We start from the raw sequence: 54692 nt of genomic DNA, 5'->3' as shown, positions 1-54692 counted from the left end.
GCCGCCATCGCGACGGCGCCGGGAATTTCCAGCGCGCCCGGCACCGTGATGATCTCATAATCCTGCCCGGCCTCCTGCAGCGCGGTGCGCGCGCCGTCGAGCAGCAGGTCGTTGAGGTGGTCGTAGAAGCGCGCTTCGACGATCAGAATGCGGGCCATGTCAGCGCTCCGTATCGATGGGACGCTCGCCGACGATCGACAGGCCATAGCCGTCGAGCCCGACGAGGGTGTGATGGGTGTTGGTGAGCAGCACCATTTCGGCGACGCCCAGTTCGTTGAGAATCATCGCGCCCACGCCATAGTCACGCAGCTGGTCCATGTCGGCGGCAGCCAGCTCGCCGGTGCGCGCCTGCATGGCGACGGTGAACTGGTCGAGTCGCGGCTTGTTGATCACCACGATCACGCCCGCGCCTTCCTCGCCGATGATCTCCATCGATCGGCTGAGCAGCTCGGCGCGGCTACCGGTCTCGCCAAAGATGTCGGCGAACGGCGACAGGCCGTGCATGCGCACCAGGGTCGGTTTGGTGGGATCGATGCGGCCCTTGACCAGCGCGACCTGCTCGCTTCCCGTGGCCTTGTTCCAGAAGGTCATCGCCGTCCACTCGCCGCCCCAACGGCTGGTGAAGCGGCTTTCCGCACGCTTCTCGACCAGATGGTCGTGGCGGCGGCGATAGGCGATCAGGTCGCGGATCGTGCCGATCTTGAGGCCGTGGAGCTGCGCGAAGCCGACCAGATCGTCGAGGCGCGACATGGTGCCGTCCTCGTTCATGATCTCGCAGATCACGCCCGCCGGGTTGAGCCCGGCGAGCCGCGACACGTCCACCGCCGCCTCGGTGTGACCGGCGCGCACCAGCACGCCGCCGTCGCGCGCGATCAGCGGGAAGACATGGCCCGGCGTCACGATGTCCGCCTTGCCCTTGGTCGCATCGACCGCGACCGCGATGGTGCGCGCGCGATCGGCGGCGGAGATGCCGGTGCTGACGCCTTCCTTTGCCTCGATCGAGACGGTGAAGGCGGTCTCGTGCCGGGTGCCGTTGTTGCGGCTCATCAGCTCGAGACCCAGTTCCTCGACCCGCGGCTTCGACAGCGCCAGGCAGACGAGGCCGCGGCCGTGCGTCACCATGAAGTTGATCTTTTCCGGCGTCGCCATCTGCGCCGGGATCACCAGATCGCCTTCATTCTCCCGGTCCTCGTCGTCGACCAGGATGAACATGCGCCCGTTGCGCGCCTCGTCGATGATTTCCTCGGGCGAGGAGAGGAAGCCGTGGCGAAGCCGAGCGGGTTCGAGGGAGCCGGGTTCAGGCAGCGTCATGCTGCGTCCTTTCACGATAGCGCTCCATGCGCTGGAGATAGCGGGCGAGCACGTCGATCTCGAGATTGACGGCCTGGCCCTGGGCGATGCCGGCAAAGGTGGTGACCTCGGCCGTATGGGGAATGATGTTGAGGCCGAAGCGCGTGCCTTCGGCTGCGTCCTCGACGCTGTTGACGGTCAGCGACACGCCGTCGACGGTTACCGATCCCTTGGCGGCCAGATACGGCGCGATCTCCGGGCCGGCCAGGATGGTGACGCGGTGCGATCCGCCCTCCTGGGTCACGTCCAGCACTTCGCCCAGCCCGTCGACATGGCCGGTGACGATGTGCCCGCCCAGCTCGTCGCCCAGCTTCAGCGCGCGTTCCAGGTTCAGCCGCCGCCCCGCGGTCCACTGGTCGCGCGCAGTGCGCGACACCGTCTCTCCCGACACGTCGACCGCGAACCAGCCCGGTCCCTTGTCGACCACGGTCAGGCACACGCCCGAACAGGCGATCGACGCGCCCAGGTCGACGGTTGCGGTGTCATAGGCGGTGTTGATGCGGACGCGCAGGTCGCCCGTCTGCTCGACGGCCTCGATGGTGCCGATGTCGGTGACGATTCCGGTGAACATATCAATCTCGCTCGCGCTCGTAGACTTCGAGCCGGTCGCTGCCAAGCGAACGCGACTCGTGCAATTTCCAGCGGCCGTGCGCCGCTTCCAGGCTGGTGAGGCCGATGTCCCCCACCGCCGACTTCCCGGCCCCGATCAGGATCGGCGCGCGGTGGAAGAGCAGCCGGTCGACCAGATCCGCGGCCAGAAAGGCGGCAGCGGCCCCCGCCCCGCCCTCGACCAGCAGATGGTCGACGCCGGTCAGCGCGCCCAGCTCGGCAAGATCCTGCAGCGCCTCCCACCCTTCCGGCGCGGGTCCACGCGTCAGCAGCAGCCGGCGCGGGCTTAGATGCTCCAGCCCCGGCAGCCGAACGTCCAGCCGCGGCGCATCCGCGTCATAGGTGCCGCGCCCGACCAGGATCGCCTCGTGCCGGGCGCGCTCGCGGTGCACGTCGGCGCGCGCCTCCGGCCCGGTGATCCAGCGGCTCTCGCCCGACGGCAGCGCAATGCGCCCGTCGAGCGAGGTCGCGAGCTTCAGCGTCACGTGCGGCCGCCCAAGGCGCAGACGGGTGAGGAACCCGGCCATGCTGCGCCGCGCGTCGTCGGTGCACACGCCCTCTTCCACCACGATCCCGGCAGCGCGCAGCCGATCGATCCCCAGCCCGTTCGTGCGCGGGTCGGGATCGGTCAGCGCCACCACCACGCGCGCCGGCTGTGCCGCCACGATCAGGTCGGCGCAGGCCGGTCCCCGGGGCGAGACATGCGCGCACGGCTCCAGCGTCACGTACAGCGTCGCGCCACGGGCGGCCTCGCCCGCTTCGGCGAGCGCCATCGCCTCGGCATGCGGCCGTCCGCCCGGCTGGGTCCAGCCGCGCCCGACCACGCGGTCGCCAGTGGCAACGATCACGCATCCGACATTGGGATTGGGCGCGGTCTGGCCGCGGCTGCGCTCGGCCAGCGCCAGCGCCTCGCCCATCCAGCGCGCATCGTCGGTCGTGTGGGCCAAGGAGGTCAAAGCCCCCAGGCGGTCATGCCGTCGTCGAGCTTCTTGAACTCGGCCTGGATCCGCGCGCGGCGCTTCTCCAGCTCCGCGATCTCCTTCTGGCGCTTGGCCTCGTCGATCTTCTGCTGGGCGCGGATCTCTTCGTCCGTGCGGTCCAGGCGCCAGTCCTGCACATAGATGATCTCGCGCTTGTACGGCCGCTCGAAGTGCGAATCATGGACGAAGGCCCAGATCCACAGACCCGTGAGCGTCACCGCCAACGCCAGGAACGCCCATTGGTGCGGCCGCCGGTGCGACAGGAACAGCCGCAGGTCGTGGTACGCACGCACGGGCGAAAGGTGGCGCAGGATCTTCATGCCGCCTCCAGATAGGCGCGGGGGCCGGCGGCGACCAGCCCCCGTGCCCCGGACCTCAGCCCCGCATCGGGAAACGCACCGTCACCCGGCGCCCGCCCTTGGCGGTCGTGCCGTCGCGCCGGCAGCGTCACCCGCCGATCGGCGGAAAGGCCTCAGCCCTCGTAGTCGCCGCCGACATTCTGGTTGCGCGGCGGGGCAGCGGCGGTGAGGCGCAGCGCCTCGGCCGACGCCGACAGCGAACCGATCTCGTCCGGTGCTTCCTCGTCGTCGATCTGCACCTTCTGCATGCCGGTGATGACCGATTCCTTGAGGACGTCCGGACGCACCGTCTCCTCGGCGATCTCGCGCAGCGCGACCACCGGGTTCTTGTCGCGGTCGCGCTCGAGCGTCAGCTCGGCGCCGCCGGAAATCTGGCGCGCCCGCTGGGCTGCCATCAGCACCAGGTCGAACCGGTTGGGGATCTTGTCGACGCAATCCTCGACGGTGACGCGCGCCATGGTCGCTTCCTCAAATAATGCACGGAGCAGGAAAGGCGTGGCGCCTATGCCAACCTCGCGCAAATGTCAATTTTTTCGGGCGCTTCCGCCGGAGGCTCGCCCCCGGCGGATGCCTTCCTACTCTACCGCGGCGACATTGTCGTCGCTGTTGCGGTCGATGTACTTGTTGTACGGATCGACTCCGGCAAACGCCGGCCGCTTCGCCGTCACCAGCCGCAGCTGCTGCACGCCGCTCCGGATCGGCCGCCGCTCCAGCATCAGCACGTCGCTGCGGTTAAACGATCCCAGCCCAGGCCGCGCGGTGAACAGCCCCACGTCGATCTGGTCGTCCAGTGCCGCCTGCGTCTCCTTGCCGCGGCCGTCGGCATAGGCCTTGCCGCCCTCGATCGTCAGCACCGTCTCATAGCGGCCGTCGGACAGCTTGCGGGTCTGCGCCGTCTTGAGCTTCAGGTCGTAGAGGGTGATGCGATCGAGCAGGTCGTCGACCAGCTGGCGCTCGCCGGGGTTGCGTGCCAGCCCGCGGAAGCCGTCGACCAGCTCCAGCGAATTGGCATAGGGCGCGCCCTTGAACCGGTGCCGGTCGAGCAGCCCGCGCAGCATCGCATTCACGCGATCCTCGCCCAGCCGGTCCTGCAGCAGGTAGAGCGCCACCGCGCCCTTGCGGTAGTGGATGTAGGGCTGGTTCTCGACCCGGTCGAGCGGCAGCTCCTCGATCGCCTCGCCGCCGCGCGAACCCAGGTAATTGTCGAGCTCGTACTTCAGGAAGCGGCGGATCTTATCCTCGCCGTACAGGTGCTTCATCACCATCAGCGCGGAATATTGCGCCATGGTCTCGACCAGCATGGTGCCGCCCTGCTGGTCCGCGCTGATCAGCTGGTGCGCCCAATATTGGTGCCCCAGTTCGTGCGCGGTGACATAGGTGACATAGTCGATCTCGTCGGGATCGCGGGTGTCGGCGATGAAGCCGATCTTCTCCGAATAGGGCACCGTGCCCGCAAATGCCTGGGCGAATGCGTCATAGCCCGGGAACTCGATGATGCGCGCATAGGTGAACTGATAGGGTCCGAACGCCTGGTCATAATAGCCGAGCGACCGCTTCATCGCGGCGAGCATCCGGTCGACGTTGAAGCCGTGGTTGGGCTGGTAGTAAACCTCCAGCTGCACTGGCCCGAACTGGTCGCGCCGCACCGCATAATCGGCCGACTGGACCGAGAAAAAGGCCAGGATCGGCGCGGTCGAGACGAAATGCGCGGTGCGCCGGCCATTGCTGGTGGTGTCGGACACGCGACGCCCCGGCGCGATCGGCACCTGGGGTGCGTCGGTGGTGACGGTGATGTCCGAATTCACCCAGTCGGCGTTTGCCAGATAGTTGCGCTGGCGCGCGGACACGTCCTCCAGCTTGGCCATGCGCAGTTCGGACGGCAGGCCGTAGCGGCGACGGGTGACGCGATCGGTCAGCAGCCCCTCGCGGCTCATCCCCAGCTGCGGCGCGAATTCGAAGTTGCTGAGAAAGCTGCCGTTCGCGACCAGCCGCGTGTCGTCCCCATTTGCGCGGAAGCCCCGCTGCGACCGCACGGTGCGGAACTCCAGCGTGCCGGTGGCGCCGGGCGCCAGCGGGCGGTCGAAGCGATAGAGCCGGTACTGGAACTCGACATCGTTGCTGGCGAGACGCGCACCCGGAACCGTGACCGAGGTGAGCTTCGTATCGGCATCGGGCAGCCGCACATGCAGCGTCTCGATCGGCTTTCCGCTGTCGTTGACGAAGCGGTAGAGCCCGTCGACCGTCATCCGCCGCTCGGACGGATGCAGGTCGATCGCCAGCCGTACGTCGGTGAGCGAAGGCTGCAGGACGTTTTCGTAGCGCAGATACTTCTTCTCATAATCCGCCATCCGCTGCTCGTTGGCGTCGCGGGTGCGGTATTCGTTGAGGATGTTGGTGTTGTAGAAGACGAACGCCCCGGTGCCGACGAACACCAGCAGCGCCACGCCCAGGATCACGCCCGGCACCCCGCGCACCCGTGCGGGCACGCGCCGCAGCCGCGGCAGCAGCCGGGTCTCGGTCCCGCGCCGCCACAACAGATGCGCCAGCGTCGCCAGGATCACCGCCGCTGCGCCCCAATAGAGCCGCAGCCACCAGGCGGCAGCCCCGCCGACCTGATCGCCGTTCATGTCCGAAAGCCTGGGCGTCGGCCCCGCGCCGTACAGGTAGAGCGGGTGTTCGAACCCCAGATTGCTCAGCGTCAGCGTGGCGACGATGTAGACGACCATGATCGCCCAGCCGACGTATTTGTTGGGGCTGAGCGCCTGGACGAACACCGACAGGATCGCCAGCAGCACCATGTCGACCGTCTGCGGCAGCAGGTACCAGGCGAAATATTCGCCCAGCGACACGTCGCCCCCGCCGCGCGCCAGCTGCACCAGGATCGCGGCGATGGCGGCCACCAGCAGCGTGGTGAACAGCACCCCCGTCACCGCCAGCGCCTTGGGCACCATATAGGCCCAGTTGGGCAGGGGCGTCGCGTCGATGATCTCGTGGATCTTGCGGTCGCGGTCGCGCCAGACCAGCTCGCCCGCATAATAGATGGCGATGATGATCGGGATCAGCCCGAAACCGCCAGTCAGCGTCTCGATCAGCGCAAAGGTGAGCGGCCGCGCCGGCGTGCCATAGATTTCGCCGGCAAAGATCAGCGCGCCGACCGTGTTGAACAGGCCGACGACCAGCAGCACCAGGAACGCCGGGCTGCGGAACACCTGCGCCATTTCGAACCGGCAGCGGGTGAGGAGCCGCGACCAGGTCGCCGCTTCGGGATGCGGCGCAGGCAGCCGGTCGACCAAACGCGGTGCAGTCTGCGCCAGCTTCGCCTCGCGCCGCGCCTGCTTGCGCAGGCGGCGCTTGGAAATGCCGCGCTCGGCAAAGCGGAACCGCCACACGGCAAAGGCAAGGGCTGCAAGCGCGACGCCGATCCAGATCAGCCGGTTGGCGAGCAGCGCCCCGTCGAGCGGCGGCAGGATCGCGTTGCGCTCGGCCGCGGTGAAATAGCGGGTCGCATTGCTGATCGCGGCGACGCCGAACGGCTCGACATAGCCCGCGACCTGGCGCCATTCGGGCTGGCGGCCGATCATGGTGCTCATCACCGCATAGAGCACCAGGAACACGATCACGCCGACATAGCTGCCCATCATCGACCGGGTGACCGTCGCCACCGCAAAGAAGATCGCGGCGGTCAGCAGCAGGTTGGGCAGCGCCACCACGAAATAGGCCCAGGCAAAGGCCGCAGGCATCGTCGGCCCCAGCCGCTCCGGATCGATCCAGGGCATCAGCGAGCCGACCCAGATCGCAAGCGGAATGGCGAGAAACGCCACCGCCGCGGCCAGGAACGCGCCGGTGAAGCGCCCCATCAAATACTGGAAGCGGGTGACGCGCGTCGTGCGCACCATCGGGCCGAAGCCCGATTCATCGTCGCGCACCACCACGTTCGCCACGAACGCGGTCGTCACGAACATGAAGAACAGCGAGAAAATCGCGTGGACCTGGACGATGGCAAAGGGGCTGTTGGCGTGGACGTTGCCGCCCGCGCCGATCTGGATGTGCTCGCTCGCCACCGACCCGAAGGTCAGCAGGAAGAACAGGCCTGCGACCACCCAGAACACCGGGCTGCCGAACTGGTAGCGGAGTTCGAACCCCGCGATTTTGCGAAACATCGCTCGGTACCTCCCGTCAGGCTGCGATGGCAGCGGTGTCGACGGGACGGCGGGTGCGCGCGAGGGTCGCGAAATACACGTCCTCCAGCCCGCCGCGCACCGGCTCGTACCCGTCGCCGGGATCGACCTCGGACAGGATGTGGACGATGGTCCGCCCGGCAAACAGGCGGGTGGAGATGAGCTCGTGGCGCTCGCGCACCGCGTCCAGTTCGTCGCGGCGGATCGCCTTGGCCCAGACGGTGCCGCGCGCCCGCTCGATCAGCGCCAGCGGCGCACCCTCCAGCCGGATCTTGCCGCCGGCCAGCACCGCCATGCGCGGGCAGAGATCGGCCACGTCCTCGACGATGTGGGTGGACAGGATCACGACGACATTCTCGCCGATCTCGGCCAGCAGGTTGAGGAAGCGGTTGCGCTCCTCCGGGTCCAGGCCGGCGGTCGGCTCGTCGACGATGATGAGCCGCGGGTTGCCGATCAGCGCCTGGGCGATGCCGAAGCGCTGGCGCATGCCGCCCGAAAAGCCGGCGATCGCCTTTTTGCGCACGCTCCACAGGTTGACCTGGTTGAGCAGAGTCTCGACCGTCGCCTTGCGATCCGCGGCCGAGGCGATGCCCTTCAGCACCGCCATATGGTCGAGCATGTCATAGGCCGAAACGCGCGGGTAGACGCCGAAGTCCTGCGGCAGATAGCCCAGGGTCTCGCGCAGCCGCTCCGGCTGGGCGATCACGTCGATGTCGCCAAAGGTGATGCTGCCGCTGGTCGGCGTCTGCAGCGTGGCGACCGTGCGCATCAGCGTCGACTTGCCCGCGCCATTGGGACCCAGCAGCCCGAACATCCCCGTCGGCACCGACAGCGTCACATCGTCGAGCGCCCGCGTGCCATTGCCATAGACATGGCTGACGTTCCGAAGCTCCAGCATCCCATTCCTCCCACCCCAGGAATGCGGATGCTAGCGCGGTGTCCTACGTCACTAAAGCAGTTTTTGCGGGCCGGAGTGGATCGAAATGGAGCGGACATCCGCCGCGTCCCTTCCGCGCTCCTGCACAGGCAGGAGCACGGTTGGCGCAAGAGGAATCACGCAAACACCGTCTTCGGGATATGCGTGATCCGGCACGCCAGGTCCGCCTCGCCCGACGCCACTACATAGACGTCGCCATGCTCGGCGATGCCGGTGGTGAACACCACATCCCGGACGTACATCTTGTCCTCGAACGGCCGGGTCAGTTCCGGATTCGCCTCCAGCAGCGGCGGGTGCTGGGTCGCCACCGTCCGCCACGGCTCCTCCGCATCCAGGATCGTCCAATAGGTGCGATAGATGCCGACGACTTCATGCGGCTCGACGCCATGCCACAGGCTCAGCCAGCCGCGTTTGGTGCGGATCGGCGGAGTGCCGCCGCCCATGCGCGCGGTCGCCACGGTCGCTGCATGCGGGCGGATGCCGGGCTGACGGCACGGCTTCCAATGGAGCAGGTCCGGGGACGTCGCCAGGTTGATCGACGGCCCGGCACGCCATTCGCTGTCCGGCGGATAGGCGAAATACAGGTCGCCGAGCGGCCGGGTCTGCGCCCAGAACTGCCCGCCCACCTTCCCCTCGAAGATCAGCATGTCCTTGTTCTGGTGGTCGAGCACCATGTCCTCGAACCGCCAGTCGAGCCCGTTGTCGGAGCTGTAGAGCGTCGTCGAGTGCCGCTCGGGACTGACCGAACAGGTGGTCATCCAGTAGCGGTCGTCGATGCGGCTGATCCGCGCATCCTCCACGCCATAGCATTGCCAGCTGCCCTGCGGCGCCACTGCGCGATCATAGTGTACCGCAACCACCGCCAGCCCGTCCGGCGACAGCTCGACCGGCAGCAGCCACGACAGGGAAGTCAGCGCCATCACCCGCCAGGTACCGCCGGTCAGCAGGAACTTGCGCGGATCGGACGTGTCGGCATGCTCCAGGGGCCAGGCATCGAGCACATAGCGCCCGGCGCTTCCCTCCTCGCCCTCCCAGCGGATTGCATGCACCTTGGCGCCGTGGATCGGCTTGCGCAGCGCCTCCGCCACCCGGACCATCATCAGCAGGTTGCCGTTCGCCAGCCGGGTGAGGCCGGGGTTGAACGCGCCCAGCACGTACGTCTCCGCATCGAGCTGCCCGGCCAGTGGCGAGCGCGACAGATCGACGTCGTCGGGGGTGAAGACCAGCCGGTCGACCTCGTAGCTCATTCCGCGGCTTGCGCGCGCGGAACGATCACCAGCTGTTGCACCACCGTCCGGCGCGGCTGGGTGAGCATATAGTGAACGCCTACCGCGATGTCCTCGGCGCGCAGCATGGTCTCCTTGCCGATCTGCTCGCGCTGCTTCTCCACCGGCACGTCGGGCAGCTGCATGTCGCTGCCGGTCTTGCCCGGCTCGACCCGCGCCGCAATGGCGCGGCCGATGCCGGTGGTGCCGCCCGTGATCGCCACGCGGCGCCCGGCAAGCGACCGGACCTGGGTATGGGCGTCTGGGCTGTCGGTCATGCGGGCTCCTGGCGATCGTTCCGGAACAAGAGCCTGCGTGCCTCGAAGTTCCGCCGGGCGGAGCCTCTCACAGGCGGCGCTCCACTTGTCCGGTTCTGCCCGCACCCCGCTTGTCCCGAGCAGGCATCGAGCGTGTCGAAAGGCGGATTGCGGTGGCTCTCTCGATACGTGGCTTCGACAGGCTCAGCCCCGCCTCAGCACGAACGGTTCGGCAGAAGATCGCTCCGCCTAGCCCAGTCGCCGCAGCGTCTCCAGATCCCGCTGCCCGGCGAAAAACGCGTCCAGCACCGCACCGAACACCGGTTCCTCAGGCGCCACCGCTTCGAACAGCGTCATCGAGGATCGCAGCTTCACGGCGTCGATCCCGCCCAGCACCGCCTCCGCCGATCGCCCGCGATGCGCCAGCAGCGCCGCCGCCGCTTTGCGCAGCCGCTCTCCAAGCACCGGATGCGCGAGAAACGCCCGCGCCTCCTCGGCATCGGCGATCGCAAAGAAGCGCGCGGTCTCGCTACGGCCGAGGCCGGCGATCTGCGGGAAGATGAACCACATCCAGTGGCTGGTCTTGCGCCCTGCCTTCAGCTCGGCGAGCGCATCGCGCCAGACACTCGCCTGCGCCTCCACGAAGCGGTCGAGCGCAGCCACCGCCTCAGCCCCGCCAGGCCGTGACGAGATAGTCGAGCCGCGTGTCGTCCGAGATGCTGAACCCCCGCGACGCCGTGAAGGACAGCCCCCGCACCTCGCCAACCGTCAGCCCCTCAGCCCGAAGCAAGGCGGTGAGTTCGTCGGGCGTCAGGAACTTGTCCCAATCATGCGTGCCCCGCGGGATCGCGCCCACGCCTTCCGCCAGGGTGATCATCGCCAGCCGCGACAGGGGCGTGCGGTTGGGCGTCGACACCACCATCAGCCCGCCCGGCGCCAGCGCCCCGGCCAGCCCTGCGACGAAGCCGGCCGGATCGGCGACATGCTCGATCACCTCCAGCGAGGTGACCAGGTCGAACTGCCGCCCCGCCACCGCTTCCACGCCGCCTGCGACATATTCGATCGCCAGCCCCTGCGCTTCGGCATGCGCCCGCGCCGCACCGACATTCTCGGGCGCCGCATCGACGCCCGTCACCGCCGCACCCAGCCGCGCGAGCGGCTCCGCCAGCAGCCCGGCGCCACAGCCGACGTCCAGCGCGGTGCGGCCAGCCAGCGGCGTGAAGCTCTGTCCGTCGCCGCTCCAGTGCGCGTCGATCGCCTGGCGCAGGAACCCCAGCCGCGCCGGGTTCAACCGGTGCAGCATTGCCGAGGAGCCATGCGGATTCCACCAGTCGGCCGCAAGCTTGCCGAAATGCGCAGCCTCCGCCGCCACCACGCTGCCGTTCGCCGCCTGCGCCAGCGGCGCTTCACTTGCCAATGCCATGTCCCCTCCCTATCAGCCCAACCCGATGTTCCCAAGGGGGTGAGGCGCTCGGTACATGGCACGCATCGTGATGAAGTTCGGCGGCACCTCCATGGCCGGGATCGAGCGCATCCGCAGCGTTGCCCAGCGCGTGAAACGCGAATGGGAAGCCGGCAACCAGGTCGCCGTGGTCGTCTCCGCCATGGCGGGCGAAACCGACCGGCTGGTCGGCTTCTGCCGCGAAGCCTCGTCGCTCTATGATCCGCGCGAATATGACGTGGTGGTCGCCGCCGGCGAGCAGGTGACGAGCGGGCTGCTTGCCATCGCACTCCAGGCAATCGGCGTGCCGGCGCGCAGCTGGCTCGGCTGGCAGCTGCCCATCCACACCTCGGACGCGCACGCCTCCGCCCGCATCGGCGAGATCGACACGGCCGCGCTCAACGCCGCCACTGCGGGGGGCGAAGTGGCGGTGATCCCGGGCTTCCAGGGGCTGGCCGATGACGGCCGCGTGACCACGCTCGGCCGCGGCGGATCGGACACCTCGGCAGTCGCGGTCGCAGCCGCCATGCAGGCCGACCGCTGCGACATCTACACCGACGTCGACGGCGTCTACACGACCGATCCGCGCATCGTGCCCCGGGCACGCAAGCTCAAGCGCGTGACCTATGAGGAAATGCTGGAGCTCGCCAGCGTCGGTGCCAAGGTGCTGCAGACGCGCTCGGTCGGGCTTGCGATGAAGGAAGGGGTCCGCGTCCAGGTGCTGTCGTCCTTCGCCGATGCGGATGCGGCGGCGGAGCCGGGCACGATGATCGTGGGCGAAGAGGAAGTGGACGACATGGAACGCCAGCTCATTACCGGTATCGCGCACGACAAGAACGAGGCCAAGATCACGCTGACCGAGGTGCCGGATCGTCCGGGCGCGGTGGCGGCGATCTTTGGCCCGCTTGCCGACACCGGCATCAACGTCGACATGATCGTCCAGAACGTGGCGCATTCGACCGGCTCGACCGACGTCACCTTCACGATCAACCAGAGCGAGCTGCCGCGGGTGCTCGACGTGCTGGATCGGGAGAAGGCGACGATCGGCTATCAGCGGCTGGTCCACGACACCCGCGTCGCCAAGATTTCGGTGGTCGGCGTCGGCATGCGCAGCCATGCGGGCGTCGCCTCCACCATGTTCAAGACGCTGGGCGACCGCGGCATCAACGTGCAGGCGATCACCACCTCGGAGATCAAGGTCAGCGTGCTGATCGAGGAAGATTATACCGAGCTGGCGGTGCGCGTGCTCCACACCGCCTATGGCCTGGACGCGGAGGAAACCGCCGCCTGACCGGGCGGCGGGCTCACTCCCCCAGCAGGTGCAGCGCGATCCGCCGCCGATGGGCTGCGCGGCGGTGCTCGAACAGATAGATCCCCTGCCAGGTGCCGAGCACCGGCCGGCCATTCGCGACCGGGATCGACAGCTGCACGCCGGTCAGCGCCGCGCGCAGATGCGCGGGCATGTCGTCCGGCCCCTCGTCATCATGCGCATAGGCATGGCGGTCCTCCGGCGCGATCCGGCTGAAATAGGCAAGCAGGTCGTCCCGCACCTCCGGCGCGGCATTCTCCTGCACCAGCAGCGAGGCGGAGGTATGGCGGCAGAACAGCGTCAGCAGCCCGGTCGCCATGCTCTGTTCGGCCACCCAGCCGCACACGTCGCGCGTCATCTCCACCAGCCCCTGGCCTCGGGTGGGCACCTCCAGCTCGCCGATCGCCTGCCGCACGGTCTTGTCTCCTTTGCCAACGCCCCCTGCTCCGCGTGGAGCTGATCTTGGTCCGGATCCACCATCGCCGCCCCAGGACCTAGACTCTTCAAAGCGGACGGGCGGTAATCGCCCAATTGCAGACATGCCGTCTCAGGGTTACGCATCGCCGGATGCGAACGGCAAACCTCCTCGTCGGGATTGTTGCGATCTTATGGTTCGCGCTGTTTCTGATGGGGCGAGGACTTATTCGCGGAGTCTATCTGCAAGGTCCAAGCATCGGACCTAACGCAGGGCAGATCGACTACTACCTTGTATATCCTATGATGGCTGTTGTGTTACTCCTGTTAGCCGGCTGGGCGGGCAACCTCTTTCGCAAGCCACTCCTAATCGTGATCCCCTCCGCTTTCATCGGTCTTGCCATCCTTCCATTTCTGTTTGGATATACGGGTGGAATGTAGACCTCGGACGGCAGCTAACCACCAACCGCGGACGTTCAGTGCTTCATCTGGGGCCGTCATTCCTAGGTTCACGACCCAGCCTGACGGTTTTGTCCCGCTTTCGAAGCCGGCAGGTGTTCCACCTGCCTCGAAACCGCTCTAGGGGCGCGCAATGACCACCGCTTCCTCCGTCGGCGCCGAGCGCCTTGCCCGCCGCATGGCCCGCGGCGCCGCCTTCCTGGGTACCGAAACCGCGATCCTGTGCGGCGCCATGTCCTGGGTGTCCGAGCGCAACCTCGTCGCCGCCATCTCCAACGCCGGCGGCTTCGGCGTGATCGCGTGCGGCGCGATGACGCCCGAACTGCTCGATGCCGAGATCGCCGCCACCAAGGCGCTGACGGACAAGCCGTTCGGCGTCAACCTCATCACCATGCACCCGCAGCTGATGGATCTGATCGCGGTTTGCGCCCGCCACCAGGTCGGCCATGTCGTGCTCGCGGGTGGCCTGCCGCCGGCAGGTAGCCTCGACGCGATCAAGGCATCCGGCGCCAAGGTGATCTGCTTCGCGCCCGCACTCGCGCTCGCCAAGAAGCTGATCCGCTCGGGCGTCGACGCGCTGGTGATCGAGGGCATGGAGGCCGGCGGCCACATCGGTCCGGTCTCGACCAGCGTGCTCGCACAGGAAATGCTGCCAGAGATCGCGGAAGCCCTGCCGGTGTTCGTCGCCGGCGGCATCGGTCGCGGCGAGGCGATCGCCGGCTATCTCGACATGGGTGCCGCCGGCGTCCAGCTCGGCACGCGCTTTGCGTGTGCGACCGAATCGATCGCCCACCCCAATTTCAAGAAGGCGTTCTTCCGCGCCTCGGCGCGCGACGCGGTCGCCAGCGTCCAGATCGACGCGCGCCTGCCGGTGATCCCGGTCCGCGCGCTCAAGAACGCGGGGTCGGAGCTCTTCACCGCCAAGCAGCGCGAAGTCGCCCAGTCGCTCGACGAAGGCGCGCTGGCGATGGCCGAGGCGCAGCTCCAGATCGAGCATTACTGGGCGGGGGCCCTGCGCCGTGCGGTGATCGACGGCGATGTCGAGCATGGCAGCGTGATGGCGGGCCAGTCGGTCGGCATGGTCAAGACCGAGGAACCGGTCGCCACCATCCTCGCCACGCTGATGGAAGAAGCCGCCGCCGCGCTGGAAAAGCGCACGGCGTAAGCGGCCGGTCCCGCCGCCCCCGTTCTCGTAATCTTGCGAAAGCGCTAGCCGTGCTCCTGCGGAGGCAGGAGCCCAGGGTTGCGGGTCCTACCGGCGGTTGCTCTGCTCGGCCCTGGACCCCGGCCTTCGCCGGGGTACAAGTTTAATACGCCCGCGCGACCGCGAACTCGACCGCCTCGACCATGGCGTCCTTGGCCGCACCGTCGGCAAACGGCGCCAGCGACTCGATCGCTCGCTGGCCATAATGCCGCGCGCGCGCCATCGTATCCTCAACGGCGCGGCTGCTGCGCACCAGCTCGACCGCATGGGCGAAGTCCGCATCGGTCGCGCGTCGGCCCGACACGGCGTCCCGCCAGAAGCCGCGTGCCGCCTCGTCCCCGCGCGCATAGGCGAGGATCACCGGCAGCGTCATCTTGCCCTCACGGAAGTCGTCGCCCGCGTCCTTGCCCATCGTCGAGGCGTCCGAGACATAGTCGATCGCATCGTCGACCAGCTGGAAGGCGATGCCCAGGTTGCGGCCATAGGCGTCGAGCGCCAGCTCCTCCGCCTGCGGCCGGTCCGCGACCACTGCGGCGATGCGGCAGGCAGCGGCGAACAGCGCGGCGGTCTTGGCGCCGATGATGTTGAGGTAGCGGTCCTCGTGCAGGTCGACGCGGCGCACCGCGGTCAGCTGGTTGACCTCGCCTTCCGCGATCACCGCCGACGCGTTCGACAGGATCTTGAGCGCGGCCAGGCTGTCAGCCTCCACCATCAGCTCGAACGAGCGGCTGAACAGGAAGTCACCGACCAGCACGCTTGCCGGGTTGCCCCAGATGATGTTGGCGGTGCGCTTGCCGCGGCGCAGGTCCGACCCGTCGACCACGTCGTCGTGCAGCAGCGTGGCGGTGTGGATGAACTCCACCGCCGCCGCCAGCAGATGGTGGCGCGTGCCCTCGTACCCGAGCAGCTGCCCGCTCGCGAGCGTCAGCATCGGCCGCAGCCGCTTGCCGCCGCCCGAGATCAGATGGCCGGCCAGTTCCGGGATCAGCGGGATCTTCGACTGCATGCGATCGACGATCACCGCGTTGACGCCCGCCATGTCCTCCGCGACGAGCGTCATCATCGGATCGAGCGACGGGTCCTTCACGCGACCGGTCGGGGTGAGGCGGTGTACGGTAGCACTCATGTCCCGCCGATGTGGCTGCATCGCGGGACGAACGCAAGGCCGCCGGGCTTGCGCACGGTGGAAAGCGACGCGAAAAGCGCAGCCGCGCCGCTTCATGGGGGATGAAAAATGACAGACGACACGCTGGCCCGCTATCGCCAGAGCATCGACAACATCGACGCAGCCCTCGTCTTCATGCTCGCCGAGCGGTTCAAGGTCACCCAGGCGGTCGGCCGCCACAAGGCCGAGACCGGCCTTCCCCCCGCCGATCCCGGCCGCGAGGAGCGCCAGATTGCCCGGCTGCGCGCGCTTGCCCGCGACGCCGATCTCGATCCCGAATTCTCCGAGAAGTTCCTGCGCTTCATCATCGAGGAGGTGATCCGCCACCACGCGCAGATGCAGGCGGGCTGAGGCGGTGGCGGACGATCGCATCGTCTTTGCACCCGACGACGTCGACCTTTCGCGCTCCCCGCTCCGCCGCGGCATCGCCGAGCCGACCTTTGTGCTCGGTGCCTTCAATCCCGGCCTTACCCGGCTCGCCAACGGTAACCTGCTGCTGATGGTGCGCGTGGCGGAGGCGCTGGTCGAGCCGATCCGCAACGGCCGGGTCCGCTCGATCCGCTGGACGCCCGCGGGGTTCCGTCTCGACGCGTTCGACGCCGCGGGTGCCGACGTCACCGACCCGCGCTTCTTCATCCTGTCGGGCGGCGCCTATCCGTTCCTGGGGCTCACCTCCCTGTCGTGGCTGCTCCCTGTCGAGCTCGACGCGGCGGGCGAGCGCATCGTCGCCATCCACTATGACCGCGCACTCGAGCCTGACGCGCGTCACGGCGAATATGGCATCGAGGACCCGCGCATCGTCCGCATCGGGGACCGCTGGTGGATGACGGTGTGCGGCGTCTCCGGCGGGCGGCTGTGCACCGCCATGTATGGTTCCGACGACGGCCTGTCGTGGCGCTCGCACGGGCTGGTGCTCGACCACGGCAACAAGGACATGATCCCGTTCGAAGGGCTGGCCGGCGACCGCCACCTGGCGCTGACCCGCCCGCTGTCGGACGCCTGGTTCGCGATGCCGCCCGAGGATGCGGACGCCGGCGGCCCGTCGATCAACCTCGCCACCTCGCCCGACATGCTGCACTGGCGCCCGGTCGCCGACTTCGCGATCCGGCCCCTGAAGGCGGCGGCGGCCTCCAAGCTCGGCGGCGGCACCCCGCCGGTGCGCACGGCGCGCGGCTGGATGCTGCTCTACCATGGCGTCGAGAAGCAGGGCGCGGTCGGCGTCTACCGCACCTATCGCGCGCTGCTCGACGGCGACGATCCCACCCGCATCCTGGAGCGCGACGAAACGGTGCCGGTGCTGGAAGCCGCGCCCGACCTGATCGCGCCGATCGCGCACCAGGCCTATCTGCCCCAGCCGGTGGTGTTCACGACCGGCATGGTCGACGCCGGCGACCACTGGCTCGTCGCCTCGGGCGAAGCCGACCTCGCCTGCCGCCTCACCCGCATCGCCAAGGCGCGGCTGGACTAGCCTTCGAAGTTCCGTGCTCCTGCGCAGGCAGGAGCCCAGGGTTACTCAGCGCGGCGCTTGCGGCCCTGGGCTCCTGCTTCCGCAGGGGCACGGTGACACGCTCTATTCCGCTTTCCGATACGCCCCGCGCAAATTCTCCACCGGCACCAGTGCGCCGTCCTTGGCGATCGTCAGCTCCATGCGCGCAAAGATCGACTCCATGCCGTCCTCCGCCAGCATGTCCGGATCGGCAACCAGCGTCAGCGTGTCGCCCGACCGCGTCCAGCTACCCTCCACCGCCAGGTCGAGCGCGCCATAGGCCAGCATCCAGCGATAGCGGCCGTCGGCGCGCAGCAGCAGCTCCGACCCGACCTCCGTCATCCCCGACAGGTAGTAATGGCCGGGCAGCCCCTGCGGTGCGGCGACAACCGCAGCCGGTACCATCAGCACCGCGGCCAGCATCCAACGTGTCATGCCTCTACTCCGCAGCCAGCAGCGTCTCGGCGCCGCGCAGGTCGACCGAGACGAGGCGACTGACCCCCTGCTCGATCATGGTGACGCCGAACAGCCGGTCCATCCGGCTCATCGTCGCCGCATTGTGGGTGACGATCAGGTAGCGGGTCTGCGTCTCCTGCGTCATCCGCTCCAGCAGGTCGCAGAAGCGGTCGATGTTGGCGTCATCCAGCGGCGCATCGACCTCGTCCAGCACGCAGATCGGCGCCGGGCTCGTCAGAAACAGGCCAAAGATCAGCGCGACCGCGGTCAGCGCCTGCTCGCCGCCCGACAACAGGGTCAGCGACTGGAGCCGCTTGCCCGGCGGCTGGGCTAGGATCTCCAGCCCCGCCTCCAGCGGATCGTCCGAATCGACCAGCGCCAGATGCGCCTGGCCGCCGTTGAACAAGGTGCCGAACAGCCGCTGGAAATGCGCGTTGACGGCATGGAAGGCGGCGAGCAGCCGCTGGCGTCCCTCGCGATTGAGGATGCCGATCGAGCCGCGCAGGCGATTCACCGCCAGTTCCAGCTCGGCGCGCTCGCGATCCCCGCTCGCCCGTGCCGCATCGAGTTCCGCCAGTTCGCGATCGGCCACCAGGTTCACCGGGCCGATGCGCTCGCGCTCCGCCGTCAGCCGGTCATGCGCCGTCGCCTCCGCCTCCGGCGCGCCCACCGTGTCGCCCGCAAAGCCCAGCCGCTCGGGCAGCAGCGGCGGCGGGCATTCGAAGCGTTCGCCCGACAGCCGCGCCGTCTCCACCCGCCGCTGGTCGTGATTCTCCGCCCGCGCCGCGGCGCCTGCGCGCGCCTCGCGCGCCGCCGCCAGCGCCTCGCCCAGCGTGCGCAGCGCCGCCTCGGCCGCCCGCAGCGCCTGTTCGGCGGCAGCTTCCGCCTGTTGCGCGGCATCGACCGCCTCGCGCGCGGCGAGCAACGTGGCGGTCACCGCGTCAATATCCCGCGACAGCGCGTCCGGCCGCCCCGCAATCGAGTCCCGCTCGCGCGCGCTGTCGGCGGCGCGCTTGTCGAGGTCGGCGATGCGCCGCACCGCCTCGCCCGCGCGCTGCTTCCAGCCCTTGGCTTCCGCCGCCGCCGCCGTGATCCGTGCGCGGGCAGCGGTGGCCGCCCGCTCGCGCTCGGCCGCTGCTGCACGCGCGTCCGCCACCCCGCCGCGCCGCGCTTCCGCCTCGGCCGACAGGCGCGCGACCTCGGCTTGGGTCGTGCCGCCATCGGGCAACGCTGCCACCGTCGCTTCGGCGCGGGTCGCTTCCCCGACCGCCTCCTCCAGGTCGAGCGCAGCCCGCCGCTGACGCGCGGCGAGGTCGGCGCGCTGCGATTCGGCGCGCTCGATCGCCGCCGCGGCGCGATCCTCCGCCCGCGCCGCCTCGCGCGCCGCCATCTCCTGCGCCTCGACGCTGCGCCGCGCCTCGGCCGCCTGCGCCTTGGCAGCGCGGATCGCCGCCTCCGCCTCGCTCAGGATCGCAGCCGCCTGCGCGACCGCCGCCGCCGCCTGCGGCCGGGCCGCAGCGATGGCCCGCAGCCGGTTGGCGCGCTCCAGCCGCTCGGCCGCCGCTGCGCCGCCGCCGGCCGCGGCGCGATACCCGTCCCAGCGCCGGAGCGCACCGTCGAGCGTCACCAGCCGCTGCCCTGTCGCCAGCGCCACGCCGGGGTCGGTCTCGCACACGAACACCTGCGCCAGTCGGCGGCGGAGCGCATCCGGCGCCCCCACCTGCCCCGACAACAGCGTGACGCCCGGCGGCGGCGCCGGATCGCCCGGCAGAGGCTCCGCCCCGCCCCAGTGCCGCTCGTCGGCGGGATCCAGGCCGGCCTCGACATCGTCGCCCAGCGCCGCCGCCAGCGCCCGTTCATAGCCGGGCGCCACTTCCAGCCGGTCGAGCAGCCGCTCGCGTCCGCCGCGCCGCTGCGCGCGCTCCAGCGCTGCCGCCTCACCGTCAAGCGCGGCCAGCTCCGCCGTCGCAGTCGCGCGCGCCGCCTGTGCCGCTTCCCGCCGCGTCCCCTGCGCACGCTCTTCCGCATCGGCGGCTGCCAGCGCGGTCCGCGCCTGCTCGATCCCGGCGAGCGCCTTGTCGCGCGCTTCGACTGCGGCTGCGCGCGCGGCAAGCAGCGGCGCCGCATCGGCCAGTGCCGCCAGCTCCGCCGCAATCCGACGCTCGTCGCGCGTGGCCCGGTCCAGCCGCGCCTGTGCCGCCTGCAATGCCGCGCGCGCGACGCGCACATCCGCCAGTTCGCTCGCCTGCCGCGCTAGCGCCTGGGCCAGCGCCACCTCGGCATCGCGGCTCGCCTGCTCGGCACCAGCGAGCGCCGCGACCAGCCCCGGCAGCGCCGCCTCAGCGTCGGCGACCTCCGCTTCCAACGCCTTGCCCTCTGCCGACAACCGCGCCAGCGCCTCGGCAGCATCGCTCGCCAGCGCGCCTTCGCGGGTGCGATCGTCGGCAAGCCGCGCGACCGCCGCCTCCAACTCGCGCAGCCGCCGCTCGGCAGCGCCACGCTGCGCCACCAGCGCCTCTCGCCGGTGGGTCGCCTCCGACAGGGCGTCGCGCGCCGCCTGCGCACTGCTGCGGTGGGTGGCGAGCGTCGTCACCGCCTCAGCCTGCGCCGCCTCCGCCGCCGCCTGTTCCGCCGTGCGGTTGGCCACCAGCGCGTCCGCCGCCTTGGCTTCGGCCCGCGCCGCATCCGCCGCCGCCGCCGCGTCGCGCCAGCGCGCAAAGATCAGCCGCGCCTCCGCTACCCGAATCCGCCCCGACAATTCCCGATAGCGTTCCGCCTGCCGTGCCTGCCGCCGCAGCTGCGCGATGCGGCCATCCTGATCGGCCAGCACCTCGGCCAGCCGCGCCAGATTGGCCTCGGTCGCGCGCAGGCGGTTCTCGGCATCGCGCCGGCGGACGTGGAGGCCCGCAATCCCCGCCGCCTCCTCCAGCATCGCGCGCCGCTCGGCCGGCTTGGCGGAGATGACGGCGCTGATGCGGTTCTGGCTGACGAGTGCAGGCGAATGCGCGCCGGTCGCGGCGTCCGCGAACAGCAGCGCCACGTCCTTGGCGCGCACGTCCCGGCCGTTGATGCGATAGGCGGAGCCGGCGCCGCGCTCGATCCGGCGCACCACCTCCACCTCCTCGCCTTCCGGCCCGACCTCGTCGGCGAGGATCGACACTTCGGCGAAGTCGCGCGGCGGGCGCGTCGCGGTGCCGGCGAAGATCACGTCCTCCATCGCCGCCCCGCGCATCGACCGGGCGCTATTCTCGCCCATGGTCCAGCGCAGCGCTTCGAGGAGGTTCGATTTGCCGCAGCCATTGGGGCCGACCACGCCGGTCAGCCCCGCTTCGATCACCAGGTCGGACGCGTCGACGAAGCTCTTGAAGCCGGACAGGCGCAGCCGCCGGATCCGCATCGCCGCACGCGTCCCGTCTTACGGGAGATCAGGCGCCGGCGTCGCGCAGCGCCGCTTCGACCTGCGTCCAGTTCACTGCGTCGAGCTTGGTGTCGTTCAGGAAGAAGCTGGGGGTGCCGGTGACCTTGTCTGCCGCATCCTGGGTGATCTTCACCAGCGCTTCCATCCCCTTCTGGTCGGCCAGGCACTGGCGCGCCTTTGCCTCGGGGATGCCGCGCTGCTTCACAAAGTCGACAAAGCCCAGCTGGTCCGCCCACAAGGTCAGCGACTGCGCCGGCGGCATCTGCTGCACGCGCGCCTGGAACGCCTCCGGCAGCGCCTGGAGCTTGTCGAGCACGGCATTCTGGTTGGCGTACATCTGGTCGAGCAGCGGGAAGAACGGCCCGGTGCCGCCGCAGCGGCCGAGCAGTGCTGCGGCGAGATCCGGCGCGCCATGGACCGCGAAGTCGCGGAATTCATAGGAGACCTTGCCGCTCGCGACATAGGTGTCGGCAAGCTTCGGCACCGAATCGCGGCCGAACTGGCCACAGGTCGGGCAGGTGCGCGAGCCATATTCGACCAGCTTGATCGCCGCATCGGGGTTGCCCATGCGATAGCCGCCCTCCGGCGTCACCGACACGGTCTCCGTCCAGCTGGTGCCGGCCGGTGCCGTGACCGCCGCCACCTTTTCGGCCGGAGCGCCGCTGTTGCCGGAGCCCGCGTCGCCACCGCCGCAACCGGCAAGCAGGAGGAGGGGCAGCAGGGGAAGAGCGATACGCATGGAAATGGCTCCGTGAGTGGAAATGGGGGTCAGCGTGCGAGGGCTTCGCGCAGCGGGGGCTCGACCTCGGCCCAGCTGCTGGCGGCGAGCAGATTGCCGTCGATCTCGAAACTCGGCGTGCCCTGGATGCGGCCCTGGACCTTCTCCGTCGCGGCGACCAGTTCCTGGCGCGCGGCCGCGTCGACGAGACAGCGGTCCGCCTGCTGCGCGGACAGGCCGTTGCGCGTCATCAGCGCGGTCAAGCCCGATCCGGCGGCCATGCGGCGCAACCGTGCCTCCAGGGTGGTCGCGCCCTTGAACGCATCCGGCTGCTTCTGGAACGCCACCGCCTTGTCGAGCAGCGCTTCCTGGTTGGCGAAGATCAGGTCGTGCTGACGCGCAAACCGCGCAGCACCGCCGCAGCGTGCGAGCAGCGCGCTCGCAAGATCCAGCGGATCGCGCACGAAGTTGCGGATTTCCACCCGGACTTGCCCGTTGCGGACCAGCCCATCGTGGAGGGGCGCCTTGGATTCCTCGACGAAATGGCCGCAGTGCGGGCAGGTGTAGCTGACATATTCGACCAGCGTGACCTTCGCCTTGGGATTGCCGATCTGGAACCCGCCGCTCGGCGCCTTCACCGCCACCTGGCGCCAGTCGCGCCCTGGCTGCGCATCGGCCGCGCCCAACGCCAACAGTCCCGCGACCACTCCCGCGAGCACGCCCACCAACCGCATCAACGAACCTTTCCCAATACCGGAATTGCCAGTGGCGTCGGCGGCGCCGCCACGCCCGCAGCCAGCGCCGACAACACGGCCTTCAGCTCGGGGTCGGCGATGGTGCGCAGGCTGTCGCCCAGCTCGGCCGGCACATGCGTCGGCTGTGGCGGTGGCGGCGCCACGCGCTGGGGACGGCGCACGTCGCCCTGCCTGAACGCGATCCGGCCGACCGCCGCATAGCCGAAGAAGCGGTTCACCCGCTCCATGATCTCCGGGCCGATATGCTGCATCATCGTGACGTGCGCGCCATGCACCACCAGGGTCAGCACTCCGTCGGCGCGCTGACCCTGCGGGAAGCGGATCGATTCGGGCGCGGACACCCGCGCATAGCGCTCGCCGACGATCTCGGGCCAGCGGCTCACCACCGCGCTCTGGATAAAGCCGAACTTGCGGAATGCCGCACGACCGACATCCGGCAGCAGGTCGGCGACAGCACGCGCATAGCCGTGGCGCTTCGGCTCTTCCTTGGGAGGTCGGGCCTTGCTGGCGGAAGAGGTTTTGCGGGGCGTCGTCATCGCAGGCCACCCATGCCATAGGCGCAGCGTGCCCGCCAACCTTTCTGCAATCGCGCCCGCCCTGCTCGACTGGTACGACGCCAATGCGCGCAGCCTGCCATGGCGCGCGCCGCCCGGCGCCCCCGCACCCGACCCGTATCGCGTCTGGCTGTCGGAGGTGATGCTCCAGCAGACCCAGGTCGCAACCGTGCGTCCGTACTTCGAAAAGTTCGTCGCGCGCTGGCCTGATTTCGCGAGCCTCGCCGCCGCCGAGGACGCCGAGCTGATGGCCGCCTGGGCCGGGCTCGGCTATTACGCCCGTGCCCGCAACCTGCTCGCCTGCGCCCGCGCCGTGGCGCGCGGGCATGGCGGCGTCCTGCCCGACACCGAGGAAGGCCTGCGCGCGCTGCCTGGGCTGGGCGCCTATACCGCCGCTGCGGTCGCGGCGATCGCGTTCGGCCGTCGCGCGGTGGTGGTCGATGCCAATGTGGAGCGGGTGGTCGCCCGGCTGTTCGCCCTGTCGCAGCCGCTGCCCGCGGGACGCCCCGCCATCCGCAGCGCCGCCGATTCGATCACCCCCGACCTGCGCGCCGGCGACTTCGCCCAGGCGATGATGGACCTGGGCTCCGGCATCTGCACGCCACGCACGCCGCGCTGCCTGCTCTGTCCATTGCGGAGCCAGTGCGACGGCTTCGCCACCGGCAACCCGGAGGCCTTTCCGCTGAAGGCGCCCAAGCGCGAGAAGCCGCAGCGCCACGGCACGATCTTCTGGCTGGAACACGACGGCCGCGTGCTGCTGGTCCGCCGCCCGGCCAAGGGCCTGCTCGGCGGGATGCGCGCGCTGCCGACCGGCCCCTGGGCCGACACCCCGCCGGGCCTGGCCGAAGCGCCGGCCGACGCCGACTGGCAGCAGATGGGTGCCGTCACGCACGGCTTCACCCATTTTCGGCTGGGCTGCATGGTTGCGGCGGCCACGCTGCCGGCCCACATCTCGCCGCCTGAGGGTGAATGGTGGCCGATCGACTCGCTCGACGAAGCGGGCATGCCGACGGTGTTCGTCCGCGCGCAGCGGCTGATGGAGGGATTGCGATGACGGCACGGGCGTGGATGGCGGGACTTGCGGCGCTGGCACTCGTCGCCCCGCCGATCGCAAGCGCACAGGTCGCCGCAAGCCCGGCGCCCGCGCTCCCCAGCGTCGAGGCGCTCGCCCAACGCTATGTCGCCACCGGGCGCGCGCCGGGCATCGCCATCGCTCTGGGTGGCGCCGGCGACACGCGCTTCGTGGCCAAGGGGGTGCTGTCCGACGGCGGCGCTCCCGCGACGCCGGATTCGCTGTGGCGCGTCTATTCGATGACCAAGCCGATCACTGCCATGGCGGCGATGATGCTGGTGGAAGACGGCAAGCTGCGGCTCGACCAGCCGGTGTCGGACTTCCTGCCCAAGTTCGCCAAGATGCGCGTGCTCACCGATCCCGAGCACGGCCTCGCCAGCCGCCCGGCCGCGCGGCCGATCACCATCCGCCACCTGCTCACCCACACGGCGGGTCTCGGCTATACCATCGTTACCAAGGGCCCACTGCTTCACGAATATGAGCGGCTCGGCATCGTTCCGGCCGCGGTCAACGCCAAGGTCGAGGCCGAGATGCTGCGCGTGCGACCGAAATCGCTCGCCGAATTCGCCGACCGCCTCGCCACCCTGCCGCTGATCGCCGATCCCGGCAGCCGGTGGAGCTATTCGGTCGGCCTCGACCTGATGGGCCGCGTCATCGAAGTCGCGAGCGGCATGTCGTTCGAGCGCTTCCTGCAGACGCGGATGTTCGGCCCGCTCGGCATGACCTCCACCTATTGGCAGGTGCCCCCCGACCAGGCCGGGCGGCTCGCCACCAACTATGTGTTTGTCGGCGATCGCGCAGTGCCGTTCGATCCGGGCGCAACCTCGATCTTCCTGCAGGCGCCGAGCTTCCCCTATGGCGGTGCCGGCCTCGTCTCGTCGGCGCGCGACTATGACCGCTTCCTCCACATGCTCCAGAACCGCGGCACGCTCGACGGCAAGCGGGTGATGAAGCCGGAGACGGTTGCGCTCGCGATGTCGAACCTGCTGCCGGCCGGTGTTACCTTCGGCGGAGTCGACGCGAGCACCGGCGGCACGGCCGGTCCGAAGATGGGCTTTGGCGCCGGCGGCTCGGTCACGCTGGAGGATGCGCCCGGCGGCCTGGGCAGGGGCACCTACGCCTGGGGTGGTGCGGCGGGTACGCTCGCCTTTGTCGATCCCGGCCGGCAGCTGCGCGGCACGGTGATGGTCAATTACTTCCCCGCCGATCGCTGGCCGCTGCGCGCCGATCTCACCCGCGCGCTGATGACGGATCTCGCACGATGATCGGTTTCACCGGCGGTACGCTCGACCGCGCCGATCGCGAGCGCGAGGATCCCGCAGCGCTGGCCGCCGCCCTCGCCAACCCGGACGCCCGGCTGCTGCGCCTGCGCGCGCTGGAGCCGGAGGTGGACGCCGCCGGGCACATGGTCTGGGATACGCTCGACACGCTGCCTGCCGGCGTGACGCCGCTGTTCCTGGGCTATGACGCCGGGCTCCCCCGCTTCGTCGCCAGCCTCGACTCAGATGGCTCGCCAGTCACCCGCTCGCCCAATCTGATGGGCGCGCTCGCCGCCATGCCGGCTGCCGATGCCGCGACCTATGCGGCCGCGCGCAGCCTCACCGATTGGCACCGCCGCCACCGTTTCTGCGCGAACTGCGGCACGCCGACCGAGCCGATCCGCGCCGGCTGGGCGCGCCGCTGCCCCAACTGCACCACCCAGCATTTCCCGCGCACCGACCCGGTGGTCATCATGCTGGCCGAGCACCAGGGCCGCGTCCTGCTCGGCCGCCAGGCTTCCTGGGCGCCCGGCCGCTATTCGGCGCTCGCGGGCTTTGTCGAGGTGGGCGAATCGCTGGAAGAAGCCGTGCGCCGCGAAGTGCTGGAGGAAGCGGGCGTGCCGGTCGGCACCGTGCGCTATGTCGCCAGCCAGCCATGGCCCTTCCCCTCCCAGCTGATGCTCGCCTGCGTCGCCGAGGCGCTGGACGACGCCATCAGCCTCGACACCAACGAGTTGGAGGATGCCTTCTGGGCCACCCGCGACGAGGTCGCCGGCGCCCTCGCCCGCAGCGAAGGCGTTCGCTTCGATGCGCCGCCGGACTACGCCATCGCCTACAGCCTGCTGGCGCACTGGGTCACTTCTTCGGCACCCTGACGACCTCCCACCCCGTTTGTCTCGAGTAGGGATCGAGCTTGTCGAGAGCCCGTATCGAGAGAGCCGCCGCAATCGGTTTCTCGATACGCCGTCTCGACAGCCTCGACGGCTACTCGAAACGAACGGGAGTAGACGGAGCCCTCGCCTACCGCCCCTCGCGCGCCCGCGGATAGCTTCCCAGCAGCCGCACCCACTTGCTGTGGTACCGCAGCTCGTCGAGCGCCCGGTCGACGCCCACATCCCCCGGCTGCCCCTCGATGTCGGCGAAGAACTCCGACGCGGTGAAGCTGCCGCCGCGCTGGTAGCTTTCCAGCTTGGTCATGTTGACGCCGTTGGTGGCAAAGCCGCCCAGCGCCTTGAACAGTGCGGCGGGCACGTTCTTCACCGCGAACACCAGGCTCGTCATCGCCGGTCCTTCGACCCGGCCGGCCGGTGCCTCGCGCGCCAGGATCACGAACCGCGTGGTGTTGTGCGCGGCATCCGCAATGTCGCTCGCGAGCACGTTCAGCCCATAGAGCTCGGCCGCTCCCGGCGGCGCCAGCGCCGCCAGCGTCGGGTCCCGGGTCTCGGCCACCAGCGCTGCCGCACCGGCCGTGTCGGCATAGGCGACCGGCGCGATGCCGCGCTCGGCGAGCCAGCGGCGGCACTGGCCCAGCGCCTGCTCGTGGCTGGTCGCCTCCGTCACCTGTTCCAGCGTGCCGGTGCCCATCAACGTGTGGCGGATCGGCAGGAAATGCTCGCCCACGATCGCCAGCCCCGATTCGGGCAGCAGGTGATGCATGTCCGCGACCCGGCCGTGCAGCGAATTCTCGATCGGGATCACGCCGCATCCGGCAACCCCGCTGCGCACGGCGTCCACCGCGTCGGCAAAGCTGAAGCAGGGCAGCGGCAGGCCGTCCGGCACCGCCTGGTTGGCGGCGACATGGGAGTTGGCGCCGGGCGCGCCCTGGAACGCGACGGCGCGTTCGGGCGCTGCGCGCGCCGCCTCGGTCATGCGCGCGACCAGGGTTCGCGCCGGTGCGGCATAGCTCTGCATGGGGGCAGGCGATTAGTTGCGCGATGTCAACGACGCAAGGCCTGCTTGCGACGCATGGCCAGACCGACGTACACCGTAACAATCATCCCTTGTTTAGCGAGAAATCGGCAGCGGCATGGACAATCGGATCAACACGATCGCGGGCTGGACTTTGGCGGGTCTGGCCGCTGCCTTGGGCCTGACTGTCGCCAGCGGCATGATTTTCGAAGGCGGGCGGCCGGAAAAGATGGGCTATCCGATCGAGGGCGTCGAAGGCGAAGGTGCCGGCGGTGCCGCTGCGGTTCCCTTTGCGACGCTGCTCGCCTCGGCCGATCCGGCCAAGGGCGCCGAAGTGTTCAAGAAGTGCACCGCCTGCCACACGGTCAACCAGGGCGGCGCCAACGGCATCGGCCCGAACCTCTATGGCGTGGTCGGCAAGCCGCACGGCCACCTGCCCAACTTCGCCTATTCCGACGCGCTGAAGTCGGTGCCGGGCAACTGGGACTTTGACGCGATGGACGCGTGGCTGACCTCGCCGCGCAAATATGCGCCGGGCACCAAGATGACCTTTGCCGGCCTTGGCAATGCCCAGGATCGTGCCAACGTCGTCGCCTATCTCAACTCCCAGGGTTCGAACCTGCCGCTGCCGGCCGCGCCTGCCGCAGGCGCGGAGGCGGCCACCCAGGCGGAGGCCAATGTGGCCGAGGGTGCGCCGACCGCGGACCTCGAGAACGCCGCCACGCCGGCGTCGGGCGCCCCGTCGGTGGATCCGGCAGCCGCCGTGCAGGCTTCCAAGAAGAGCGATTGATCCCGGGCTCCGGCACGGCGCCGGAGCCGATCAGTAGTTGGGCCAGAGACCCGGCGTGGCGAGTTCCAGGACGTGCCCGTCGGGGTCCTCGAAATAGAGGCTGCGCCCGCCGCGCGGCCACGCCACTTCGCTGCGCAGCGCCACATCCTGCGCCGCCAGATGCGCGCGCCACGCATCCTCGCTGCCAGCGGGGATCGCGAACGCCATGTGCACCGGGCCGCTGCCGTCATGGCCCGGGATCACGCCACCGGCACCCGGCATGTCCTCCGTCGATGCTCCCGCCAGGAACAGCAGCAGCACGCCCGAGCGGCCGGCATCGAACGCGGTCAGCCGCTCGCCCGTGAGCATCGGCCGCAATCCCAGCACGTCGCGAAAGAAGTCCGCCGCGCGCGCCATGTCGGCGACATAGAGCGCGGTTTCGAGCAGGCCGGAGATGGGCGGCACCTCCGGCACCGCGTCAAAAGCCTTCTTCGCGCAGCGGACGCGTCAGCAGCGCCTCGACCACGCGGCCGACGTCCGCGCCCCCGAGCAGCTGGCACACGGCTTCGGTGACCGGCATGTCCACCCCGGCGGCTGCCGCCGCTTGCGCCAGCACCGGCGCGGTATGCGCGCCCTCCGCCACCGTCCGCCGGTCGGCAAGCAGATCCTCCGCCGGCCGCCCCTGCCCCAGCCCGACGCCCAGCGAGAAGTTGCGCGAGCTGGTGGACGAACAGGTCAGCACCAGGTCGCCGAGGCCCGACAGGCCGGACAGCGTCTCCGCCCGCGCCCCGCGCGCCAGGCCGAACCGCGTCATTTCGGCAAAGCCGCGCGCGATCACCGCCGCCCGCGCATTCTGTCCCAGACCCGCACCCTCGACCACGCCGCACGCGATCGCCAGCACGTTCTTGACCGCGCCGCCCACCTCCGCGCCGACGACGTCGGTCGAGACATAGGGCCGCAGCGTCGGCTGGGCGATCAGGCTCGCAAGCCGATGCGCGAGTGCGGCATCCTCGGCCGCCAGCGTCACCGCCGTCGGCAGCCCCGCCGCGACTTCATGCGCAAAGGTCGGGCCCGACAGCACCGCCACCGGCGATCCATCAACGGCCTCGCGCGCCACCTCATGCAGGAACTTGAGGCTGCCCGCCTCGATCCCCTTGGAGCACAGGATCAGCGGCTGGCCGTGGCACGGCAGGTCGGCGAGCACCGCGCGCATGTGCTGTGCGGGCGTCACCACCAGCACGGCCGAAGCCTCCGCAACCCGAGCAACATCCCCGGTCGCCTCGATCCGGTCGGACAACCGACGGCCGGGGAGGAACAGCGGGTTCTCGTGGGTCCCGTTGATCGCCTCCACCACCTCCGCCTCGCGCACCCATAGCCGCACGTCGTGGCCACCGCTCGCCAGCACCTGCGCCAGCGCCGTGCCCCAGGCACCCCCGCCGAGAACACCCAGCACGCTCATGCCTTCACCCCCGCGCCGCGCACCCGCTCGCCCTCCGGATCCAGGGGCCAGCGCGCGCGCGCCGGCACGTCGAGCGGATCGGTAAGCCCAGCCTCGAAGCGCTCGGCGCCGGCCCAGGCGATCATCGCGGCATTGTCGGTGCACAGCCACAAGGGCGGCGCCACGAAGCGCAGGCCATGCTCGGCGGCGACCTGCTCCAACGCACCCCGCACCGCGCGATTGGCGGCAACGCCGCCGGCCACCACCAGCGCAGTCGGCGGTGCGATCCGCCCCAGCGCCCGCCGCGTGCGATCGACCAGGCAGTCGACCACCGCCTGCTGAAACGAGGCGGCGATGTCCGGCGTCGCATGGATGCCGGCGTCGCGCGCGCGCAGCACTGCGCTCTTCAGCCCCGCGAACGAGAAATGCGGCTCGCCCGATCCCACCAGCGGCCGCGGCAGCGGCACCGCCCGCGAGTCCCCGTCCATGGCGGCCCGCTCCACCGCGGGGCCGCCGGGGAAGCCCAGCCCCAGCAGCTTGGCGGTCTTGTCGAACGCCTCGCCCGCCGCGTCGTCGATGGTGGTCGCCAGCCGGCGATAGGCGCCGACGCCCTCGACCAAAAGCAACTGGCAATGGCCGCCCGACACCAGCAGCAGCAGATAGGGAAAGGCGAGGTCCGGGTCGGCCAGCCGCGGGCTCAACGCATGGCCTTCGAGATGGTTGACCGCGACCAGCGGCTTGCCGGCAGACAGCGCCAGCGCCTTGCCGGTCACCAGCCCGACCATCACCCCGCCGATCAGCCCCGGCCCTGCGGTCGCGGCGATCGCATCGACCTCGTTCAGCGTCACGCCCGCGTCCGCCAGTGCCGCCTCCACCAGTGGCGCCAGCACCTCGACGTGAGCGCGTGCGGCGATCTCGGGCACCACCCCGCCGAAGGGGGCGTGATGCGCCTCCTGGCCGGCAAGCTTGTGTGACAAAATGGTGCGGTCGCCGCGAACCAGCGCGGCAGCGGTCTCGTCGCAGCTCGATTCGAGCCCGAGGATCAGGGGGGCGGACATGGTCTGGCTTCTATCGCCTCAGGGCCTTCTTGTCGAAGGGCGGCTTGTCGAAGCGCGGCGGCTTGCCTAGTCCCAAGGTCCATGGACACCGCCCCTCTTTTCCGACTTGGCACGCGCGGGTCGCCCTTGGCGATGGCGCAGGCGCACATGACTCGCGACGCGCTCGCCGACGCGCATGGCTGGTCGCCCGAGCAGATCGCGATCGTTCCGATCCGCACCACCGGCGACCGGGTGCAGGACCGCGCCCTGGCCGAGATCGGCGGCAAGGCGCTGTGGACCAAGGAGCTCGACCGCGCGCTTCTGGAGGGAGAGATCGACGCCGCCGTCCACTCGATGAAGGATGTCGAGACGATCCGGCCGACCCGCATCGCCATCGCCGCGATGCTGCCGCGCGCCGACGTCCGCGACCGGATCGTCGGCGTCGCCTCTCTGGCTGAGCTGCCGCAGGGCGCGGTCGTCGGCACCAGCTCGCCGCGCCGTGCCGCCCAGGTGCTACGCCACCGGCCGGACGCCAAGATCATCCTGTTCCGCGGCAATGTCGACACACGCCTCGCCAAATTGGCAGCCGGCGAGGCCGATGCGACCCTGCTCGCCTCGGCCGGGCTCCTGCGGCTCGGCCGGGCGGACGTCGGAACCCCGGTGCCGATCGACGTGATGCTCCCCGCTCCCTCGCAAGGCGCGGTCGGCATCGAAGTCCGCGCCGAGGATACCCGCGCCCGCGAACTGGTCGGCGCCATCAGCCACGCCGACACGCGCGCAGCCTTGGCGGCCGAACGGGCGCTGCTGGAGGCACTCGGTGCCGACTGCCATTCACCGGTCGCAGCGCTCGCCACCATCGACGGCAACCGGCTGACGCTGCGCGCCGAACTCTACGCGCAGGACGGCAGTGCCCATGTCGCGGGCGAAATCGAGGGATCGGTCGGCGACATCGCGCTTGCGCCGACGCTCGCGCACGATCTTCTCGCCCGCGCACCAGGAAGCGTGCGGCAGCTGTTCGCCGGCGAATGAGCCGTCCGCTCGCGGTGCTGCGGCCCGAGCCGGGCGCGACGGCCACTGTCGAGCGCATCCTCGCCGCCGGGCACCACGCGCTCCGCCTGCCATTGTTTCACGTGGAGCAACGTGCGTGGCCTCCGGCCGCGGCGGCGGACCATGATGCGCTGGTGCTGACCAGCGCCAATGCGGTGCGCCATGCCGGGCCCCAGCTTGCCGGCCTTCGCGCGCTTCCGGTCTGGGCGGTTGGAGATGCCACCGCCGCCGCTGCCACTGCCGCCGGGCTCACCGTCGTGGCGACCGGCACCACCGGCGCCGCCGCGCTGCTCGACCGCGCCTGGGCCTCCGGCATCCGTCGTGCCCTGTGGCTCGGCGGAGAGTCGCTGCGGCTCGACGGCCATCCCGCCGTGACTCGCATCCTCGCCGTCTACGCCAGCGCGCCCACGGCTCCCGATGCGCAGGCAGTCCGCCACCTCTCTGGCAGCGTCGTGCTGGTCCACTCCCCCCGCGCCGCGCGCGCGCTTCGCCTCCTGCTCGACGCATACGGCATCCCGCCTTCCGAACTCCGCCTCGCGGCGATCAGCAGCGCCGCGGCCGAAGCCGCCGGTCCCGGCTGGGGCGCCATCGAAGTCGCGGCCGTTCCCACCGATCCGGTGCTGGTTGCCGCCGCAATCCGCCTCGCCGATTGACCGCGCGCGTCGCCACGGGGATAAGGGCGTCATGACGATGGAAACGGCGTCCTCCGCCACGGGGGCTCCCCGCAAGCCGCGCGGGAACACGATGCTGTGGGTCGCGATCCTCGCCTTTGTGCTCGGGCTGGCGGCCATGGCCGTGCTGGTCCACCGCTTCGGCGCCCGGATCGGCCTTGGCCCGGCGGCCACCCCGCCCGCCCTGCAGAGCCAGCCGCAGCCTGCGCCCACGCAGGGCGCGCGCCTGCCTGTCCGCCGTACGCCGGACGTCGACACGCTGTCGCAGCGGGAGACCGTGCTCGCCGCTCATATCGCCGAGCTAGAAGCGCGGCTCGCCAACGTCGACACCAGCTCGCGCGTTGCCTCTGGCTTCGCCACCCGCGCCGAAGGGTTGCTGGTCGCCTTTGCCGCCCGCCGCGCGCTCGATCGCGGCCTGGCCCTCGACTATATCGAGGATCAGCTTCGCGAGCGCTTCGCCGCGGCCGAGCCGCAGGCGGTGGCAACCGTCATCGCCGCCGCGCGCCAGCCAGTGACGCTGGAGGATCTGCGGCTCGCGCTAGACACGATCGCACCCAAGCTGTCGGGTGGCGGTCCCAACGAAAGCTGGTGGCAGGGCATCCGCCGTGAGCTGTCGCAGCTCGTCATCATCCGCCAGGACGCGAGCCCCAGCATGCTGCCGGCGGACCGGCTTGCCCGGGCACGCCGCCGCCTCGACGCCGCGCAGGTCGAAGGTGCGCTCGCCGAGATCGCGCGCATGCCCGGCGCTGCCAATGCGCAGAGCTGGATGGACGCAGCCCGCCGCTACATCGCCGCACGCCAGGCGCTGAACACGATCGAGACGGTGGCGATCCAGGGCCGCGGAACGCTGCCCCTGCCCCCGATGCCGGCAGCACCGCCGCCTGCGGCTGGCTCGGACGACACCACGTCCGGCGAAGCCACCCTGCCCGCGGATCCGGCGGTCGACGACCCTGCGCTGAACCAGACCGGCGCCTGAGACGATCATGGCCGGCGTGGCGCGGTTCGACTGGCAGGATCCTTTCGGCCTCGACGCGCAGCTGACGGACGAGGAACGGCTCGTCCGCGACACGGCAGAGGGGTATGCGCAGGAGAAACTGCTCCCGCGCGTCACCGACGCGTATCTCCACGAACGCTTCGATCGCGACATCCTCCACGAAATGGGCGCGCTCGGGCTGCTCGGCCCGACGATCCCGGTGGAATATGGCGGCGCCGGCCTAGGCTATGTGTCCTATGGCCTGGCCGCCCGCGCGATCGAGGCGGTGGACTCCGGCTACCGCTCGGCGATGAGCGTGCAGTCCAGCCTCGTGATGTACCCGATCCACGCCTATGGATCGGACGCGCAGCGACAAAAATATCTGCCCAGGCTCGCCAGCGGCGAATGGGTCGGCTGCTTCGGCCTGACCGAGCCCGATGCTGGCTCCGACCCCGGCGGCATGCGCACCCGGGCGCAAGCGATCGACGGCGGCTATCGCCTTTCCGGCAGCAAGACCTGGATCACCAACGCGCCCATCGCCGACGTGTTCGTGGTCTGGGCCAAGTCCGACGCGCATGGCGGCAGGATCCGCGGCTTCCTGCTCGACAAGGGCACGCCGGGCCTGTCGGCACCCAAGATCGAGGGCAAGCTGTCGCTGCGCGCCTCCGTCACGGGCGAAATCGTCCTGAACGACGTCGAGGTCAGCGAAGACGCGTTGCTTCCCGATGCCGAAGGGCTGAAGGGGCCGTTCGGCTGCCTCAACCGCGCGCGCTACGGCATCGGCTGGGGCGCGATGGGCGCGGCCGAGGCCTGCTTCCGCGCCGCCCGCGCCTACACGCTCGACCGGCACCAGTTTGGCGTCCCCCTCGCCTCCAAGCAGCTGGTCCAGATCAAGCTCGCCGACATGGAGACGGAGATCGCGCTCGGCCTGCAGGCAGCGCTGCGCTGCGGCCGCATGTTCGACGAGGGCACGTTGGCGCCAGAGGCGATCTCGATCCTCAAGCGCAACAACTGCGGCAAGGCGCTGGCGATCGCTCGTGTTGCGCGCGACCTGCACGGCGGCAACGGCATCTCTGCCGAATTCCACGTGCTGCGCCACGCGATCAACCTGGAAACCGTGAACACCTATGAAGGCACGCACGACGTCCACGGGCTGATCCTGGGCCGGGCGATCACGGGTATTCCGGCGTTCTAGGGCGGACGGCCCCAAGCAGAACCCGTTCGTGCTGAGTAGGGGCTGAGCGCAGTCGAAGACCCGTATCGAAGCACCCGTGCTTCGATACGCCATTTCGACGTCGCTCGATGGCTACTCAGGACGAACGGGGCCTGGCCGTCACCACGTTCTACCCTGTCCTACTCGGCTCCGCGCTGGCACACACGAGTCGTGTAGTCAGGGAGAGGCAGGACAAAGATGCGTTCGAGCCTCAACTTCCTCAACTTCGTGCCAGACCGGGACGCTCAGCCGATTCGCGTCAGCCCCTGCGCGTATCGCCGCTGACGCTCCGCATAGCCATCGGCCGAGCGGCGCAGCGCGGCGATCGCGGCCTCGTCCAGGCTCCGTACCGCCCGCGCCGGGCTGCCGACGATCAGGCTGGCAGGCGGAAAGACCTTGTCCTCGGTCACCAGTGCGCCGGCGCCCACCAGCGACCCCGCACCGATCACCGCCCGGTTGAGCACGATTGCTCCCATGCCGATCAGCACATCGTCCTCGATGGTACAGCCGTGCAGAATCGCGTGGTGCCCCACCGTCACCCCTGCGCCTACCGTCAACGGGCTGCCGACATCGGAGTGCAGCATCGCCCCCTCCTGGATGTTGGTGCGGTCGCCGACCAGGATCGGCGTGTTGTCGGCGCGGATGACGGCGCCGAACCACACCCCGACTTCCCGCCCCAGCCGCGCGTCGCCGATCACATCGGCGGAAGGCGCGACCCAGCTCGATCCGTCCGCCGGAAGCTGCGGCGAAACGCCGTCGATGGCGTACAAGGGCATCGCTCAGCCCAGCCGCGCGATCAGCGCCTGCGCGGCGGCCGGCGCGCGCACCTTCGCCCCGTTGATGCAGAACACAAAGGTGTCGCGCGGCCGCGCCGGTGGGGGCGTCGCCTCGGCATAGGGCAGCCCATCCGGCACGCCGCCCGAAGCCCAGGTCCGCGCCGCCTGCGCCCAGCGGTCGAGTGCGGCCGGCGCATAGCCCTGCGGCTCCGCCTCTTCCGCCGCCTCCAGCCGCGCATAGACGAAGTCGGCGGTCACATCGGCGATCGCGGGATAGCTGGTCGAATCGGCGAACACGATCGCCACCCCCGCCGCCCGCGCCAGCGCGACGAACTCGGGCACTGCAAAGCTCTCGTGCCGCACCTGCACCGCGTGGCGCAGCGCCACCCCTTCATGGGCTCCGGGCAGCAGCTGCAGAAAGGCGGCGAAATCCTCCGGATCGAACTGCTTGGTCGCCATGAACTGCCACAGGATCGGGCCCAGCTTCTCGCCCAACTCGACGATTCCCTGGTTCAGGAAGCGCTGCATTGATTCGCCCGCCTCCCCCAGCACCTTGCGGTTGGTGACATAGCGCGAGCCCTTTACCGCATACACGAAGCCCTCAGGCGCGGTGTTCGCCCAATTGGCAAAGCTCGCCGGCTTCTGGCTGCCATGATAGGTCGCATTGATCTCGATCGCGGTCAGGGCCCGCGATGCGAACTCCAGCTCGCGCTTTTGCGCCAGGCCTTCGGGATAGAAGGTGCCGCGCCAGGGCGGAAAGCTCCACCCGCCGATCCCGACCCGCACCGCGCCATCCGCCATCACCGCTCTCCCGCACTGCTTGCAGCAGCTAGGACCGGGAGAAGCGCAGACGCAAGCTGGTTGCGCTTGGCAGGAAGATCAGAAGGAGGAGGAGGAGCGCCGTGGCGAAGCCACGTCATCGGTCGCCGCAAGCGGCGCCGGCCGTGCCGCCGATCATTTCATGATGTGCCGCCGTCACATCATGACGGCGACTGGAGCGGGCGAAGGGATTCGAACCCTCGACCCCAACCTTGGCAAGGTTGTGCTCTACCCCTGAGCTACGCCCGCTCTCTGGCGTGTCGCCGGTGTGTCCCGGCGAGGTGGCGGGCATTAGCAGCGGCTTTCGGACCCGGCAAGCCTCTTCTTGCACTTTTTCGAAAAGACTTGGCCTGCCGCATGCCAGCGCCCACATAGGCGGCCAACGCAGACCGCAATCGCAACAGGAGCACGCCTTGGCCACGCTTGGACTGTCCGCCGCCGAGAAGGAAGCCGTGGAAGCCTTCCGCCGCGACGTCGTCGAACCGTCGATGACCAAGCTGGTGATCATCGATTTCTGGGCGGAATGGTGCGGGCCGTGCAAGGCGCTCGGCCCCGTGCTCGAAAAGGTCGCCGCCGCCTATGCCGACAAGGGCGTGGTGCTGGCCAAGATCGATACCGACAAGAATCAGTTCATCGCCTCGCAATTCCAGGTGCGGTCGATCCCCACCGTCTATGCGATGTTCCAGGGCCAGCTGGTCGCCGACCTGACGCAGGCGCGCACCGAGGGTCAGCTGAAGGGTATGCTCGACCAGATCCTGCGCCAGCTGCCGGTGCAGCCGGGTGCGGACGGCGGCGAGGACGCCGGCCCGGACATCGAGCCGCTGGTGCAGATGGGTGAAGAGGTGCTCGCGAGCGGCGATGCCGAGCGTGCGCTCTCGATCTTCGATCAGGTCGCCGAACTGGCACCGGACCATCCCGGTGTCGCGATCGGGCGGATCCGTGCGCTGATGGCGCTCGGCCAGAACGACGAGGCGGAGGCCGCGATTGCCGCCCTCCCCGCCGAGGCCGCCAAGAACCCCGAGGTCGAGCGCGCCCGCGCCTCGCTGGCACTCGCGCGGGAAGCCCAGCCGGTCGACGACCTTGCCGGCCTGGCGGCCGAAGTTGCCGCCAACCCGGACGATCTCGACGCCCGCTTTCGCCTCGCCGGTGGGCAGATGGCGACCGGCGACCGGGATTCGGCGGCGGCCACGCTGCTGTCGATCATCGCCACCGACCGCGAATGGAACGAGGGCGCTGCCCGCCAGCAGCTGCTCAAGCTGTTCGAGGCGGTTGGCCTGGAGGATCCCTGGGTGTCGCAGCAGCGCCGCAAGCTTTCCGCCGTCCTGTTCGGCTGATCGATGGCGAGCCGCGTCTCGATCTTCCCGCTGTCGGGCGCGCTGCTGTTTCCAGGCATGCACCTGCCGCTGCACGTGTTCGAGCCGCGCTACCGGGCGCTGGTGTCGGACGCGCTTGCCCGCGACCGCCGCATCGGCATGATTCAGCCGCGTGGATCCGGGCAGCGCCCGACGCTGTTCGCCATGGGCTGCATCGGCCAGATCATCGACGTGCAGGCGCTGGACGACGGCCGCTTCGACATCGTGCTGGAGGGGGTTTCCCGCTTTCGCCTGCTGCGCGAGCTCGACGTTACCACCCCGTTTCGCCAGATCGAGGCCGAGCTGATCCCCAACGCGCCCGCGGCGACGCTGGCGCTTGCCGAACGCGCGTCGCTGGAGCTTGAATCGCGCCGCTTTGCCGAGATGCAGGGCTATGCGGTGGATTGGGAATCGGTAGCGCGCCTGGACGACGAGACGTTGGTGAACGGCATTGCCCAGATCGCGCCGTTCGACCCCGCCTCCAAACAGGCGCTGCTGGAAGCCGACACGCTGACCGCGCGCGCCGACCTGATCGTGCAGCTGATGCAATTCTTCGGCCGGCACGGCGACGACGACGACAGGACGCTGCAATGACCAAGACGCTCGATCCCTGGCTGCTGTCGATCCTGGTGTGCCCGGTGACGCGCACGCCGCTGCGCTGGGATGAGGATGCGCAGGAACTCATCTCGGAAGGCGCAGGGCTCGCCTATCCCGTCCGCGACGGCGTGCCCGTGATGCTGGTCGAGGAAGCCCGCCCGCTCGACGCATGAGCGATGTGGATCTGAGCGGCGTCTGGATCGGGATCTTCAACTATCCCGAGGACCTCCCCGCCACCAGCTTTCGTGCGACCCTCACCGATTCAGGCGGGCGGTTGGGCGGCACGATCGAGGAGATCGACGCGGTGGTGCTCGTTGGCCGCCACCTAACCTCGGCGGTGGACGGCACCCGCACGGGCCGTTCGGTGCAGTTCACCAAATTCTACGCGCCGGTGCGCGATGGCTATGACGCCGTGATCTACCAGGGCACGGTCAGCGCAGAAGGCGACGAGGTCACCGGCAGCTGGCAGGTACCCGGCGCCTGGGGCGGCAGCTTCATCATGACGCGACCGCAAGCGGTACCCGTGCAGACAGAGCACCGCGACTCGGTGGAACGGTAGCCGCTCCGTTAACCAGCCGTGCTCCTGCGAAAGCAGGAGCCCAGAGCCACGAATGCAGCGATCAGTAACCCTGGGCTCCTGCCTGCGCAGGAGCACGGAGTGCGCTTAGGCCAGCTCGCCCTGTAGCAGCTTGGGCAGCTGCCCGGTTTCCCCGCGCGCTTCGGCCATGAAGCGCGCCTTGAGCGGGGGAATGCGATCCACCGCCGAGAGGCCGAAGCGCCGCACCGCGCTCGCCGTCTTGCCCGGGATCCCGAACAGCCGGGTGAGGCCGTCCGTCGCCGTCGCCACCGCCAGCGTGTCGAGCCCACGCCATTGGCCGTACCGCTTGAGCAGGTGCGGATCGCCCAGGTCCATGCCGAGCCGCTTGCCCTCCACCAGCACTTCGACCAGCGCCGCCACGTCGCGCAGGCCCAGGTTGAGCCCCTGTCCCGCGATCGGATGGATGCCGTGCGCCGCATCGCCCACCAGTGCGAGCCGGTCGGCAGTGATCGTGGCCGCATGGTGGAAGCCCAGCGGATAGCTCGACCGCGGCGACAGCGGCCCCAGATGCCCCAGGAACCCGCCCATCCGCTTGGAGGCCTCAGCCAGCCAGCCGCGGTCGGACAGCTTGAGCAGCCCCGGTGCGTCCTTGGCATCCACCGTCCAGACGATCGCCGAACGATGGCCGTTGGCATCGTCGTTCATCGGCAGGATTGCGAACGGCCCCGCCGGGTAAAAGATCTCGTAGGCGACGTTCTCGTGGCTGTGCTCGTGGTTGAGCGTCGCGATCATCGCCACATGGTTGTAGCTCCAGCGCGCGACCCGGATCCGGGCGGCTTCCCGCGTCGGCGAGTTGCGGCCCTCCGCCGCGATCAGCAGCGGCGCGGTGAGCGTGTCGCCCGTGTCGGTCACGACCGTCACGCCATGCGGGCCCCGCTCGACCGACACCGCACGCGTGCGCATCCGAAGGTCGACGTTCGGCGCAGCTTCCGCCGCCTCCAGCAGCGCACGACGGATCGCCTTGTTCTCATACATGACGCCCAGCGGCGGCGCGTCTGCGTGGGGCACGAAGTCGAGTGCGCCGGGCGCCAGCCCGTCGGTCGCGCGGATCGCGCGGATCGGGCAGCCCTTGCCCTCCAGCTGCTGGGCGATGCCAAGCGCCTGGAACATGCGATGGCTGGCGCTGGCGATCGCCGAGGCGCGGCCGTCGAAGCCGGGCGCAAGGATCACCGCCGGGTCGGCGGGATCGATGACGATCGCGGTGAGGCCATGGGCGGCGAGTGCGACGGCGAGCGTGCTGCCCACCAGTCCGCCGCCGAGGATAAGGACGTCCGCTTGCTGCATGGCGCCGGTGTAGTGCGTTACGTTGCCCTGCGCAAAGGGGCGGCGTGCCGGGGTTCGCCTTGACGGCGGACTCGACGCGCGCGATGCGTTCCAACAAGCATTTCAGACATTTTGAGCGGGAAGAAGGTCATGGCGAGCCAGGCGCAACCGATGGTGTGGCGCGACGCGATGCGCGCGGGGGCCGTTCGCGGTGGGGCGATGATCGGCGCGGCGGTGCTGTTCCTGCTGATGCTGGTGACCGCACTGGCGCTGGTCACCTATCATTCGGGCGATCCGTCGCTGAACACTGCGGCCGGCAGCACCATCGGCAACCGGATGGGCCTTCCCGGCGCCTATGTCGCGGACCTGCTGCTGATGGTGTTCGGCGTCGCCGTCGGCCTGCTGCTCCCGCTCGGCCTCATCATCGCGATCCGGCTGTGGCGCGATGTTCCGGTCGGCCGCTGGGGCGCGATGCTGCGGGACTGCGTGATCGGCGTGGCGCTGATGGCCACTGCGCTCTCCTTTGTCTCGCATGAGGCGGTGACCTCGCTTCCGGGCGGTTGGGGCGGCGTCGTCGGCTGGTCGATCGCTTCGCTGCTGCAGGGGTTGATCCGGATGATCCCGGATGCCACCGCCGTGCTGTGGAGTCAGCGCGTCGTCGGCGCGCTGGTTGGCATCGCCGGCGTCGTGCTGTGGGGCCGCGGCATGACGATCGAGCTCCCGGCGGGTGCGCTGCGTCTGCCCCGCCGCCGGACGATGCCGGACGAGCTGCTCGACGACGGCAGCGATGCCGAGGTGCTGCCTACCGGCAGCCGCCGCATCGCGATCGATGTCGAGGAGGACGACGACCTTCCCTTTGAACCCCGCCCACGCAAGCTCGCCGAGCCGGAGCGTCGCCCGCCCCCGACGATCGAGGACCGCATCGCTGCACCTTCGCCCGCCGCCCAGCCCAAGACTGCGCAGCAGTCGCTCGACCTGCGCGACAATTTCGAGCTGCCGACCATCGACCTGCTCGCCCCGCCGCCTCCCAGCAGCGGGCCTTCGGTCGACAAGGCTGCGCTGGAACGCAACGCGCGGCTGCTCGAGAGCGTGCTCGACGACTTCAACGTCAAGGGCGCGATCGTGAAGGTGTCGCCGGGTCCCGTCGTCACCATGTACGAGCTGGAACCCGCGCCCGGCATCAAGGCGAGCCGCGTCATCCAGCTTGCCGACGATATCGCCCGCAACATGTCGGCGATCTCCGCACGTGTCGCGACGATCCCGGGCCGCACCGTGATCGGCATCGAGCTTCCCAACCAGCGCCGCGAGACGGTGAACCTGCACGAACTGATGGCGAGCCAGAGCTTCGCCGACCAGAATGCGCAGCTGCCGATCGTGCTGGGCAAGAACATCGCCGGCGATCCGGTCGTCGCCGATCTCGCGCCGATGCCGCACCTGCTGGTCGCCGGCACCACCGGCTCGGGCAAATCCGTCGGCCTCAACTGCATGATCCTGTCGCTGCTCTACCGGCTGACGCCGAACCAGTGCCGCATGATCATGATCGACCCGAAGATGCTGGAACTCAGCATGTACAAGGGCATCCCCCACCTGCTCGCCGATGTGGTGACCGATCCGCCCAAGGCGGTGCGTGCGCTCAAATGGGCGGTCGAGACGATGGAGGACCGCTACCGCATGATGGCGTCGGTCAACGTCCGCTCGCTGGGCAGCTTCAACGAGAAGGTCCGTGCCGCCAAGGCCAAGGGGCAGAAGCTCGGGCGCAAGGTCCAGACCGGCTATCACCCGGAAACCGGCCAGCCGATGTACGAGGAAGAGACGCTCGACCTGCAGCCGCTGCCGCAGATCGTCGTGATCGTCGACGAGCTCGCCGACCTGATGATGACGGCGGGCAAGGAGGTCGAGTTCCTGATCCAGCGCCTCGCGCAAAAGGCGCGTGCCGCCGGCATTCACCTGATCATGGCGACGCAGCGCCCCTCGGTCGACGTCATCACCGGGGTCATCAAGGCGAACCTGCCGACCCGAATCTCCTTTCACGTCACGTCCAAGATCGATTCGCGCACCATCCTGGGCGAACAGGGCGCCGAGCAGCTGCTGGGCCGCGGCGACATGCTCTACATGCCCGGCGGCAAGCAGCTGGCGCGCGTCCATGGCCCGTTCGTGTCGGATGACGAAGTGCAGGCAGTCGCCGACTTCTGGCGCTCGCAGGGCGAGCCCGATTACATCGATGCCGTCACCAACGATCCTGGCGAGGACGGCGGCTTCAGCCTGGACGGCGCCCCGACCGGCGACGACAGCCCCGAGGACCAGCTCTATCGCAAGGCCTGCCAGCTGGTGGCCGAAAGCCAGAAGGCGTCGACCTCCTGGCTGCAGCGCCAGCTGCGCGTCGGCTATAATTCGGCGGCACGGCTGATCGAGCGCATGGAAAAGGACGGACTCGTCTCCCGACCGGACCATGTCGGCCGGCGCGAAGTGCTGATGGATCCGGACGGGCGGCCGCTGAGCTGATCGCGGCTGGCTGGCTGAACGGCAGGAAACCGCCGAGTTCACGACGCGTTCAAGCCCCCACGCCTAGTCTGACCCCATGATCTGGAGACACCCCATTCGCTTTCTCGCCCCCGCCGCCGCGATCGCGCTTGCGGCTCCCGCAGCGGTGACCGCGCAGGCGCCCGTTACGCTTGCCACGGTGCAGCAGCACCTGGCCCAGGCGAACTCGATGACGGCGGACTTCAGCCAGACCGACCGAACCGGCAAGGTGCTGACCGGCAAGCTGACCCTGAAGAAGCCGGGCAAGATCCGCTTCCAATATGAAAAGGGTGTGCCGATCCTGGTCGTCTCGGACGGCAAGTCCTTGTACTTCCTCGATTATCAGGTCGGTCAGAAGCAGCGCTGGCCGATCGGCAACTCGCCGCTTGGAATCCTGCTTGATCCGTCCAGGGACGCTTCCCGCTACGCCCGCGTCCTGCCCGACAGCGACTCCCGGGTCGTCAGCGTCGAGGCCTATGACCCCAAGCACCCGGAATATGGCCGCATCACGCTGATCTTCGCGCGCAACGCGTCTGCGCCAGCGGGGCTGATGCTTCAGGGCTGGGTGACGCTCGATGCACAGAACAACCGCACCACGATCCGCTTGTCCAACCAGCGGTTCAACGTGCCGGTCGCAGACAGCGCCTTTCGATTCAACGAGCCGCGTCGCACGCAGAATCGTCGCTGAACGCATTTGCGGATTCCATTCATTCTGGCGACAGCTTTCACCCGTTAGAGGGTGTCTTGCGGAGTTGAGGCGCGTCCGGGATTTTCCCCCCTGTTACCCGGGTTCTCAATTCCTGCCTGCGTGACGAACGCTAGGTCGGCCCTCGTTCCATGCCCCCGGAACGAGGGCCTTTCCATGTCCGGCGGCGTCGATCTTGCTGTGGGCCTGGCTCTGGCATCGCCCCCCTCCCCTCGCTACATCGCGAAACGATGACTGCGCCTCTTTCGATCGCTTCGTGGAACATCAACTCGGTTCGTTTCCGGATGGAGATCGTCGAGCGGTTCCTTCGCGAAATCTCGCCCGACATCCTGTGCCTTCAGGAAACCAAGGTCGTGAACGAAGATTTTCCGCACGCCCCCTTCCATGCGCTCGGCTACACGCACATCGCGATCAACGGCCAGCGGATGCACCATGGCGTTGCGATCCTGAGCAAGGTGCCGCTCGTCGAAGATGACCGCCTGGACTGGCAGGCCAATGGCGAGGCCCGCCACATCGGCGTCCGCCTGGCCAACGGGCTCAGGCTCGAAAACGTCTACATCCCGGCTGGTGGAGACGTTCCCGATCGCGACGTGAACCCGAAATTCGGCCAGAAGCTCGACTTTCTTGAACGAATGATTGGCTGGTCGGAAGGTCTTGCCGGCATTCCAACCGTGCTCACGGGGGACTTCAACGTCGCGCCCCTCGAAAGCGATGTCTGGAGCCACAAGGCGCTGCTGGACGTCGTCAGCCATACGCCGATCGAGGTGGAGACGCTGGCCCGGCTGCAGGCCGCGAACGACTGGGTCGATCTCGGCCGCCACTTTGCGCCGGCGCCCGAACGGCTGTTCACCTGGTGGAGCTATCGCGCCAAGGATTGGGCGGCCTCCGATCGCGGCCGTCGTCTGGATCACATGTGGGCGAGCCGCGATGTCGCGGCCAAGGCAACCGGGCACAAGGTGTTCGAGCATTGCCGCAGCTGGCTGAAGCCCAGCGACCACATCCCGATCCTTACCGAGTTCGCGCTTTGACCGATCCGCGCGCTGTCGCCCGCGCCATCGACGCGCTGCGCCGGGGCTGGCCGGTCTCCATCCGCGACGCCAGCACGGCGATCACGCTGCTCGCGATCGAGACGGCCGACCCACTCCGCCTGGCTGCCTTCGATCCCGAGGAAAGCGCTGCTGTTCTGCTCTCCGCCGGAAGGGCCGCGACGTTGAAGCTCGCCAACCAGCGTGAGGCGGCGGTGCCCGATGCGCCGGTACTGGTGGAGCGTGCACCATGGCTCGACTTCGCCGCAGCGACCGCGCTTGCCGACCCGCAGCTCGACCTCGCAACCCCACTTAAAGGTCCGTTCCGCGCCGTTCCGCTGCCGGCTCCGGAAGCCGCTCGCACCGCGCTGCAGCTGGCGAGGCTTGCCGGCGTGCTGCCCGCCTTCTTTGTCCGAGAGGACGAAGCGGAGGGCGCCGAAGCGATCACCCCGGCGGATGTTGAAGCCCATGAGGATCCGCTGCGCCTCGCCATCGCGACTCGGGCTCGGCTCCCGGTCGCGGGCGCGGAGCATGCCGAGATCGTCGCCTTCCGCACCCCTGAGTCGCCGGGCGAGCATATCGCGCTGCTGATCGGCGCGCCCAACGGTCAGCCGCCGCTGGTGCGGCTGCATAGCGAGTGCCTGACCGGCGATGCGCTCGGCAGCCTCAAGTGCGACTGCGGACCCCAGCTCGACGCGGCAATCGCGGCGATCGCCGACAGTGGCTGGGGGATCCTGCTCTACCTGCGGCAGGAAGGGCGCGGCATCGGCCTGGTCAACAAGCTGCGTGCCTATGCGCTCCAGGACCAGGGGTTCGACACTGTCGATTCGAACACGCGTCTGGGCTTTGCAGTCGATGCGCGCGATTTCCGGACCGCCGGCCGCATGCTGGAACTGCTCGGTCAGCGCGAGATCCGGTTGCTGACCAACAATCCCGCCAAGGTTGCAGCGCTGGAGACTGCCGGCATCGCCGTTGCGGAACGGGTGCCGCACGCTTTGCCGCCGAACCCGCACAACGAACACTATCTGGCGACCAAGCGCGATCGTACCGGCCACCAGCTATAAGGCGGGATTCGTTCCTGCCCCGCAGAACGGAGGGACAGTCAGATCACGTCGCCGCTCAACCGCTGGCAGACCATGTCGAGCTGGTCGAGGGTCGAATAGCTGATCGTCAGCGTGCCGCCCTTGTCGCCATGCGCGATGCGGACGTTGAGTCCCAAGGCGTCCCCGAGCTGCTGCTCCAGTGCGAGAATGTCGGCGTCGCCGCCCGACGCATCGCCGCCACCCCGACCGCCACGCGGCTGGGTACCGCCCAGCGGCTGCGGCTTGGCGTCGCGCGCGAGACGCTCGGTTTCGCGCACCGACAGCCCCTTGGCGATCACTCGATCTGCCAGTGCCTCGGGATCGGGCGCACCGATGATGGCGCGGGCATGGCCCATGCTGAGCTGCTGGGTGACCACCAGCTGCTGCACCGGTGCGGGCAGATCGAGGAGCCGCAGCAGGTTCGCGATGTGGCTGCGCGACTTGTGCACCAGCTTGGCGAGCGCATCCTGGGTGTGGCCGAATTCGTCGATCAACTTGCGATAGGCATCCGCCTCTTCGATCGCATTGAGGTCCTGGCGCTGAATGTTCTCGACGAGCGCGATTTCCATCGTCTCGGCATCGTCGAGGTCGCGGACTAGCACCGGTACCTCGTGGAGGCGCGCACGCTGGGCTGCCCGCCAGCGCCGCTCGCCGGCGACGATCTGATATTCCTTGCCGTGCGGCCGCACGACGATGGGCTGGATCAGTCCGCGCAGAGCGATCGACGCAGCAAGATCGTCGAGCGCTGCTTCGTCGAAATGCCGGCGCGGCTGCCCGGGATGCGGGCCCATTGCCGTGACCGGCAGAAGCCGGACGCCGCTCGCCTGCCGCTCGGTGCCCGAGACCGGTGCCTCGCGCGTGCTGTCGCCCAGCAACGAGCTCAGCCCGCGGCCAAGGCCCGGCCGCGGCTTGCGGGTAGGTGCGGGGTTGTCGGTCATGCGGCCTCCGCAAGCTGGGGCAAGCGTCCGATCACTTCGCGTGCCAGGGCGATATAGGCTTCGGAACCGGCACAGCGGTGGTCGTAGATCAGCGCCGGCATGCCATGGCTGGGCGCTTCCGACAGTCGGACGTTGCGCGGGATGACGGTGTCGAACACGACCCGGCCGAGCACCGCCCGCACGTCGTCCGACACCTGGTCGGTCAGGCGGTTGCGCCGGTCATACATGGTCAGCACCACGCCGAGAATGGATAGGCCCGGATTGAACCGCCCGCGGATCTGCTCGACGGTGGTGAGCAGCTGGCTCAATCCCTCCAGCGCGAAGAACTCGCATTGCAGCGGCACCAACAGCGCATGGGCTGCAACCATCGCATTGACGGTGAGCAGTCCGAGCGAAGGCGGGCAATCGACCAGGATGACATCCCAGCGATCGCCGCCCCGCTGCAGCGCGCGGTCGAGGCGATGGGTGCGCGCATCGAACTCGATCAGTTCGATTTCCGCACCGGACAAGTCGACCGTGGCCGGAATGATGTCGAGCAGCGGCACCTGCGTCGGGATGGCGGCTTCCTGCAGCGTGGTGTCGCCCAGCAGCACGTCATAGGTCGAGCGTTCGCGATCGTTGCGCCCGATACCCAGGCCGGTCGAAGCGTTGCCTTGAGGATCGAGGTCGAGCAGCAGCACGCGCAGCCCCGTGGCGGCGAGTGCCGTTCCCACGTTGATCGCGGTGGTCGTCTTGCCGACCCCGCCCTTCTGGTTGGCGATGGTGATGCATATCATGCTGGGGAGATCCCGCGTGCGATCACGATGAGCGATTCCGGATCGGTGAGGCTGTGTTTCACGTGAAACACACCTTGCCATGAACCCGCTAAGGCTTCCACCTCCGATCGCGCGGAACGCCCCTTTGGCAGAAGCCATAGCGTTTCCCGATCCACGAGGTGGGCTGCACCCCCGAACAGCGCAGGCAGCGCCGCGACCGCCCGGGCGCTTACGATCGACGCAGGCGGCGCAGGCGGAACGCTCTCCGCCCGCTTCTGCTCGACCCGCACGTTGCTAAGGCCCAGCGCGTCGGCAGCGTCGCGGAGAAACGTCGCGCGCTTCTGACGCGGCTCGATAAGCCACACCGGCGCATCGCGCAGGATCGCCACGACCATGCCTGGAAACCCGCCGCCGGTGCCGATGTCGACCCAGACCCCGTCCCGACCTTCGGCAAGCTCGACCAGCTGGCCGGAGTCGACCCCATGCCGGAACCACAGGTTCGGCAGCGTCGACGCCGCGACCAGATTCTGGCGCGTGCTCTCGTCGCGCACGACTTCAAGGAAACGGGCAACCCGCTCCACCCGCTCCGCTGCGAAGCGTTCGGCAAACCAGCTGCGGGCTTCGTCTTCGGTCATCATGCCCCCATCTTCCGAGCGTGCACCAGCACCGCCGCGAGCGCCGCCGGCGTCACCCCCCGCACGCGCGATGCCGCTCCCAGCGTGGTCGGCCGTGCCGTCGTCAGCCGCTGCACCATTTCCGCCGAAAGGCCCGGCACGGCCCCATAGGCAAAATCGTCCGGCAGGCGAATGTGATCGTTGGCGCGCATCTCGGCGAGTTCGAGGTGCTGGCGTTCCAGATACGGCGCATAACGCGCATCCTCCACGACCTCCGCAAGCAGCGCGGGCTCGGCACCGTCCAGCGCCTCCGGGAGCACCTGCTCCAGCGAAACCCCGGGGAAGCGCAGCCATTCGCGGACGCTGCGCACGGCGCCATCCTGGCTCACCTGCCCCCCGCGTGCCGCCACCGATGTCGCCGACAGCCGTTCGTCGAATTGCTGCTCCAGCGCCGATCGCGCCGCCGTTCGCGCCCGCACCCAGGCTAGCCGTTCCGGTCCGAGCAGCCCGGCTTCCTCGGCAATCCCCGAAAGCCGCGTGGGCGCATTGTCGGCGCGCAGCGTCAGCCGATATTCCGCGCGCGCGGTCAGCATGCGATAAGGCTCGCTCACGCCCTGCAGCACCAGATCGTCGACCATCACACCGAGATAGCTTGAGGCCCGGTCGAGGATCACCGGCGCGAGATCACACGCCCAGGCAGCAGCGTTGGCACCAGCTACCAGACCCTGCCCCGCCGCCTCTTCATAGCCGGTCGTTCCGTTGATCTGTCCGGCGCAGAACAGGCCAGGCAGCGTCCCCAGGGCAAGCCGTGGATCCAGCGCGCGCGGATCGACATGGTCGTACTCTACCGCATACCCCGGCGTCACGATGCGGGTATGCGACAGTCCCGGTATGCTGCGGACCATCGCCTCCTGAACATCGACCGGCAGCGAGGTCGAAATGCCGTTCGGATAGACCAGCGTCGTGTCGAGCCCCTCCGGCTCCAGGAAGATCTGGTGACCATCGCGGTCGCCGAAGCGGTGCACCTTGTCTTCGATCGACGGACAATAGCGCGGACCCGGCGCGCCGATCGCGCCGCTGAACAGCGGCGAGCGATCCAGTCCGCTGCGAATCATCGCATGAGTCTGCTCCGTCGTCCGCGTGACGGCGCAGAACAGCTGCGGCAGCACGCGGCCGCTGCTCATCGGCGACATGGTCCACGGCTCGGCATCCGACGGCTGCTCGTCGAGCATCGCCCAGTCGATGGTGCGTCCGTCCAACCGCGGCGGCGTCCCCGTCTTGAGCCGTGCCATTGGCAGGCCAAGCTCCCGGAGTTGCACCCCCATCGCAGTCGCCGCACGCTCCCCGACCCGCCCGCCTTCTACGCGATCCTCGCCGCGATAGATCCGTCCGCCAAGGAAGGTGCCCGTCGCCAGCACGACCGCACGCGCGCAGAGCCTGGTACCGTCGCCCAGCACCACACCGGCGACCCCTCCGTGCTCGATCAACAGCTGTTCCGCCTCTCCTTCGAGAAGGGTGAGGTTGGCCTGCTCGGCAAGCATCGCCTGGATCGCCGCGGCATAGCGGACCCGGTCCGCCTGGACGCGGGGGCCCTGAACGGCGGCGCCCTTGCTGCGGTTGAGCATGCGATAGTGGATCGCCGCGCGGTCGGCAGCCCGCGCAATCAGGCCGTCAAACGCATCGACCTCGCGGACGATATGGCCCTTGCCCAGTCCACCGATCGCCGGGTTGCAGGACATGGCGCCGAGCTTGGTCAGATCGAAGCTCAACAGCGCGGTGCGCGCGCCACGGCGGGCGGCCGCGGCTGCGGCTTCGGTGCCGGCATGGCCGCCGCCCACCACGATCACATCGAATGGAGACATGCTCCAGCGCTACTGCGCCGCCGCCATCACGTCAAAGCGTTCCACGTGGAACACTTACTTGCCGATGCAGAACCGCCCGAACAATGCATCGAGAACGCCTTCGACATCGGCGCGACCCGTAACCCGATCGAAGGCCGTCCGTGCGCGTCGAAGTTCCTCCGCGACCAGCAGCGGATCATGGTGCATCGCAGCATCGGAAAGAGCCTCCGCGGCTTGGGCCAGCAGCCCGCGTTGTCGGCGGTTGAGCGCCAGCGTATCTGCGCGCGGCAGCAGCACCTGGCTCGCCTGCTCCATGGCAGCCCACAACTCCGCCAGGCCTTGCCCGCTCGCCACCGACAGGCCGAGGCGGTCCGCCGGCACCTCGGCGCGATCCGGAAGATCCGCGCGCGGGTGGAGTGCGAGGACTGTGACGTTCGCGATCTCCGGAGGCGCCACATCCGCAAGCCACAGCACCAGATCGGCAGACGCCATCGCCTCGCGCGCGCGCGCGATGCCAATGCGCTCGATCGGATCGTCGGTCGCCTCGGCAAGCCCCGCCGTGTCGGTAAGCAACCAGGCGACGCCGTTGCGCACCACCGCCGCCTCGACGCGGTCTCGCGTGGTGCCGGCAATCGGGGAGACGATCGCTGCCTCCCGCTCGACCAGCGCGTTCAGCAGCGTCGACTTGCCGCTGTTCGGCGGTCCCGCGAGTACGACGCGGATGCCATCGCGCAGCCGTTCGACCGGCGGTGCCGCCAGCACCGCTGCAAGCTCCTGCCCCAGAGCAGCGCAGTCGGCCCGCACCGCGGCCAATGCTCCGGCGTCGTCCGCCACGTCCTCTTCATCGGCATGGTCGAGCATCGCCTCGACCTGCGCGGCGAGCATCAGCAGTCGGACCTGCCAGGCCTCGACCCGCTGGCGCACCGCGCCTTCGGCATTGGCAAGCGCCGCCCGCCGCTGCGCTTCGGTCTCGGCCATCAGCAGGTCGCCGAGCCCTTCCGCTTCGCTGAGGTCGAGGCGACCGTTGGCCAGCGCGCGACGCGTGAACTCCCCTGCCTCGGCACGCCGCAGACCGGGCTGCCGGCCCAGGCAGGCCTCCACTGCCTGCACCACTGCGCGCCCGCCGTGCAGATGCAGCTCAACCAGATCCTCACCCGTGGCCGTCCGGGGTCCCGCAAACCACAGCAGCAGCGCCCTGTCTAGCAGCGTTCCGTCCGCAGGGTCGCGCAGCGCCCGCACCCCGGCCTGACGTTGCGGCGGGAGCTTGCCCGCCATCGCCTCGGCCACAGCAAGCGCGTCCGGTCCGCTTACCCGCAGCAGCGCGATCGCGGCCGGAGGCTGGCCGCTGGATACGGCGAAGATCGTGTCCACGCGCGTCAGCCGGACCGGCCCGCGCTCTCGAACATCTTGCGCCAGAAGTTCATGCCGGCCTCGCCCATCGGCGCCCAGTGGCGCATCAGCTCGTTGAGCATCTCCGGGCTCGCCCCCTTTTCGATCGTTTCGCTTAGCATCGCGACATAGCGTTCATGGACGGGCGTGAAATCGGGCAAGCCCATTGCGCGCCGCGCCTCCTCCGGTGTGCAATCCACCTCTACGTTGATCTTCATCGGCCTGTCTCCGCTTGAGGGCCCCGGCGCCATTGCCTAGCGTGCGCCTCGCTATGCGCCGGACGCAGGCGATCCTGCAAACAAAGCATGGTTCAAACACGAGGAACCCCCATGGCAACGCTTTTGATCGACACGCTTGATGGCACTGGCCGCTTCTCCGCCTATCGCGCCGATCCGGCCGGCACGCCCCGTGCGGCGGTGATCGTGATCCAGGAGATCTTTGGCGTGAACCCCGGCATCCGCGCCAAGTGCGACCGCCTGGCCGAACAGGGCTATCTGGCGATTGCGCCGGACCTGTTCTGGCGGATCGCGCCGGGCATCAACCTCAACCCCGACGTGCCGGAAGAGATGGCTCGCGCGCTGGAGCTGATGGGCCAGTTCGATCAGGCGACCGCGATCGCCGACATCGAGGCTACGATCCGCACGGCGCGGGCGCTGGTCTCAGGCGGCAAGGTGGGTGCGATCGGCTTCTGCCTGGGCGGGCGGCTCGCCTATATGACGGCGGCACGCACCGACATCGACGCGAGCGTCGGCTATTACGCGGTGGGCATCGACGGGCTGCTCGACGAGAAGCATGCGATCGCGCACCCGCTGATGCTTCATATCGCCGGCGCCGATCACTTCGTGTCGGCTGAGGTTCAGGCGGCCATGCACGCCGGGCTCGACGACCACCCCCGCGTGACGCTGCACGACTATCCGGGCGAGGACCATGGCTTTGCAACCGAGCTGGGCGAGCGCCGCTCCGAGGCTGCCGCCCGGCTTGCCGACGAACGCACGGCGGCGTTCCTCGCCGAGGCGCTTGGCTGAAACGAAAAAGGGGCGGCCCATGGCCGCCCCTTCCCTTTTTCTTCCTCGTGCCGCTCGATCAGACGAACAGCTGGAGCAGGCCGACATGCTGGTCGGTCACGCCCTCATAGATCATCTTAACCGCGACATAGAGGATCACGGCGAGGCCCAGATAGGCGATCCAGCGATAGCGCTCGATGTACTTGGCGATCAGGTTGGCGGCGATCCCCATCAGCGCGACCGACAGCAGCAGGCCGATGATCAGGATGCCCGGATGGTCTCGCGCAGCACCTGCCACCGCCAGCACATTGTCGAGGCTCATCGAGACGTCGGCCACCGCAACCGCCCAGGCGGCGGCGGCGAAGCTCTTGGCGGGGCGAATGCCCTCGGTCTCGTCGCCCTCGACCTCCGGCGAACCCGGGCCGCCGACGGGGCGGAGTTCGCGCCACATCTTCCACGCCACCCATAGCAGCAGCACGCCGCCGGCAAAGATCAGGCCGATGATGCCGAGCAGCCAGCTCACCACCAGCGCAAAGGCGATGCGGAGCACCAGCGCGGCGATGATGCCGATCAGGATCACCTTCTTGCGCTGATCGACCGGCAGGCCGGCGGCGAGCGCGCCCACGACGATCGCGTTGTCGCCGGCAAGCACCACGTCGATCATCAGGACCTGCAGGAACGCCGACAGCGCCGCAGGCGAGCCGATGTTGCTGAAGTCCGCGACGATATGGTTCCAGATGTCGGCCGGGGATCCCGGCCCGGCCGGCACCGCCGTGGCGGCGATGCTGAGGTGCGAAAGAAGGTCTAGCATCCGCAAATCCTAGTCTGCGGCTGGGCAAGCGCAAAGCCCGAACGACGAGCACCGGCGTTCGCAGCAATGTTTCGTGACACAAGCGGCAGGATTCCCCTCCGCCTGCGCCAGATACACGATCGGCCCGCACGCCGGCCGATCCCGCGGAGGATTCGACCGGCCGGCGGGCCGACCCAGGACGCGGTGGTCGCGCTTACTGGTTCATCGAGTCGAAGAAGTCCTCGTTGGTCTTCGAATCCTTCATCTTGTCGAGCAGGAACTCCATCGCATCGATGGTGCCCATCTGCATGAGGATGCGGCGCAGCACCCACATCTTCGACAGCTTGGCCTTGTCGACCAGCAGCTCTTCCTTGCGGGTGCCCGACTTGCCGACGTCGAGCGCGGGGAAGATGCGCTTGTCCGCCACCTTGCGGTCCAGCACGATCTCGGAGTTGCCGGTGCCCTTGAACTCTTCGAAGATCACCTCGTCCATGCGGCTGCCGGTGTCGATCAGCGCGGTCGCGATGATGGAGAGCGAACCGCCCTCCTCGATGTTGCGGGCCGCACCGAAGAAGCGCTTCGGCCGCTGCAGCGCGTTGGCGTCGACACCGCCGGTCAGCACCTTGCCCGACGAGGGAACGACGGTGTTGTAGGCACGGCCCAGGCGCGTGATCGAGTCGAGCAGGATCACCACGTCCTTCTTGTGCTCGACCAGGCGCTTGGCCTTTTCGATCACCATCTCGGCCACCTGGACGTGGCGCGTCGCCGGCTCGTCAAAGGTCGAGGAGACGACCTCGCCGCGTACCGAACGCTGCATGTCGGTGACTTCTTCCGGCCGCTCGTCGATCAGCAGCACGATCAGGAAGACCTCGGGGTGATTGTCGGTGATCGCCTTGGCGATGTTCTGCAGCATCACCGTCTTGCCGACGCGCGGGGGGGCAACGATCAGCGTGCGCTGGCCCTTGCCCTGCGGGCTGACGATGTCGATCACCCGCGCCGACTTGTCCTTCTGGGTCGGGTCGAGCTGGTCGAGCGTCAGCTTCTGCTCCGGATAGAGCGGCGTCAGATTGTCGAAGTTGACGCGATGGCGGACCGCATCGGGATCATCGAAGTTGACGGAGATGAGCTTGGTCAGCGCGAAATAGCGCTCGCCATCCTTGGGCGCGCGAATCTCGCCTTCCACCGTGTCGCCGGTGCGCAGGCCGTGCTTGCGGACCTGGTTGGGCGAAACATAGATGTCGTCCGGCCCGGCGAGATAATTCGCCTCCGGCGAGCGCAGGAAGCCGAAGCCGTCCGGCAGGACCTCGATCGTGCCCAGCCCCATGATCTGCTCGCCGTTCTCGGCCTGCGCCTTCAGGATCGCGAACATCAGGTCCTGCTTGCGCATCGTCGACGCGCCTTCGACGCCCAGTTCCTCGGCCATGGTGACGAGGTCTGCGGGCGCGTGCTTCTTGAGGTCCTTGAGGTGCATGGATGTGATCCGAATGACGTTGATGCGGATAAAGGGAGGAGCGTCGATCGGCGAGAAGAAGGGCGCGACACGATGCTGGAAAAGAAACGGCGTGGTCCCCGGACGGAGCCCACTCGTTGGCGCGGGTTAGGTTCGCGCCCTGTGCAAGTCAAGCAGAGACCGCGGGAGGACGCGACCGAAAGCGCCCCCTGCCCGCCGAAACGATGGGGTTTGGCTTAAAAGGGCTTCACGATCACCAGCGCAACGATCACCGCGACCAGTAGCGCCGGAACCTCGTTGAACATCCGCAACCGCGCGGCGGAGAGGGTCGGGCGACCCGCGGCGAGCTTGCGCGTATAGGCCACCGCCCAGCCATGATAGCCGGTCAGCAGCACCACGAAGAGCAGCTTGGCGTGCAACCAGCCTAGCCCCGGCTGCCCGTCGAACAGTCCCGCATTGGCGGCGAGCGCGA

General features: G+C 69.1%; 56 protein-coding genes and 1 tRNA gene (2 of these 57 running past the window's edge). 21 read left to right on the top strand and 36 right to left on the bottom strand.

Annotated elements, in window-relative coordinates; genetic code table 11:
• From ribH to ubiG, 12 genes are all read right to left on the bottom strand, one after another.
• Positions 1–158 carry the beginning of a 6,7-dimethyl-8-ribityllumazine synthase gene (gene ribH / locus LK533_RS13660; protein ID WP_229363624.1) on the bottom strand. Its footprint begins 262 nt before the window's first position, so 158 of the gene's 420 nt are visible here — the first part of the coding sequence; its start codon is at positions 156–158; its stop codon lies beyond the left edge, outside the window.
• 1 nt (position 159) lies between these two features.
• On the bottom strand, positions 160–1311 hold the full coding sequence (ribB, locus tag LK533_RS13655) for a 3,4-dihydroxy-2-butanone-4-phosphate synthase (protein ID WP_229363622.1): 1152 nt from the start codon (positions 1309–1311) through the stop codon (positions 160–162).
• On the bottom strand, positions 1298–1921 hold the full coding sequence (locus LK533_RS13650) for a riboflavin synthase (protein ID WP_229363621.1): 624 nt from the start codon (positions 1919–1921) through the stop codon (positions 1298–1300). The genes ribB and LK533_RS13650 overlap by 14 nt, the downstream gene beginning before the upstream one ends.
• A gap of 1 nt (position 1922) precedes the next feature.
• Positions 1923–2915, bottom strand: a complete 993-nt coding sequence (gene ribD, locus LK533_RS13645) for a bifunctional diaminohydroxyphosphoribosylaminopyrimidine deaminase/5-amino-6-(5-phosphoribosylamino)uracil reductase RibD (RefSeq protein WP_420705861.1) — start codon at positions 2913–2915, stop codon at positions 1923–1925.
• Positions 2912–3259: a hypothetical protein gene (locus LK533_RS13640; RefSeq protein WP_229363619.1), complete on the bottom strand. Its 348-nt coding sequence runs from the start codon at positions 3257–3259 to the stop codon at positions 2912–2914. The genes ribD and LK533_RS13640 overlap by 4 nt, the downstream gene beginning before the upstream one ends.
• Before the next feature lie 152 nt (positions 3260–3411).
• A complete protein-coding gene (gene rpoZ / locus LK533_RS13635; protein WP_229363618.1) occupies positions 3412–3756 on the bottom strand; it encodes a DNA-directed RNA polymerase subunit omega in 345 nt (114 codons plus the stop codon).
• 117 nt (positions 3757–3873) lie between these two features.
• Positions 3874–7458 (bottom strand): ABC transporter permease/M1 family aminopeptidase, encoded by a 3585-nt coding sequence (locus tag LK533_RS13630; RefSeq protein WP_229363617.1) that lies wholly within the window; start codon positions 7456–7458, stop codon positions 3874–3876.
• 16 nt (positions 7459–7474) lie between these two features.
• Positions 7475–8374, bottom strand: a complete 900-nt coding sequence (locus LK533_RS13625) for an ABC transporter ATP-binding protein (protein WP_229363616.1) — start codon at positions 8372–8374, stop codon at positions 7475–7477.
• A 155-nt stretch (positions 8375–8529) separates the two neighbouring features.
• Complete coding sequence (locus tag LK533_RS13620; protein WP_229363614.1) at positions 8530–9660, bottom strand: glycosidase; 1131 nt, start codon at positions 9658–9660, stop codon at positions 8530–8532.
• The gene (locus LK533_RS13615; RefSeq protein WP_324255305.1) at positions 9657–9956 is read right to left on the bottom strand and encodes a hypothetical protein; all 300 of its coding nucleotides are present in this window, start codon (positions 9954–9956) and stop codon (positions 9657–9659) included. The genes LK533_RS13620 and LK533_RS13615 overlap by 4 nt, the downstream gene beginning before the upstream one ends.
• Before the next feature lie 228 nt (positions 9957–10184).
• On the bottom strand, positions 10185–10598 hold the full coding sequence (locus LK533_RS13610) for a DUF1810 domain-containing protein (protein ID WP_229363613.1): 414 nt from the start codon (positions 10596–10598) through the stop codon (positions 10185–10187).
• Positions 10599–10602: 4 nt separating this feature from the next.
• Complete coding sequence (gene ubiG / locus LK533_RS13605) at positions 10603–11358, bottom strand: bifunctional 2-polyprenyl-6-hydroxyphenol methylase/3-demethylubiquinol 3-O-methyltransferase UbiG (protein ID WP_229363612.1); 756 nt, start codon at positions 11356–11358, stop codon at positions 10603–10605.
• Positions 11359–11413: 55 nt separating this feature from the next.
• On the opposite strand from ubiG, the gene LK533_RS13600 reads away from it, so the two are divergent.
• Positions 11414–12667: an aspartate kinase gene (locus LK533_RS13600; protein ID WP_229363610.1), complete on the top strand. Its 1254-nt coding sequence runs from the start codon at positions 11414–11416 to the stop codon at positions 12665–12667.
• Positions 12668–12680: 13 nt separating this feature from the next.
• Here LK533_RS13600 and LK533_RS13595 read toward each other — a convergent pair whose 3' ends face one another.
• The gene (locus LK533_RS13595; RefSeq protein ID WP_229363609.1) at positions 12681–13100 is read right to left on the bottom strand and encodes a secondary thiamine-phosphate synthase enzyme YjbQ; all 420 of its coding nucleotides are present in this window, start codon (positions 13098–13100) and stop codon (positions 12681–12683) included.
• 591 nt (positions 13101–13691) lie between these two features.
• On the opposite strand from LK533_RS13595, the gene LK533_RS13590 reads away from it, so the two are divergent.
• Complete coding sequence (locus tag LK533_RS13590; RefSeq protein WP_229363608.1) at positions 13692–14723, top strand: NAD(P)H-dependent flavin oxidoreductase; 1032 nt, start codon at positions 13692–13694, stop codon at positions 14721–14723.
• Positions 14724–14865: 142 nt separating this feature from the next.
• Here LK533_RS13590 and LK533_RS13585 read toward each other — a convergent pair whose 3' ends face one another.
• On the bottom strand, positions 14866–15888 hold the full coding sequence (locus tag LK533_RS13585; RefSeq protein ID WP_229363607.1) for a polyprenyl synthetase family protein: 1023 nt from the start codon (positions 15886–15888) through the stop codon (positions 14866–14868).
• A 108-nt stretch (positions 15889–15996) separates the two neighbouring features.
• On the opposite strand from LK533_RS13585, the gene LK533_RS13580 reads away from it, so the two are divergent.
• The gene (locus LK533_RS13580) at positions 15997–16278 is read left to right on the top strand and encodes a chorismate mutase (protein ID WP_229363605.1); all 282 of its coding nucleotides are present in this window, start codon (positions 15997–15999) and stop codon (positions 16276–16278) included.
• A 4-nt stretch (positions 16279–16282) separates the two neighbouring features.
• Complete coding sequence (locus LK533_RS13575; RefSeq protein ID WP_229363604.1) at positions 16283–17395, top strand: glycosidase; 1113 nt, start codon at positions 16283–16285, stop codon at positions 17393–17395.
• Between the two features lie 102 nt (positions 17396–17497).
• On the opposite strand, the gene LK533_RS13570 is transcribed toward LK533_RS13575, so the two are convergent.
• Genes LK533_RS13570 through LK533_RS13550 form a run of 5 tightly spaced genes read right to left on the bottom strand, consistent with a single transcriptional unit; the run spans position 17498 to position 23296 of the window.
• Positions 17498–17848, bottom strand: a complete 351-nt coding sequence (locus LK533_RS13570) for a putative holin (protein WP_229363603.1) — start codon at positions 17846–17848, stop codon at positions 17498–17500.
• Between the two features lie 4 nt (positions 17849–17852).
• Positions 17853–21266 carry a chromosome segregation SMC family protein gene (locus LK533_RS13565; protein ID WP_229363602.1) on the bottom strand — a complete coding sequence of 1138 codons (3414 nt, stop codon included), beginning with the start codon at positions 21264–21266 and terminating at the stop codon, positions 17853–17855.
• Positions 21267–21294: 28 nt separating this feature from the next.
• A complete protein-coding gene (locus LK533_RS13560) occupies positions 21295–22026 on the bottom strand; it encodes a DsbA family protein (RefSeq protein ID WP_229363601.1) in 732 nt (243 codons plus the stop codon).
• A 29-nt stretch (positions 22027–22055) separates the two neighbouring features.
• On the bottom strand, positions 22056–22739 hold the full coding sequence (locus LK533_RS13555; protein WP_229363600.1) for a DsbA family protein: 684 nt from the start codon (positions 22737–22739) through the stop codon (positions 22056–22058).
• Positions 22739–23296, bottom strand: coding sequence for a DUF721 domain-containing protein (locus LK533_RS13550; protein ID WP_229363599.1), 558 nt, complete (start codon positions 23294–23296; stop codon positions 22739–22741). Before LK533_RS13550 ends, LK533_RS13555 begins: the two co-directional genes overlap by 1 nt.
• A 28-nt stretch (positions 23297–23324) precedes the next feature.
• Here LK533_RS13550 and LK533_RS13545 point away from each other — a divergent pair, with 28 nt between their 5' ends.
• Genes LK533_RS13545 through nudC form a run of 3 tightly spaced genes read left to right on the top strand, consistent with a single transcriptional unit; the run spans position 23325 to position 26520 of the window.
• Entirely contained in the window at positions 23325–24368 is a 1044-nt protein-coding gene (locus LK533_RS13545) for an A/G-specific adenine glycosylase (protein WP_229363598.1), read from the top strand.
• Positions 24365–25651, top strand: coding sequence for a serine hydrolase domain-containing protein (locus LK533_RS13540; RefSeq protein ID WP_229363597.1), 1287 nt, complete (start codon positions 24365–24367; stop codon positions 25649–25651). The genes LK533_RS13545 and LK533_RS13540 overlap by 4 nt, the downstream gene beginning before the upstream one ends.
• Positions 25648–26520 (top strand): NAD(+) diphosphatase, encoded by an 873-nt coding sequence (nudC, locus tag LK533_RS13535; RefSeq protein WP_229363596.1) that lies wholly within the window; start codon positions 25648–25650, stop codon positions 26518–26520. Before LK533_RS13540 ends, nudC begins: the two co-directional genes overlap by 4 nt.
• 145 nt (positions 26521–26665) lie before the next feature.
• Here the strand turns inward: nudC and LK533_RS13530 are convergent, their stop codons facing one another.
• Positions 26666–27556: a prephenate dehydratase gene (locus LK533_RS13530; RefSeq protein WP_229363595.1), complete on the bottom strand. Its 891-nt coding sequence runs from the start codon at positions 27554–27556 to the stop codon at positions 26666–26668.
• Between the two features lie 115 nt (positions 27557–27671).
• Here LK533_RS13530 and LK533_RS13525 point away from each other — a divergent pair, with 115 nt between their 5' ends.
• Complete coding sequence (locus LK533_RS13525) at positions 27672–28343, top strand: c-type cytochrome (protein WP_229363593.1); 672 nt, start codon at positions 27672–27674, stop codon at positions 28341–28343.
• Between the two features lie 30 nt (positions 28344–28373).
• Here LK533_RS13525 and LK533_RS13520 read toward each other — a convergent pair whose 3' ends face one another.
• The 3 genes from LK533_RS13520 to tsaD are packed head-to-tail and all read right to left on the bottom strand — an operon-like array spanning position 28374 to position 30818.
• A complete protein-coding gene (locus tag LK533_RS13520) occupies positions 28374–28787 on the bottom strand; it encodes a VOC family protein (RefSeq protein ID WP_229363592.1) in 414 nt (137 codons plus the stop codon).
• 13 nt (positions 28788–28800) lie between these two features.
• Complete coding sequence (locus LK533_RS13515; RefSeq protein ID WP_229363591.1) at positions 28801–29781, bottom strand: NAD(P)H-dependent glycerol-3-phosphate dehydrogenase; 981 nt, start codon at positions 29779–29781, stop codon at positions 28801–28803.
• On the bottom strand, positions 29778–30818 hold the full coding sequence (gene tsaD, locus LK533_RS13510) for a tRNA (adenosine(37)-N6)-threonylcarbamoyltransferase complex transferase subunit TsaD (RefSeq protein ID WP_229363589.1): 1041 nt from the start codon (positions 30816–30818) through the stop codon (positions 29778–29780). Before tsaD ends, LK533_RS13515 begins: the two co-directional genes overlap by 4 nt.
• An 81-nt stretch (positions 30819–30899) precedes the next feature.
• Here tsaD and hemC point away from each other — a divergent pair, with 81 nt between their 5' ends.
• From hemC to LK533_RS13490, 4 genes are read left to right on the top strand one after another with little or no spacing between them, the layout of a single operon-like run.
• Positions 30900–31826: a hydroxymethylbilane synthase gene (gene hemC, locus LK533_RS13505; protein WP_229363587.1), complete on the top strand. Its 927-nt coding sequence runs from the start codon at positions 30900–30902 to the stop codon at positions 31824–31826.
• The gene (locus LK533_RS13500) at positions 31823–32497 is read left to right on the top strand and encodes a uroporphyrinogen-III synthase (RefSeq protein WP_229363586.1); all 675 of its coding nucleotides are present in this window, start codon (positions 31823–31825) and stop codon (positions 32495–32497) included. The genes hemC and LK533_RS13500 overlap by 4 nt, the downstream gene beginning before the upstream one ends.
• A 31-nt stretch (positions 32498–32528) precedes the next feature.
• Positions 32529–33491: a hypothetical protein gene (locus LK533_RS13495; RefSeq protein WP_229363585.1), complete on the top strand. Its 963-nt coding sequence runs from the start codon at positions 32529–32531 to the stop codon at positions 33489–33491.
• Between the two features lie 7 nt (positions 33492–33498).
• Complete coding sequence (locus tag LK533_RS13490) at positions 33499–34683, top strand: acyl-CoA dehydrogenase (RefSeq protein WP_229363583.1); 1185 nt, start codon at positions 33499–33501, stop codon at positions 34681–34683.
• Positions 34684–34946: 263 nt separating this feature from the next.
• Here the strand turns inward: LK533_RS13490 and LK533_RS13485 are convergent, their stop codons facing one another.
• From LK533_RS13485 to LK533_RS13475, 3 genes are all read right to left on the bottom strand, one after another.
• Entirely contained in the window at positions 34947–35477 is a 531-nt protein-coding gene (locus LK533_RS13485; protein ID WP_229363582.1) for a gamma carbonic anhydrase family protein, read from the bottom strand.
• Between the two features lie 3 nt (positions 35478–35480).
• Positions 35481–36278, bottom strand: a complete 798-nt coding sequence (locus LK533_RS13480) for a DUF72 domain-containing protein (protein ID WP_229363581.1) — start codon at positions 36276–36278, stop codon at positions 35481–35483.
• A 192-nt stretch (positions 36279–36470) separates the two neighbouring features.
• Positions 36471–36545, bottom strand: a tRNA-Gly gene (locus LK533_RS13475).
• A 179-nt stretch (positions 36546–36724) separates the two neighbouring features.
• Between LK533_RS13475 and LK533_RS13470 the strand changes: the two genes are divergently transcribed.
• Genes LK533_RS13470 through LK533_RS13455 form a run of 4 tightly spaced genes read left to right on the top strand, consistent with a single transcriptional unit; the run spans position 36725 to position 38804 of the window.
• Entirely contained in the window at positions 36725–37630 is a 906-nt protein-coding gene (locus tag LK533_RS13470) for a tetratricopeptide repeat protein (RefSeq protein WP_229363665.1), read from the top strand.
• 3 nt (positions 37631–37633) lie between these two features.
• The gene (locus LK533_RS13465) at positions 37634–38242 is read left to right on the top strand and encodes an LON peptidase substrate-binding domain-containing protein (protein WP_229363580.1); all 609 of its coding nucleotides are present in this window, start codon (positions 37634–37636) and stop codon (positions 38240–38242) included.
• The gene (locus LK533_RS13460; RefSeq protein WP_229363579.1) at positions 38239–38418 is read left to right on the top strand and encodes a Trm112 family protein; all 180 of its coding nucleotides are present in this window, start codon (positions 38239–38241) and stop codon (positions 38416–38418) included. Before LK533_RS13465 ends, LK533_RS13460 begins: the two co-directional genes overlap by 4 nt.
• Complete coding sequence (locus tag LK533_RS13455; RefSeq protein ID WP_229363578.1) at positions 38415–38804, top strand: hypothetical protein; 390 nt, start codon at positions 38415–38417, stop codon at positions 38802–38804. Before LK533_RS13460 ends, LK533_RS13455 begins: the two co-directional genes overlap by 4 nt.
• Before the next feature lie 105 nt (positions 38805–38909).
• Here the strand turns inward: LK533_RS13455 and LK533_RS13450 are convergent, their stop codons facing one another.
• A complete protein-coding gene (locus LK533_RS13450) occupies positions 38910–40127 on the bottom strand; it encodes a UbiH/UbiF/VisC/COQ6 family ubiquinone biosynthesis hydroxylase (RefSeq protein WP_229363576.1) in 1218 nt (405 codons plus the stop codon).
• A 129-nt stretch (positions 40128–40256) separates the two neighbouring features.
• Here LK533_RS13450 and LK533_RS13445 point away from each other — a divergent pair, with 129 nt between their 5' ends.
• The 4 genes from LK533_RS13445 to ribA all read left to right on the top strand — a co-directional run bounded on the left by LK533_RS13445 (position 40257) and on the right by ribA (position 45421).
• A complete protein-coding gene (locus tag LK533_RS13445; protein WP_229363574.1) occupies positions 40257–42608 on the top strand; it encodes an FtsK/SpoIIIE family DNA translocase in 2352 nt (783 codons plus the stop codon).
• A 76-nt stretch (positions 42609–42684) separates the two neighbouring features.
• Complete coding sequence (locus tag LK533_RS13440) at positions 42685–43314, top strand: LolA family protein (RefSeq protein ID WP_229363573.1); 630 nt, start codon at positions 42685–42687, stop codon at positions 43312–43314.
• A gap of 248 nt (positions 43315–43562) precedes the next feature.
• Positions 43563–44360, top strand: coding sequence for an exodeoxyribonuclease III (locus tag LK533_RS13435; RefSeq protein WP_229363572.1), 798 nt, complete (start codon positions 43563–43565; stop codon positions 44358–44360).
• Positions 44357–45421: a GTP cyclohydrolase II gene (gene ribA / locus LK533_RS13430; protein ID WP_229363571.1), complete on the top strand. Its 1065-nt coding sequence runs from the start codon at positions 44357–44359 to the stop codon at positions 45419–45421. The genes LK533_RS13435 and ribA overlap by 4 nt, the downstream gene beginning before the upstream one ends.
• Before the next feature lie 38 nt (positions 45422–45459).
• On the opposite strand, the gene LK533_RS13425 is transcribed toward ribA, so the two are convergent.
• Genes LK533_RS13425 through LK533_RS13400 form a run of 6 tightly spaced genes read right to left on the bottom strand, consistent with a single transcriptional unit; the run spans position 45460 to position 51194 of the window.
• Positions 45460–46377 carry a ParB/RepB/Spo0J family partition protein gene (locus LK533_RS13425; protein ID WP_229363570.1) on the bottom strand — a complete coding sequence of 306 codons (918 nt, stop codon included), beginning with the start codon at positions 46375–46377 and terminating at the stop codon, positions 45460–45462.
• Complete coding sequence (locus tag LK533_RS13420; RefSeq protein WP_229363568.1) at positions 46374–47153, bottom strand: ParA family protein; 780 nt, start codon at positions 47151–47153, stop codon at positions 46374–46376. Before LK533_RS13420 ends, LK533_RS13425 begins: the two co-directional genes overlap by 4 nt.
• Entirely contained in the window at positions 47150–47767 is a 618-nt protein-coding gene (gene rsmG / locus LK533_RS13415) for a 16S rRNA (guanine(527)-N(7))-methyltransferase RsmG (RefSeq protein ID WP_229363567.1), read from the bottom strand. Before rsmG ends, LK533_RS13420 begins: the two co-directional genes overlap by 4 nt.
• Complete coding sequence (gene mnmG, locus LK533_RS13410) at positions 47767–49608, bottom strand: tRNA uridine-5-carboxymethylaminomethyl(34) synthesis enzyme MnmG (protein WP_229363566.1); 1842 nt, start codon at positions 49606–49608, stop codon at positions 47767–47769. Before mnmG ends, rsmG begins: the two co-directional genes overlap by 1 nt.
• Before the next feature lie 54 nt (positions 49609–49662).
• Positions 49663–50958 carry a tRNA uridine-5-carboxymethylaminomethyl(34) synthesis GTPase MnmE gene (gene mnmE / locus LK533_RS13405; protein WP_420705860.1) on the bottom strand — a complete coding sequence of 432 codons (1296 nt, stop codon included), beginning with the start codon at positions 50956–50958 and terminating at the stop codon, positions 49663–49665.
• A 5-nt stretch (positions 50959–50963) separates the two neighbouring features.
• On the bottom strand, positions 50964–51194 hold the full coding sequence (locus LK533_RS13400) for a DUF6489 family protein (protein ID WP_229363565.1): 231 nt from the start codon (positions 51192–51194) through the stop codon (positions 50964–50966).
• 111 nt (positions 51195–51305) lie between these two features.
• On the opposite strand from LK533_RS13400, the gene LK533_RS13395 reads away from it, so the two are divergent.
• Positions 51306–52001 (top strand): dienelactone hydrolase family protein, encoded by a 696-nt coding sequence (locus LK533_RS13395; RefSeq protein WP_229363564.1) that lies wholly within the window; start codon positions 51306–51308, stop codon positions 51999–52001.
• A gap of 58 nt (positions 52002–52059) precedes the next feature.
• On the opposite strand, the gene LK533_RS13390 is transcribed toward LK533_RS13395, so the two are convergent.
• The 3 genes from LK533_RS13390 to LK533_RS13380 form a co-directional block, all read right to left on the bottom strand.
• Positions 52060–52791 (bottom strand): TerC family protein, encoded by a 732-nt coding sequence (locus tag LK533_RS13390; protein WP_229363562.1) that lies wholly within the window; start codon positions 52789–52791, stop codon positions 52060–52062.
• A 193-nt stretch (positions 52792–52984) separates the two neighbouring features.
• Complete coding sequence (gene rho / locus LK533_RS13385) at positions 52985–54241, bottom strand: transcription termination factor Rho (RefSeq protein ID WP_229363560.1); 1257 nt, start codon at positions 54239–54241, stop codon at positions 52985–52987.
• Positions 54242–54456: 215 nt separating this feature from the next.
• Positions 54457–54692, bottom strand: the 3' portion of a protein-coding gene (locus LK533_RS13380; RefSeq protein ID WP_229363558.1) for a CopD family protein. It continues 220 nt past the right edge of the window; only the last 236 of its 456 coding nucleotides appear in the window; the start codon falls outside the window, past its right edge; the stop codon is at positions 54457–54459.

It is taken from the genome of Sphingomonas sp. PL-96 (genome assembly GCF_020707215.1).
Classification (GTDB): Bacteria; Pseudomonadota; Alphaproteobacteria; order Sphingomonadales; family Sphingomonadaceae; genus Sphingomonas.
The sequence above is the reverse complement of the archived record's forward strand: the minus strand, read 5'-3'. Positions and strand labels throughout refer to the sequence as shown.

What these genes read in the sequence shown, in the direction of transcription:
- ribB (WP_229363622.1), bottom strand. Translation starts at nt 1,311, where the DNA reads ATGACGCTGCCTGAACCCGGCTCCCTCGAACCCGCTCGGCTTCGCCAC.
- LK533_RS13650 (WP_229363621.1), bottom strand. Translation starts at nt 1,921, where the DNA reads ATGTTCACCGGAATCGTCACCGACATCGGCACCATCGAGGCCGTCGAG.
- LK533_RS13640 (WP_229363619.1), bottom strand. Translation starts at nt 3,259, where the DNA reads ATGAAGATCCTGCGCCACCTTTCGCCCGTGCGTGCGTACCACGACCTG.
- rpoZ (WP_229363618.1), bottom strand. Translation starts at nt 3,756, where the DNA reads ATGGCGCGCGTCACCGTCGAGGATTGCGTCGACAAGATCCCCAACCGG.
- LK533_RS13630 (WP_229363617.1), bottom strand. Translation starts at nt 7,458, where the DNA reads ATGTTTCGCAAAATCGCGGGGTTCGAACTCCGCTACCAGTTCGGCAGC.
- LK533_RS13625 (WP_229363616.1), bottom strand. Translation starts at nt 8,374, where the DNA reads ATGCTGGAGCTTCGGAACGTCAGCCATGTCTATGGCAATGGCACGCGG.
- LK533_RS13620 (WP_229363614.1), bottom strand. Translation starts at nt 9,660, where the DNA reads ATGAGCTACGAGGTCGACCGGCTGGTCTTCACCCCCGACGACGTCGAT.
- LK533_RS13615 (WP_324255305.1), bottom strand. Translation starts at nt 9,956, where the DNA reads ATGACCGACAGCCCAGACGCCCATACCCAGGTCCGGTCGCTTGCCGGG.
- ubiG (WP_229363612.1), bottom strand. Translation starts at nt 11,358, where the DNA reads ATGGCATTGGCAAGTGAAGCGCCGCTGGCGCAGGCGGCGAACGGCAGC.
- LK533_RS13600 (WP_229363610.1), top strand. Translation starts at nt 11,414, where the DNA reads ATGGCACGCATCGTGATGAAGTTCGGCGGCACCTCCATGGCCGGGATC.
- LK533_RS13590 (WP_229363608.1), top strand. Translation starts at nt 13,692, where the DNA reads ATGACCACCGCTTCCTCCGTCGGCGCCGAGCGCCTTGCCCGCCGCATG.
- LK533_RS13585 (WP_229363607.1), bottom strand. Translation starts at nt 15,888, where the DNA reads ATGAGTGCTACCGTACACCGCCTCACCCCGACCGGTCGCGTGAAGGAC.
- LK533_RS13580 (WP_229363605.1), top strand. Translation starts at nt 15,997, where the DNA reads ATGACAGACGACACGCTGGCCCGCTATCGCCAGAGCATCGACAACATC.
- LK533_RS13570 (WP_229363603.1), bottom strand. Translation starts at nt 17,848, where the DNA reads ATGACACGTTGGATGCTGGCCGCGGTGCTGATGGTACCGGCTGCGGTT.
- LK533_RS13565 (WP_229363602.1), bottom strand. Translation starts at nt 21,266, where the DNA reads ATGCGGATCCGGCGGCTGCGCCTGTCCGGCTTCAAGAGCTTCGTCGAC.
- LK533_RS13560 (WP_229363601.1), bottom strand. Translation starts at nt 22,026, where the DNA reads ATGCGTATCGCTCTTCCCCTGCTGCCCCTCCTCCTGCTTGCCGGTTGC.
- LK533_RS13555 (WP_229363600.1), bottom strand. Translation starts at nt 22,739, where the DNA reads ATGCGGTTGGTGGGCGTGCTCGCGGGAGTGGTCGCGGGACTGTTGGCG.
- LK533_RS13550 (WP_229363599.1), bottom strand. Translation starts at nt 23,296, where the DNA reads ATGACGACGCCCCGCAAAACCTCTTCCGCCAGCAAGGCCCGACCTCCC.
- LK533_RS13540 (WP_229363597.1), top strand. Translation starts at nt 24,365, where the DNA reads ATGACGGCACGGGCGTGGATGGCGGGACTTGCGGCGCTGGCACTCGTC.
- nudC (WP_229363596.1), top strand. Translation starts at nt 25,648, where the DNA reads ATGATCGGTTTCACCGGCGGTACGCTCGACCGCGCCGATCGCGAGCGC.
- LK533_RS13530 (WP_229363595.1), bottom strand. Translation starts at nt 27,556, where the DNA reads ATGCAGAGCTATGCCGCACCGGCGCGAACCCTGGTCGCGCGCATGACC.
- LK533_RS13525 (WP_229363593.1), top strand. Translation starts at nt 27,672, where the DNA reads ATGGACAATCGGATCAACACGATCGCGGGCTGGACTTTGGCGGGTCTG.
- LK533_RS13515 (WP_229363591.1), bottom strand. Translation starts at nt 29,781, where the DNA reads ATGAGCGTGCTGGGTGTTCTCGGCGGGGGTGCCTGGGGCACGGCGCTG.
- tsaD (WP_229363589.1), bottom strand. Translation starts at nt 30,818, where the DNA reads ATGTCCGCCCCCCTGATCCTCGGGCTCGAATCGAGCTGCGACGAGACC.
- hemC (WP_229363587.1), top strand. Translation starts at nt 30,900, where the DNA reads ATGGACACCGCCCCTCTTTTCCGACTTGGCACGCGCGGGTCGCCCTTG.
- LK533_RS13500 (WP_229363586.1), top strand. Translation starts at nt 31,823, where the DNA reads ATGAGCCGTCCGCTCGCGGTGCTGCGGCCCGAGCCGGGCGCGACGGCC.
- LK533_RS13495 (WP_229363585.1), top strand. Translation starts at nt 32,529, where the DNA reads ATGACGATGGAAACGGCGTCCTCCGCCACGGGGGCTCCCCGCAAGCCG.
- LK533_RS13490 (WP_229363583.1), top strand. Translation starts at nt 33,499, where the DNA reads ATGGCCGGCGTGGCGCGGTTCGACTGGCAGGATCCTTTCGGCCTCGAC.
- LK533_RS13485 (WP_229363582.1), bottom strand. Translation starts at nt 35,477, where the DNA reads ATGCCCTTGTACGCCATCGACGGCGTTTCGCCGCAGCTTCCGGCGGAC.
- LK533_RS13480 (WP_229363581.1), bottom strand. Translation starts at nt 36,278, where the DNA reads ATGGCGGATGGCGCGGTGCGGGTCGGGATCGGCGGGTGGAGCTTTCCG.
- LK533_RS13465 (WP_229363580.1), top strand. Translation starts at nt 37,634, where the DNA reads ATGGCGAGCCGCGTCTCGATCTTCCCGCTGTCGGGCGCGCTGCTGTTT.
- LK533_RS13460 (WP_229363579.1), top strand. Translation starts at nt 38,239, where the DNA reads ATGACCAAGACGCTCGATCCCTGGCTGCTGTCGATCCTGGTGTGCCCG.
- LK533_RS13455 (WP_229363578.1), top strand. Translation starts at nt 38,415, where the DNA reads ATGAGCGATGTGGATCTGAGCGGCGTCTGGATCGGGATCTTCAACTAT.
- LK533_RS13450 (WP_229363576.1), bottom strand. Translation starts at nt 40,127, where the DNA reads ATGCAGCAAGCGGACGTCCTTATCCTCGGCGGCGGACTGGTGGGCAGC.
- LK533_RS13445 (WP_229363574.1), top strand. Translation starts at nt 40,257, where the DNA reads ATGGCGAGCCAGGCGCAACCGATGGTGTGGCGCGACGCGATGCGCGCG.
- LK533_RS13440 (WP_229363573.1), top strand. Translation starts at nt 42,685, where the DNA reads ATGATCTGGAGACACCCCATTCGCTTTCTCGCCCCCGCCGCCGCGATC.
- LK533_RS13435 (WP_229363572.1), top strand. Translation starts at nt 43,563, where the DNA reads ATGACTGCGCCTCTTTCGATCGCTTCGTGGAACATCAACTCGGTTCGT.
- LK533_RS13425 (WP_229363570.1), bottom strand. Translation starts at nt 46,377, where the DNA reads ATGACCGACAACCCCGCACCTACCCGCAAGCCGCGGCCGGGCCTTGGC.
- LK533_RS13420 (WP_229363568.1), bottom strand. Translation starts at nt 47,153, where the DNA reads ATGATATGCATCACCATCGCCAACCAGAAGGGCGGGGTCGGCAAGACG.
- rsmG (WP_229363567.1), bottom strand. Translation starts at nt 47,767, where the DNA reads ATGACCGAAGACGAAGCCCGCAGCTGGTTTGCCGAACGCTTCGCAGCG.
- mnmG (WP_229363566.1), bottom strand. Translation starts at nt 49,608, where the DNA reads ATGTCTCCATTCGATGTGATCGTGGTGGGCGGCGGCCATGCCGGCACC.
- LK533_RS13400 (WP_229363565.1), bottom strand. Translation starts at nt 51,194, where the DNA reads ATGAAGATCAACGTAGAGGTGGATTGCACACCGGAGGAGGCGCGGCGC.
- LK533_RS13395 (WP_229363564.1), top strand. Translation starts at nt 51,306, where the DNA reads ATGGCAACGCTTTTGATCGACACGCTTGATGGCACTGGCCGCTTCTCC.
- LK533_RS13390 (WP_229363562.1), bottom strand. Translation starts at nt 52,791, where the DNA reads ATGCTAGACCTTCTTTCGCACCTCAGCATCGCCGCCACGGCGGTGCCG.
- rho (WP_229363560.1), bottom strand. Translation starts at nt 54,241, where the DNA reads ATGCACCTCAAGGACCTCAAGAAGCACGCGCCCGCAGACCTCGTCACC.